At 40.3% G+C, this 46,261-nt stretch carries 39 protein-coding genes (1 of these 39 running past the window's edge); 13 read left to right on the top strand and 26 right to left on the bottom strand.

The window, feature by feature from the left end; translation table 11 throughout:
• Together B0O44_RS16750 and B0O44_RS16745 are read right to left on the bottom strand one after the other, a co-directional pair.
• A partial coding sequence (locus B0O44_RS16750; protein WP_146229862.1) for a DUF11 domain-containing protein occupies nucleotides 1-2,897 on the bottom strand: 2,897 nt, incomplete at its 3' end.
• Between the two features lie 242 nt (nucleotides 2,898-3,139).
• The gene (locus B0O44_RS16745; protein WP_110832984.1) at nucleotides 3,140-3,358 is read right to left on the bottom strand and encodes a hypothetical protein; all 219 of its coding nucleotides are present in this window, start codon (nucleotides 3,356-3,358) and stop codon (nucleotides 3,140-3,142) included.
• A gap of 602 nt (nucleotides 3,359-3,960) precedes the next feature.
• On the opposite strand from B0O44_RS16745, the gene B0O44_RS16740 reads away from it, so the two are divergent.
• The 3 genes from B0O44_RS16740 (at nucleotide 3,961) to B0O44_RS16730 (ending at nucleotide 9,149) form a co-directional block, all read left to right on the top strand.
• Nucleotides 3,961-4,593, top strand: a complete 633-nt coding sequence (locus B0O44_RS16740; RefSeq protein WP_110832982.1) for a response regulator transcription factor — start codon at nucleotides 3,961-3,963, stop codon at nucleotides 4,591-4,593.
• A gap of 351 nt (nucleotides 4,594-4,944) precedes the next feature.
• Nucleotides 4,945-6,612: a sensor histidine kinase gene (locus B0O44_RS16735; RefSeq protein WP_170123362.1), complete on the top strand. Its 1,668-nt coding sequence runs from the start codon at nucleotides 4,945-4,947 to the stop codon at nucleotides 6,610-6,612.
• Nucleotides 6,613-6,776: 164 nt separating this feature from the next.
• A complete protein-coding gene (locus B0O44_RS16730; protein ID WP_110832977.1) occupies nucleotides 6,777-9,149 on the top strand; it encodes an ABC transporter permease in 2,373 nt (790 codons plus the stop codon).
• Here the strand turns inward: B0O44_RS16730 and B0O44_RS16725 are convergent.
• Nucleotides 9,136-9,798 (bottom strand): HAD family hydrolase, encoded by a 663-nt coding sequence (locus B0O44_RS16725; protein ID WP_110832975.1) that lies wholly within the window; start codon nucleotides 9,796-9,798, stop codon nucleotides 9,136-9,138. The two genes, B0O44_RS16730 and B0O44_RS16725, sit on opposite strands and share 14 nt — an antisense overlap.
• Nucleotides 9,791-10,918 carry an acyltransferase family protein gene (locus tag B0O44_RS16720; RefSeq protein WP_110832973.1) on the bottom strand — a complete coding sequence of 376 codons (1,128 nt, stop codon included), beginning with the start codon at nucleotides 10,916-10,918 and terminating at the stop codon, nucleotides 9,791-9,793. Before B0O44_RS16720 ends, B0O44_RS16725 begins: the two co-directional genes overlap by 8 nt.
• A 107-nt stretch (nucleotides 10,919-11,025) precedes the next feature.
• Here B0O44_RS16720 and B0O44_RS16715 point away from each other — a divergent pair, with 107 nt between their 5' ends.
• Together B0O44_RS16715 and B0O44_RS16710 are read left to right on the top strand one after the other, a co-directional pair.
• Nucleotides 11,026-11,910: an AraC family transcriptional regulator gene (locus B0O44_RS16715; protein WP_146229861.1), complete on the top strand. Its 885-nt coding sequence runs from the start codon at nucleotides 11,026-11,028 to the stop codon at nucleotides 11,908-11,910.
• A 312-nt stretch (nucleotides 11,911-12,222) separates the two neighbouring features.
• The gene (locus B0O44_RS16710; RefSeq protein WP_110832969.1) at nucleotides 12,223-12,642 is read left to right on the top strand and encodes a hypothetical protein; all 420 of its coding nucleotides are present in this window, start codon (nucleotides 12,223-12,225) and stop codon (nucleotides 12,640-12,642) included.
• Nucleotides 12,643-12,955: 313 nt separating this feature from the next.
• Here B0O44_RS16710 and B0O44_RS16705 read toward each other — a convergent pair whose 3' ends face one another.
• The 4 genes from B0O44_RS16705 to B0O44_RS16690 form a co-directional block, all read right to left on the bottom strand.
• Nucleotides 12,956-13,756 (bottom strand): hypothetical protein, encoded by an 801-nt coding sequence (locus B0O44_RS16705; protein ID WP_110832967.1) that lies wholly within the window; start codon nucleotides 13,754-13,756, stop codon nucleotides 12,956-12,958.
• A gap of 7 nt (nucleotides 13,757-13,763) precedes the next feature.
• Nucleotides 13,764-16,970 (bottom strand): TonB-dependent receptor, encoded by a 3,207-nt coding sequence (locus tag B0O44_RS16700; RefSeq protein WP_170123361.1) that lies wholly within the window; start codon nucleotides 16,968-16,970, stop codon nucleotides 13,764-13,766.
• Between the two features lie 219 nt (nucleotides 16,971-17,189).
• On the bottom strand, nucleotides 17,190-18,230 hold the full coding sequence (locus tag B0O44_RS16695; RefSeq protein WP_170123360.1) for a FecR family protein: 1,041 nt from the start codon (nucleotides 18,228-18,230) through the stop codon (nucleotides 17,190-17,192).
• 127 nt (nucleotides 18,231-18,357) lie between these two features.
• Nucleotides 18,358-18,957 (bottom strand): RNA polymerase sigma-70 factor, encoded by a 600-nt coding sequence (locus tag B0O44_RS16690; protein ID WP_110832961.1) that lies wholly within the window; start codon nucleotides 18,955-18,957, stop codon nucleotides 18,358-18,360.
• Between the two features lie 365 nt (nucleotides 18,958-19,322).
• Between B0O44_RS16690 and B0O44_RS16685 the strand changes: the two genes are divergently transcribed.
• Complete coding sequence (locus B0O44_RS16685) at nucleotides 19,323-19,685, top strand: DUF2200 domain-containing protein (protein ID WP_110832959.1); 363 nt, start codon at nucleotides 19,323-19,325, stop codon at nucleotides 19,683-19,685.
• 101 nt (nucleotides 19,686-19,786) lie between these two features.
• On the opposite strand, the gene B0O44_RS16680 is transcribed toward B0O44_RS16685, so the two are convergent.
• Nucleotides 19,787-21,022 carry a thioredoxin fold domain-containing protein gene (locus B0O44_RS16680; RefSeq protein ID WP_110832956.1) on the bottom strand — a complete coding sequence of 412 codons (1,236 nt, stop codon included), beginning with the start codon at nucleotides 21,020-21,022 and terminating at the stop codon, nucleotides 19,787-19,789.
• 438 nt (nucleotides 21,023-21,460) lie between these two features.
• Between B0O44_RS16680 and B0O44_RS16675 the strand changes: the two genes are divergently transcribed.
• Together B0O44_RS16675 and B0O44_RS16670 are read left to right on the top strand one after the other, a co-directional pair.
• A complete protein-coding gene (locus tag B0O44_RS16675; protein WP_110832953.1) occupies nucleotides 21,461-23,041 on the top strand; it encodes a serine hydrolase domain-containing protein in 1,581 nt (526 codons plus the stop codon).
• A gap of 135 nt (nucleotides 23,042-23,176) precedes the next feature.
• On the top strand, nucleotides 23,177-24,079 hold the full coding sequence (locus B0O44_RS16670; RefSeq protein WP_110832951.1) for a hypothetical protein: 903 nt from the start codon (nucleotides 23,177-23,179) through the stop codon (nucleotides 24,077-24,079).
• Between the two features lie 82 nt (nucleotides 24,080-24,161).
• Here B0O44_RS16670 and B0O44_RS16665 read toward each other — a convergent pair whose 3' ends face one another.
• Nucleotides 24,162-25,295 (bottom strand): serine hydrolase domain-containing protein, encoded by a 1,134-nt coding sequence (locus tag B0O44_RS16665; protein WP_170123359.1) that lies wholly within the window; start codon nucleotides 25,293-25,295, stop codon nucleotides 24,162-24,164.
• A 189-nt stretch (nucleotides 25,296-25,484) separates the two neighbouring features.
• On the opposite strand from B0O44_RS16665, the gene B0O44_RS16660 reads away from it, so the two are divergent.
• Nucleotides 25,485-25,976: a hypothetical protein gene (locus B0O44_RS16660; RefSeq protein ID WP_110832948.1), complete on the top strand. Its 492-nt coding sequence runs from the start codon at nucleotides 25,485-25,487 to the stop codon at nucleotides 25,974-25,976.
• 204 nt (nucleotides 25,977-26,180) lie between these two features.
• Here the strand turns inward: B0O44_RS16660 and B0O44_RS16655 are convergent, their stop codons facing one another.
• From B0O44_RS16655 to B0O44_RS16640, 4 genes are all read right to left on the bottom strand, one after another.
• Nucleotides 26,181-27,293: an agmatine deiminase family protein gene (locus B0O44_RS16655; protein WP_110832946.1), complete on the bottom strand. Its 1,113-nt coding sequence runs from the start codon at nucleotides 27,291-27,293 to the stop codon at nucleotides 26,181-26,183.
• Nucleotides 27,294-27,323: 30 nt separating this feature from the next.
• A complete protein-coding gene (locus tag B0O44_RS16650; protein ID WP_170123358.1) occupies nucleotides 27,324-28,832 on the bottom strand; it encodes an endonuclease/exonuclease/phosphatase family protein in 1,509 nt (502 codons plus the stop codon).
• A gap of 101 nt (nucleotides 28,833-28,933) precedes the next feature.
• A complete protein-coding gene (locus B0O44_RS16645; RefSeq protein WP_110832939.1) occupies nucleotides 28,934-29,365 on the bottom strand; it encodes a hypothetical protein in 432 nt (143 codons plus the stop codon).
• A 295-nt stretch (nucleotides 29,366-29,660) separates the two neighbouring features.
• Nucleotides 29,661-30,227 (bottom strand): GNAT family N-acetyltransferase, encoded by a 567-nt coding sequence (locus B0O44_RS16640; RefSeq protein ID WP_110832937.1) that lies wholly within the window; start codon nucleotides 30,225-30,227, stop codon nucleotides 29,661-29,663.
• An 813-nt stretch (nucleotides 30,228-31,040) separates the two neighbouring features.
• Here B0O44_RS16640 and B0O44_RS16630 point away from each other — a divergent pair.
• A complete protein-coding gene (locus tag B0O44_RS16630) occupies nucleotides 31,041-31,307 on the top strand; it encodes a hypothetical protein (protein WP_110832933.1) in 267 nt (88 codons plus the stop codon).
• 31 nt (nucleotides 31,308-31,338) lie between these two features.
• Complete coding sequence (locus B0O44_RS16625; RefSeq protein WP_110832931.1) at nucleotides 31,339-31,554, top strand: Lrp/AsnC family transcriptional regulator; 216 nt, start codon at nucleotides 31,339-31,341, stop codon at nucleotides 31,552-31,554.
• A 150-nt stretch (nucleotides 31,555-31,704) separates the two neighbouring features.
• On the opposite strand, the gene B0O44_RS16620 is transcribed toward B0O44_RS16625, so the two are convergent.
• The 11 genes from B0O44_RS16620 to B0O44_RS16560 all read right to left on the bottom strand — a co-directional run bounded on the left by B0O44_RS16620 (nucleotide 31,705) and on the right by B0O44_RS16560 (nucleotide 44,054).
• The gene (locus B0O44_RS16620; RefSeq protein WP_146229860.1) at nucleotides 31,705-32,172 is read right to left on the bottom strand and encodes a hypothetical protein; all 468 of its coding nucleotides are present in this window, start codon (nucleotides 32,170-32,172) and stop codon (nucleotides 31,705-31,707) included.
• 7 nt (nucleotides 32,173-32,179) lie between these two features.
• A complete protein-coding gene (locus tag B0O44_RS16615) occupies nucleotides 32,180-32,458 on the bottom strand; it encodes an Imm27 family immunity protein (RefSeq protein ID WP_110832926.1) in 279 nt (92 codons plus the stop codon).
• Nucleotides 32,459-32,589: 131 nt separating this feature from the next.
• A complete protein-coding gene (locus B0O44_RS16610) occupies nucleotides 32,590-32,772 on the bottom strand; it encodes a hypothetical protein (RefSeq protein ID WP_110832925.1) in 183 nt (60 codons plus the stop codon).
• A 3-nt stretch (nucleotides 32,773-32,775) separates the two neighbouring features.
• A complete protein-coding gene (locus tag B0O44_RS24885; RefSeq protein WP_146229859.1) occupies nucleotides 32,776-33,000 on the bottom strand; it encodes a hypothetical protein in 225 nt (74 codons plus the stop codon).
• Between the two features lie 379 nt (nucleotides 33,001-33,379).
• The gene (locus B0O44_RS16600; RefSeq protein WP_110832917.1) at nucleotides 33,380-33,823 is read right to left on the bottom strand and encodes a hypothetical protein; all 444 of its coding nucleotides are present in this window, start codon (nucleotides 33,821-33,823) and stop codon (nucleotides 33,380-33,382) included.
• Between the two features lie 228 nt (nucleotides 33,824-34,051).
• Nucleotides 34,052-34,525 carry a hypothetical protein gene (locus tag B0O44_RS16595; protein WP_110832914.1) on the bottom strand — a complete coding sequence of 158 codons (474 nt, stop codon included), beginning with the start codon at nucleotides 34,523-34,525 and terminating at the stop codon, nucleotides 34,052-34,054.
• A 387-nt stretch (nucleotides 34,526-34,912) separates the two neighbouring features.
• A complete protein-coding gene (locus B0O44_RS16590; RefSeq protein ID WP_110832912.1) occupies nucleotides 34,913-35,257 on the bottom strand; it encodes a hypothetical protein in 345 nt (114 codons plus the stop codon).
• Nucleotides 35,254-36,054, bottom strand: a complete 801-nt coding sequence (locus B0O44_RS16585) for a hypothetical protein (protein ID WP_110832910.1) — start codon at nucleotides 36,052-36,054, stop codon at nucleotides 35,254-35,256. The genes B0O44_RS16590 and B0O44_RS16585 overlap by 4 nt, the downstream gene beginning before the upstream one ends.
• A gap of 590 nt (nucleotides 36,055-36,644) precedes the next feature.
• Nucleotides 36,645-37,004 (bottom strand): hypothetical protein, encoded by a 360-nt coding sequence (locus B0O44_RS16575; RefSeq protein WP_110832906.1) that lies wholly within the window; start codon nucleotides 37,002-37,004, stop codon nucleotides 36,645-36,647.
• A gap of 184 nt (nucleotides 37,005-37,188) precedes the next feature.
• Complete coding sequence (locus tag B0O44_RS16565) at nucleotides 37,189-40,581, bottom strand: DUF6443 domain-containing protein (RefSeq protein WP_110832902.1); 3,393 nt, start codon at nucleotides 40,579-40,581, stop codon at nucleotides 37,189-37,191.
• Between the two features lie 11 nt (nucleotides 40,582-40,592).
• Entirely contained in the window at nucleotides 40,593-44,054 is a 3,462-nt protein-coding gene (locus B0O44_RS16560; RefSeq protein WP_146229858.1) for an RHS repeat domain-containing protein, read from the bottom strand.
• A 180-nt stretch (nucleotides 44,055-44,234) separates the two neighbouring features.
• Between B0O44_RS16560 and B0O44_RS16555 the strand changes: the two genes are divergently transcribed.
• Together B0O44_RS16555 and B0O44_RS16550 are read left to right on the top strand one after the other, a co-directional pair.
• On the top strand, nucleotides 44,235-44,714 hold the full coding sequence (locus tag B0O44_RS16555) for a hypothetical protein (protein WP_110832899.1): 480 nt from the start codon (nucleotides 44,235-44,237) through the stop codon (nucleotides 44,712-44,714).
• A 330-nt stretch (nucleotides 44,715-45,044) separates the two neighbouring features.
• The gene (locus B0O44_RS16550) at nucleotides 45,045-45,497 is read left to right on the top strand and encodes a DUF1579 family protein (RefSeq protein ID WP_110832897.1); all 453 of its coding nucleotides are present in this window, start codon (nucleotides 45,045-45,047) and stop codon (nucleotides 45,495-45,497) included.
• A 215-nt stretch (nucleotides 45,498-45,712) separates the two neighbouring features.
• Here the strand turns inward: B0O44_RS16550 and B0O44_RS16545 are convergent, their stop codons facing one another.
• Nucleotides 45,713-46,261, bottom strand: the 3' portion of a protein-coding gene (locus B0O44_RS16545; protein ID WP_110832895.1) for a LytR/AlgR family response regulator transcription factor. It continues 156 nt past the right edge of the window; the window shows 549 of its 705 coding nt (coding positions 157-705); its start codon lies off the right edge, out of view; its stop codon occupies nucleotides 45,713-45,715.

The following is a 46,261-nucleotide window of genomic DNA, read 5'->3' as shown; positions in this document are numbered from 1 at the left end:
GCAGTACCAAAACTATTGGTCAATACGATGTTGTAAGTCAATACATCACCAGGTTTTACTGTTACAGGGTCACCGGCAATAGATTTTACTGCCGTAATTTTCCCTTCGGTTGGTTTTTCAACCACCGGGGTAATCGGTGTGGTTGGATCAATTGGATCCACCACTGAAGCTGTATTTTTAATCGAGGTTGTACCCGCCGGCAAGCTAGCGGCTACCGTTGCTTTGAAACTTAAGGTTAAAGTACCACTGGCCGGAACAGTTAAGTTTGCCCAGTTGATCGTATTGCCCGTTGCGATACCGCCATTGTCGATGGCCGTGATACCAGTTAAAGTACTTGGTACATTATCACTTGCGGTAACCCCTGTTTTTGCAGTGCCAAAACTATTGGTTAAAGTAATAGTATAGGTTAACACATCACCAGGTTTCACCGTTGTAGGGTCACCGGCAATAGATTTAACTGCCGTAATTTTCCCTTCGGTTGGTTTTTCAACCACCGGGGTAATCGGCGTAGTCGGATCAATTGGATCCACCACCGAAGCCGTATTTTTAATCGAGGTGGTACCTGCTGGCAGGCTAGCGGCTACCGTAGCTTTAAAGCTTAAGGTTAAAGTACCACTGGCCGGAACAGTTAAGTTTGTCCAGTTGATCGTATTGCCCGTTGCGATACCGCCATTGTCAATCGCTGAAATAGCTATTAAGGTCGACGGAACGACGTCACTGGCTGTTACCCCTGTTTTTGGAAGTGCATCCGTATTTGTTAAAATAATGTTATAGGTCAAAACGTCACCAGGTTTTACCGTGACCGGATTGCCAACAATAGATTTAACGGCTGTAATTTTATTAATGAGCGTAACTACGTTATTGTACTTAATATTATTACAGCTTTCAGTAGCGGTTCCATTTTTGCATTCTAAATGAGGGTCTGTAGGTACTACATTTGGATCGGGGTTAGTGGCATCCGGATCATTCACATCATTTGGCCGCATAATGGTCGCTTCAACGGTTATTTTTCCGGAAGCAACGCTTACAGCTTTGGTTACAATCGTATAGGTTCCTTTACATCCATTTGTCAGGTTTAATGCAGAGTTGTAATGTAATTTATCAGCAGAAATAGCCCCACTACTTTCTGTGCCACAATCGGATACATAAGTTGCAGACACGATTTCCATTCCCGCAGGAACATTAAAAGAGAAAGGCGCATTGGTTACATCGCTATAGGCCGCAGAACCGTCGCTATTTTGAACCTCGACCGTATAGGTGATGTTTCCATTAGCCCCTACTGTAGACGCACTTGGAGTAATACTATTGACTTTTAAATCGGCTACTTTAGTGGAAATTACCGTACTTAAAGTTTCTTCGGCCCCCAAAACAAAGGTCCAGGTATCCATAGACCTGTTGTCACCAAAGGTTCCGGAAGTCGGACTTGTATTATTGCCCCATTTGTGCCCATTAATATTACTTGAAGTTCCACCAGGAATAGCCGTTTGGCTGGCATTGATCGGACTTGAAGGTGAATTATTGGCCCCCGAGGTAAGGGTGATGTCTGTATCATCCCAATACACAATATCTGATTCTACAGCATCAAGTCCTACATTTAATAACTCTAATTTAATCCCATTCGGATTGATTTCCATATCAAAATATGGAAAATGGACTTCAGCACCCTGAAGCTTAACGGTTAATTTAGCGGGCGAGCTCCCCGATGGAAGCGGGTTACCCAAACCATCTTTTCCATCCCATTTAATGGAATTGGTTCCAACACTTGCAAAACCAGTAATGGTTCTTTTTGGAAAGTTGGCAGGAGCAACCGGGCTGATCTCAATGATAAAACGGCCAGAAAGATTGGCACTGAATTTTATATTCCCCCCCTTGTTACTTACCTGCCCTTCTGTTCCTTCTACACCAAATAATTTTAAATCAGAAACCTTAGGAACCAGCCGCGGATTTTTAAGCCAGGTTGTACCCGTACCTCCAGGTACTGCTCCCGACGCACTTTGTGGTAAATCACTCGCGGGAAGCGTATAAAACATCTTATGGGTTACACTCGTTGTATTATCTGCTGTCCGTGGGTCCTTAATTTGCGATGAAATACCTGTGGTGGTATTTAAGCTTTTATATATCGGCTCTCCATCGGTATTAACAAAACCATTACTGTTTACGAAAAACTCAAAACTAATCCCGTTGTTCCCGTTGTTGTCAACCTTATAAATATATCCATCTTTAGTGAGCACATACATTTTTCCATAATAGGTCATTGGTGCAGTGAAATCACTGTAGATATCAAGGTTGAGTACGTTAGAATACACCCGGCCGGGTATCAGGGTATTATTGGAACCATATACAGACACGTCCCAAGCCGCAATCACCACATCAGTACTGGCCGCAGCTTTCCAATTTGCGGTTGCCAAAACACCACTGTTTTCCCTTCCATTGGTATTCGTACCCGTCTCCCCTGCTGGCGGAACAAAATCGACACTGTAAATTCCATCCCCCCCTACAGGAACGGGATACAAAATGGCATCATAATAATTTCCTCCCGATACCCCAGGCAATCTTGGACCTGCAAGTTCATTAATCCGGTTACTGATAAAACCTGTTGCGCCCGAATAACTGGTAGTTGTTCCGTCGGGTTTTGTCAGTTTTATCCTTGCATTGCCAAGCCCCATTACGCTACTTGCCATGGTAATGGTCTCTCCAGCTTTTACATAAACATAATGTGTATTTAAACTGGCAAAAGGATAAGAAGCTGAAGATGCAGTACTTGATCTGAGTTTGGCCCTTCCGCCATTTCCTCCAGGATACAAATCTTTCGATCCATCAGCATAACTTGATTGGGCTGCAAACAACAAGCAGATCAATAATGATGAGAAATAATAAAATTTAGTAAAATGTTTCATGCGATAATTTTTCTCCTTATAAGTAGATTATGATGTCCATGACTTTCCCATGTGACCTTTTTTTGAAGGTCACTAATGGTCATTATAGTCTGGGGTGTACGTATTTTTGAATACCTTAAGGCCCTCTTCTTTAGGGCCTATAATGTTGTCATTCCGATCAATTAGGGTGCTGATTTTAACTTCATAATATGCCTTTCATTAAGATTTCACAGATTCGAATTGGATCTAACCTAATGACACCGCTAGAGCCGAACTTTAAGACATTCCAGATGTGACTTCAGATGTTCTTCTCCTATGGTGTCCAACAGCTCGGTCATCCCGTAATATTTAATCGCCTTAACAATGTCAATATGGACGAGTATATCTTCTATTTCCAGCCCATCAATGTGAACATCCAAATGAAACACCTCCGAAGCCGGGGTAACGTGTACATACTCCGCATTTTTTATAGTCAAATGCATTTTACAATAGATAAAAAATAAATGTAGAATCGACTTCCATTCCTTCTTTCGTGCGAATCCGTTTCAAAGGTTTCCGTCCTGCAATCAAGTGTCACTTAGTTTAAATGGTTTTAGTCTTTGTACTGATCAGATTGTAGAGCGCAAGCAGCAGTTCAATTGGTGTTTTTCATAAATAAGATGTTGTGCGTTAATACTTTTTAAATTTGTTATGGGCTCAATTTTATGTAAAAAAAAACTACATTTTAACAATTGAAAGAGCCGATTGGCCAATACAGCAACATCATGCTATACTATTTAGTCAAATAGCAATAATTTGCTATTTAAATTCAGAGAACCAGAGCGTCCTACCGGAAATAAGATATAGTGTTCTGATCAGGAAAAACAGAAAATGGTCAAAAGCCTTGATACATAGATCAGATTGTCAAACAGGCCCCTCACCCGCCTAAGTTCAAGCCAAATTTATCCGGGCGCTGGTCATCACAAAAAAATGCTATTGTTTAATCTGTAAATAGCATTAATTAGCTATAAATGAATATGTACCTGTAGTTAAGGGACAACTATAATAAAGGTAATCCCATACTTTTGCTACATTAGGCGGATTTATGAAAAAAACCGATACCATTGCCATTGTCCTTGACGACCATCTTTTATTTGCCGATTCTTTTTCGGCACTTATAGAAAGACTGGATCTTTTTAGTGCTGTTCACACCCTAAATGATAAAAAAGAGTTAACCCACTTTCTCATAAAACATCCGAAAACACCTATTTACCTGTTTTTAGATTATTATCTGAAAAATGAAACCAGTTTAACGCTCATCAATGAGGTTAAGCGTCTGAACCGGCAAACCATGGTTATTATAATGAGTTCTACCATAAGCCCTAAAACAGTGACGAACATTCTGGATTATAAGCCTCATGGATTTATCTCAAAATCGTCCGGATTTGAAACCATACTCCAGTGTATGGCGACCATTGGCCAGGGGAATCCTTACATCTGTCCGATCATCAGCGATATTGTTGAGCAGACAGACCATACCGTAAAAATACCATTTACTGCCCGGGAACTGGAAATTTTACAGCATTTTGCGCAGGGATTGTCCATTGCCCACACCGCCGAGAAAGCACACCTTAGTAAGCACACCATTGTGGCACACCGGCGAAAAATGATGTCAAAAATAAATGTAAATTCCATTACAGAGCTGTTGTTGTATGCACGTAAATATGAACTCATCTAAACCTGGTTTGAAAAATCCGTATGACGGGCGAATAAAAAATAAATTTCAGTTATTTTCGGGCATTTTATATTTTACCGGCTTATTTTTCTGCTCATTATCAATCAAATGACCATAGGTCAAGTCAAAAAAATGTATAAAAAGAATTCGATAGCTTCAGCAAAACCTGCCCTGCAACAATCGGTTTTCATCGCCATCAACCAAACCTTAAAACCTCTATCTTGTTTCTTTTTAGCTGTATTTTTTTGTCTTTGTAGCCACTTTGTCCAGGGCCAAACCGGGCGAATCGAGCAGGAACTACATGGGTTACCTTTTATCAAAGATAGTGTTGGCCTCATTAACAGTTTAAACCGCTTGGGAACACTTTATCGCAGCAGAAACCTGGACAGTTGTTTTTACTATGGAATAAAGGCCAAGCGTATGGCAACCAGTTTAAATTATCAGAAAGGGCAAACCGATGCAGATCAATTGATTGCTTATACTTTTTTTAAGAAAGGATTATATGCAGAATCGCTGGATTTGCTTGGTAAAGTATTACCACATTACCAAAAATCAGGAGATGCAGAGCAAGTGATCCGGGTTTATCTAGATATGGTTGAAGTTCTGAATAAGGGCATTTCCGAAAGGACAAAGATCATATCGCTGTTGCAAAAGGCCATGCAAATAGGGAAAAAGCTAAAAAAGGACAGCATTATGTCCGAGGTCTATATGAGCTATTGTAACCGGAACGCGGACCTTCCGGCAGACAGCATCAACTACTACCTCAGCAAATCCGCTGAAATTGCAAATCGGTACAAAGACGAGCGTATGTTAATTTTCACCCGGCTTTGGCAAGCGCGTTTATTAATTTTAAATGGCCAGAAGTCAAAAGCACTGCCCCTGGTCAGGCAATTGATAGCAGATTGCAGGGCTATCGGGAACTCCAATCTGGAGATCAATGCACTCTTTCTGATGACCGGAATTTACGAGACGCAGCGTAAAAAGGCACTTGATTATTTTTACCAGGCCCACCAGGTGGCCCTGAAAAGCGGAGACAGGTCCCTGGAAATCTATATTTTAAATAATGCTCTAGAAGTTGCGAATCAACTCGGTGATAAAAACGAGATCATCAAAGTCCATCTTGAACTGGAAATGGCCATGTCGATAGATTGGGAAAAGTCAAGAAAATTCATCAGCGACTATGTAAAATACAATGCCATACAAGATGACAACAAGTTATTAAGTAAAAAAAATGCAAGAGGAACCACCTGGCTGGTACTCATTTCTATTGCCGCCGTTGTTCTTTTACTGAGCGTTTACCTGATGATGCTTTATCGGAGCAGGAAAGCAAAAGAGCAGATTGAAGTACTCAATAACGTCGCCAATATGCAAATCATTGCCATGGAAGAGGCTAAACACCAGGCCGTAAGGGAAGAACAACAACGGCTTGGCCAGGACCTCCATGATGGTCTTTCCTCGTCCATTGCCTCCATTAGGCACCAGTTAGAAATAATATTAATGGATATCGACGATACGGCCTTAAAAAACAAACTGGGTATACTCCAGATAGAAACGGAAAAGGCCTATAAAGCCGCCCGCAACAAAAGCCATGAATGGTTCAGTACTGCGGATGAACAACTGGAACAATCCTTTGAAAATCAGATCAAACTACTTACAGACAATTCCCTGCCCAATAGCCGGTACCACAAAACCATTCATATTGACGATAATTCTTTGGTGAATGTGGGCACAGATACGCGGATTGCACTGCTCCGTATCATTCAGGAGGCCATTACCAATATCATCAAACATGCCAAAGCAAAAAATGTAGGTGTGCTGATTTATGAGGAAGAAGATGACCTGCTATTGACCATCAACGATGATGGGATAGGTTTAGATGAAAAAACATCCGGAAATGGAAAATCGGCCATGGGTTTGCAGTCCATCCGCCGCCGGGTCCAATCCTTAAATGGAAAAACCAACATACATTCAGACACCAAAGGCACCGAAATCACCATATCCATTCCATTGGCCTCAGCGTAATGACTGCTGTCCATAACTGTACAAATTTTGTTCAATAATGAACAATACTCCATTCGCTCAATAAAGAGAAACAGCTATATTTCAGCTACTTACAATAAAAAACAAGGATGGCATAAAATTTATCAATTGATGACCGGTATTGGTTAAACTTTAGATTTCGAATAATGATCAGACTCAATTTTAAAATAGCATTACGTAATCTTTGGAAAAACAAAACTTCTTCAATTATTAACATCATCGGGCTGGCCGTTGGTTTATCTGCCTGCCTGTTGCTGCTGCTATACGTTAATTACCAGTGGAATTTTGACCGTCAGTATAAAGATGCGGACAAGATTTATCAGGTGATGACCAACTTTCAGGATGCATCCGGAAAAATCACCAGTACCGGAGGCTCGCCCGGCAATGGAATTGCCATGGCCATCAGAAACAAAATCCCCGAAGTAGATGCCATTACCCGTATTGCCGGTGGAAATGAAACCCTCATTGCAAACCAACAAAGTAGTTTTAAAAAGGTAGATCTCTTTGCCGACCCGGAAATCCTGAAAATATTCAGCTATGAGTTTATTACCGGTAATCCGGACATCGCGCTGAATACACCAAATGCTGTGGTACTTACAGAAAAGACGGCCATGTTGTTGTTTGGCACAACCAATGTATTGGACAAAACCGTAAAATATGCCAACAAAACAGACCTGAAAGTGACTGGTGTAATCAAAAATTTGCCCGCCAATACTTTATTGAGGTTTGATTATTTAATGCCCTGGTCGTTCTATCAGACCATTGATGATGAGGCCAGAAATCCGGGTTGGGGAAATTTCAGTTTTCTCGCCATTGCAAAAGTAACTGACAACAACAAGTTAGATTTGATCAACTCCAAGGTTAAAAAGCTGTTCAATGAAAACTATACCAAACAAAAAAATGAAAACTTCTTATTTCCTTTTGCAGATACGCATCTGTATGGTAAATTCTTAAACGGTAAAAGTATAGGTGGGGATATTGAACAGATTTATCTTTTTATCGCTTTGGCACTTGGTATTTTGCTCATTGCCTGCATCAATTTTATGAACATGACCACCGCCAAATCAGAGCGCAGGGCTAAGGAGGTGGGCATCAAAAAAACAATCGGTGCAACAAGAGGCTCCCTAATTTCACAGTTCCTAACCGAAGCGATGATACTCACGATCGTTGCCGTGCTGATTGCGATGATTGTTGTGGAGGCCAGTTTACCCCTGTTCAATAATTTGCTTCAAATAGAAATCGGGATTAAATACAGTAACATGAGCTACTGGCTGGGCATTCTATCGGTCGCTCTGCTTACAGGTCTTATGGCTGGAATTTATCCAGCACTGTTCCTGTCTTCGTTCAACCCTATTCAAATTTTAAAAAAGAAAACAACAAGGTCCAGGCTGCTTCCATTTAACTTAAGGCAGGCATTGGTGGTTGGCCAGTTCTGCTTTTCGATCGTGCTGATCATTGCGACACTGGTCATTTACAAACAAATACAATTTATAAAAAACAAACCAGTGGGTTATAATGCCACTTTGCTCGCAGAAATGCCCCAGAACGGAGAACTGAATGGGAAATTTGAACTGTTCAAAGATCAGTTGCTCAGAACAGGTGCCGTCCTTTCAGCAGGCCAGACATCGCAAAGCCTAACCCGTGTGAGCAATTGGTTCTATGGCTTAAAATGGCCGGATATGGAAAAACAGGGGGAAGAAATTGTATTCAACAGACTACAGGCAGCCTATGACTTAGCGAAAACCAGCGGTATACAAATACTGGCCGGACGCGATTTCTCGAGGGAATTTGCTTCAGATACGGCTGGTGTTTTGTTAAGCAGCAGCGCGGTACGTATGATGAAATTGAAAGATCCGGTGGGCAAATCAGTGACGCTCTTTGACAACAAACTAAAGATTATCGGAGTGTTTAATGATTTCCTTTGGGAATCCCCTTATCGCTCCGGAAAACCCATGATCGTTAATTTTAGTAAAAATCATGGCGGCAACATCAACATGCGTTTGAATCCGGCCAATAGTTTGAGTAAAAACATCGAGCTTATTTCGCAGGTGACAAAAAGCATCAATCCAGAATATCCTGTTGAGGTAAAAATGGTGAATGAATTATACGCCACAAAATTACAGTCAGAAAAGATCCTGGGCATACTGGCCAATTTGTTTGGTGGCATCGCCATATTAATTTCCTGCATGGGATTGTATGGACTTGTGGCTTATAGTGCAGAGCAGCGAACCAAAGAATTCGGCGTACGACGTGTGCTGGGTGCATCTGTTGCGAATATTATGAACCTGATTTCTTTATCTTTTCTGAAAATGGTCTTTGTGGCTGCTTTTATTAGTGTGCCGGTGGCTTATTATCTGATGAACAGGTGGCTGATGAAGTTTGAATTCCATACCAATATCTCCTTATCCATCGTGCTCACAGCGATAATTGGAACTGCAGTGATTGCATTTTTAACGATTAGTTTTCAAGCCTTTAAGGCCGCAAAAGCGAAGCCTGTGGAAGCCCTTAAATATGAGTAAGCCCCAAAAGCATTGGGAGTTCAGAAATGGATTCGAATACAGTAGCCCCCTGCTGCTCCAGCGCTTCTGTGTTCATCCCGTTACCCAGACCAAAGACCCTAAACCCACCAGCCACAGCCGCATTTATACCTGCGATACTGCTTTCAATAACTGCGCACTGCTCTGGAAAATAGCCCATTCTTTGGGCTGCATGTAGAAAAATAGCTGGCAATGTGCTCGAGTTATCCATGTCGCAACAGCTAAAAATATGCTCCTGTTTGAAGAACTTGTCTAGCTTAGTCAACTTAAGACTCAACCATATCTTTTCCCTTGTACTGCCGGAGGCAATACAGTAAGGAAGCTTTAAAGCAGTCAGAAACTGCGCTGCACCTTCAACAGGAGCAATTCCCAGTCTGAATTCATCGTGTAGTTTGCTTCCCAGGGCATGCTCAAAATCGGCCGGAAGCTTTTGTGGGCATAGCTTTTCCAGAATCTCTATGGCTTCCCCTATCTTTCTGCCACAAAAAAGTTTTAATGCTTCTTCAGCTTCCATTTCAACCCCATAAGTACCTGCCATATCCATAAGTACCGACACAAATACCGTTTCCGTGTCGACCAGTACATTGTCACAATTGAACAGGATACATTTAAAAGTGCTGTGGTTAATCATGGATCCCCCTTTTTATGAGCCATTTCCTTAGGGGCATGTCATACAGTTTAAGGCACAGGTAAGCCAGTGCAATGGAAACTACAAAAACCATTAGCCCGATTGGCCAGGCCTGTTCCAGGGGGACATTATTGTTTACTACCCAAGCGTAAAAGACATAGGTGATTGGGAAATGTACCATATAGACCGGGTACGAAAGTTCACCCAGAAAAGTGCAGCATTTTTTGGTAATCTTGTTTTTGATTGATCCACTGGCGCCCAGGTACACCACTAATGGAAATAGGATGATGATCGCTGTGGCGTCATAGATGCCGTTCTGCCATAAATAATGATGACCGCCAATTCTTGGCACCGAGAGAATGGCAATAACCAGTATACTGCACCAAAAGAAAGCATTTGATAGCTTGATGGGGCTGAATATTTTATGGAGTAAGAGCCCTGCCAAAAATGGGAAGGCCAACCGGGTAAATCCTATTTTTAACTGTTCTGCATTGATGGACCAGCCCCCGATCACATCTCCACCTGTTGAGGTGACTGTGTAATAAATCAACCAAGCCGCACTCAGAAAAGTCAATACCGCAAGTACTTTTGTGGATGCCTTTCTGAGGACTAAGGCATAGACTAAATTGGCGATGTATTCAAAGAACAAAGACCATGCAGGCCCGTTCAACGGGTACATTTCCTGCCAGCCCCTAATGTCCATGGGAATGGTAACGGGCAGGAGCAGATAGCCCAGCAACATCACTATCCCAAGTTTCCAAAACGAGGTATCAGCGACCAGCGGAAAGAGCTTCTGTGAAGCACTGAAATAAAAACAAAGCGCTCCAATGGTCATTCCCATAATAATCATTGGATGCAGACGGATCAACCTGCGCTTGAAAAATTGTTTAAGAGACATTTGCCCCCAGCGGTCATTATAGGCATGTCCGATAACAAATCCCGATAACAGAAAGAAAAAATCAACCGCCAGATAACCATGGTTGATGAACTGTTTGGTATGGTCCCCGCCAGAGAAAATCTCAAAAATATGGAAGAATACGACCATGACGGCCGCTACACCCCTTAGGCCATCTAAAATGGGGTAATGTGGTTTTGTGGCCAATTGGCTAGCAGAAAAATTCATTATACAGTATTTTAATGCAAAAATAGGAGCCTGTTGGCCGCCTAGTTTGTTGTATATTTTTTTATTCTTGTCTTATATTGTTAGTTTTACAACTTCAGTTTGGTTTTGTGACGAAAAACATAAAATATTATCCAAGAATCAGTAAAAATCCTTTTCACTTTGATCATGTACACATCAGGTGGGACCAACAGGTGCCTTTACATCAGCAGGAAACCTGGGAATTGTCTTATATCATCACGGGCAGTGGAGCAAGGATTATTGGAAATGTATTGGAGAATTTTAACAAAGGTGAGGTTATTCTTATTCCACCCAATATTCCACACTGCTGGTCCTTTGAACAGAACAATCATGATGACCAGGGAAAGATAGAAAACATCACCATTGTCATGGATGATCATTTTTTAAAAAAGGCGAAGGAGCTGTTTCCCGAGCTCAGTACCATTGTGGCCGAGGTGCTCAACAACCATAATGCAGTTTCCTTTAGTGGTCCCATCCTGGAACGTCTTCAGAATTTGATGAAGGCGATGATCACTGAAAGCGAAATTGAAAGGATTGGTTCCTTTTTCAGGGTTCTGGAATTGATTTCACATGCTAAGGATATGCACGTAGTTGGACGGCCCATACAGGAGAATAAAAAAGAGAAGAAACTTCAGGAAATTCACCTATACGTACTGGGCAACTACCAGCAGGTGATCACATTGGATGAAATTGCAAAAGCGGTGGGCATGCAGCGCTCTTCATTCTGCGTGTTTTTCAAGAAAATGACAGGTAAATCTTTTTTTACCCATCTTACCGAGTTCAGGGTGGAGGCTTCCTGCCAGATGCTGTTAAAAACAAGCCTTTCTGTTGCTGAAATTTGCCTGGTTTCGGGCTTTAACGATGTGCCTTACTACAATAGGGTTTTCCGTAAGATCAAAAAAACGACACCTGTTGCATACAGGTTATCGATGAAAAAAACTGATTTGGCAGAGCTGAAATCTATGATCTATTGAATTTCAATAATCAGCCCCCCCGGCAGGGCCTTTTCCGAACCATTTCCTAAGTTCGAACCAATTTCTGCAAGATCTGCTCAAAATCGTTCCTCTACCCTATTATCCATCTAATCTATCGTTTTCTCTATGGCTCTTTTTTGTTCATTGTCTCTGCAAATAGTAATTGCTTTCTGTTGAACAGGTTATTTGAGTTTTCGAGATGTATTAATGAACCTATACTATATTTGTATTATAAAACTGGTTTAATCGTCTCTTGTGTGTTATTCGCACACAAAAAAATGTAATTTGGACTATTTAAATTTTGATTGAACAATGAATAGCATTCGTACCACCTTTCTGGATAAAATAGACAATGAAATTATTGAGAAAGAAAAAGTGTTGGATTTATTTATAAATTTAAATAATGTTGATTTAACATATTCCAACACCGGCTATTTTCAATTGAGAATTTCTGATGAAAGCAACATCATTCTACACTTCTCTATTCTTAATAAAGAAAGTATATCATTCAGGTATGACAATAACATACCCAATAGCAGAGATGGAGATTCCTGGTATACCTCAAAAGGGAACGAGGATTTTAAAATGATAGATGCAGGCGATGAAAATTATGTTCCAGAAAACTCATTTTTACCATTATACCTTTCTTTAGAACTCATAACTGCATTTTTTAATCATCCACTTGAGAAGTCTAACGTAGTGAATTGGAACAATGTGAATAATTTTGATTAGTACTGGTAAGAAAAACATAATCATAGCTCATAAAAATAGTTCTCTGTAAACACTTTTTATTCTTTGTTACTCACCGGGAGATTTCTATGGTTAAACAAGGATTCTTTATCTTTTTAGTACTCCTTTCCTTATTGATGAATAAGCAACAGCGTAAAGTGTTCTAATCAGGCAGGGACACTTTATGTTACATTTCAGTCCTCGACCAATTGCAAAATCCAGTCTGACCATGTTAGGTTATCACCGAATCAATTAATAAAAAAACCCGGTCAAGTCATTTTATTTACTTGACCGGGTTAGCAGAAGATATTCCCCTTTATTGCGAAGTTAAAGTAACAATCGTATACCCATCGCCAACAGAGTTCGGTTTGCCGCTGTTCTGGTACAATACAGGACTAATGGTCAAAAGCTGGCTGCTTCCCTTGATGTACTCCAGGATTCCGTAATTATTTTCCGGGTCACTAATGCTCAGGTTATCCGTGCGGGTATAAGGTAGTTCGGTGGTGCCTGTTTTAAACACTTTAAAAACTAAATTATGCGTGATTGCATCCGTGTTGGCCGGTACCGGTATTTCCACAAAACCACTAAAAGAAGCCTTAACATTGCTAATGAGGTGAACCGGAGTTAGTGTAAAATCAAAAGTACTGTTATCAACGGCCTGGTCATAGAGTTGAATGTCCACCGGGCCACCGTAAAAATCGATAAAGGTCGTTTGAAACCTGATCTTGAAGCCCATATTTTCAGGACTGGACACAGGATGGAGTACAATTTTATCGGTAATGGCGGTACCATCATAAAAAATCTTTTTTGTTTGTTCATACGGTGCCGCAACTATTTTAAACTGCCCCACTTGTTTGCCATCCTTTTTTTTACGGATCATCATTTGGGTACCTGCTGTAAAAAGACTTCCCCCTTTCATGATGAAACTATTGTCAATGGCGGTGCAGATCAATTTATCTTTTACGACAAATTCCAATGTATCGTCAAGTATAAAGCCCTGTAAAGTTAAAGATACAGGAGTTGTAAGATCAGGCTGTACAAGTTCCCCTTTTTGGCAGGCTGATAATCCGGTGGCTATTAAAAGCGTTATAATAAAATATTTTAAGAACTGTTTCATAATCGGTTTAAAAATTATAGATAAATGAAGTGCTGTAGGTACGGCCAAATTTTTGTTGAAACCTGATCTGATCGCCCTCTTCGTAATTATTGCTAAAACCTGGTTTTAGGCGATAGGCTTTACTTTTATCGGCTCCGGCATTATTCCCCGGAATAAGTTCATAACTGCCTGTATTGCGATAAATAGTAGAAGCATTGTTCGTGAGGTTACCCGCGTTAAACTTAATTTCCAGTTTATTTTTCAGCAAGCGGTAGCTGATCTGCAGGTCCAGTTGTTCCCGTGGTTTTTCGTATTCAATATAGGTTGGGTCATCACTAACCACATAGGTTTTATAGCCAGATTTATTGTAAACGGCATTAAAACCCAAATGCTTGCCCGTGTATTGTAAGCCCAGGTTATACAGGTAAGGCGACTGCCCGTACATGGCACGCTTTTGCTCCACAGGAACCTGTAAGGAAGGTTTGCCCACCTCTGGATTGTTAACCGCATAGGTGGCCTGCACGGTTGATTTTTGCAAGGTTAAATTACCGTAAGCGGTGATGTCTTTCAAAACATCTAAATTGGTTATAAAGCCAAAGTTTTTACGCAATTCAAACTCCAGTCCGTAGACTTTTGCCCAATCGGCGCTTTGCAAATAATAATTATCGCTGCCATTATAAAAGTAAGTGAGCTCGGCAGGTTTATCAAAACGCTTATAATAAGCTCCTACAGAAATAATTTCGCCCAATCCGGGGAACCATTCTGTTTTAAAATCATAACTGTTAATGCGGGTACTGTACAAACCTTTGTTGCCATACAAACCATCCAGGTAGGGACTATACCTAAAAAATGGGTTATTGTCCATCAGCTCGGGCCTCACCACACTGCTGGAAAAAGCGGCCCGGATGTTAAGGGATTGTATAGGGCTATAGGTTAAATTTGCCGAAGGGAGCCACTGCCAGCGCTTATCAGGCTTTACACTGAATACCCCGGCAGATTCTTTGCCATTTGTCCCGGATTTGATCTCCGTATATTTATAATATTCGCTACGCAGCCCCCATACCAATCTTAGCTGGTCAGAGATCCGGCTATCAAATACGACATAACCGGCGTGTGTTTGGCTTTTACCATCATAATTATCTAAAAAGAAGGGTTGAATGGCATAACTATACCGGTCATAACTCAAATTTTCGGGTTTGGATGCCTCGCTTATAGGCTTGTATTTTAAGCTATCGGGGCCATTGAAGGAAAGGGCTGCAATCTGCCAGTCAAATGTCGCTTTTTTCCAGTTGCCAAAATAACCAGCTTTTACACTGTTGCGGATACCGGCAAATGTAAAAGGCAGGGTACTAGATAGGTTCAAGGAATAATGATTTTCTTTATTTTCGGTATGCTGACGTGAAGTGAGCTGGATAAGGGGTTCGGTAAACTTACTGCCACCATACGCATATTGATAGTCACCATTGATCAAAAACGGGCCACTTGAGGCAACCACTGCATCTTTTTCCTGTCTGCTTACCGAGGTCCGGGCCGCATCCCACTCTATTTTTACTTTCCCCAGTTGGTGTTGCCCGCTCAATTTATTCTGAAGCAAGGTGGTATAGGTAGGATCATCGGCCTCCACCACCCGGTTGGGTACGCCCAGAGGGATGAAACTACCGCCGTTCTCCTGATCGTAGCCCGCTATCCTTGCGAGTGTATTGTCATACACGTGGGTATAGGTATTGCGCAGGCTAAAACGGTTGTTGCCCAGTTGTAAGCCCATATTTAACAATGCCCCCAAAGTGGTGTTAAACACATATGCCGCACCGGTATTTAAGTCGGGCCGCGGTATTTGCCAGACTCCCCTGGACAGGTTGTCTATGATATTAATCGTTTGTGTATTGCGATAACTCAGGGCGCCTGTAAAACCGAATTTGTTCTTATTAACGGTATCTAATGCAAATAAACGGCCTATTGAAAACTGGTAATTTTGCGAAGGGACTGCTTTATATTTATACAAGGTAAAGTTGTCGTTTGTAAACTTTTTGCTTTGAGCAGTTACCTTTTTTTGAAAATCTGCTTCTGAAAGTTCGCCCGGGGTGTTGGGGCTCGTGTTTTGGTTCGTGTGTACCAGCCCTGTGGGGAAATCCCGCCGGCCATCATCAAAACCAAAGTAATCATACTTACCGCGTTTATGGCTCAGAAAATCTTTCCCTGTGCTTTGGTCATTATAGGCGGCACCTGCTGTAAAACTCATGAAATTTGCACTGGGGATATCCTTGGTATTAATTTGAATCAGCCCACCCCCAAAACTGGCATTCATATCGGGCGTAACCGTTTTGCTCACCACCACTTGATCTACCAGGCCGGCAGGTATCATATCAAAAGAAAAATTACGACTTTGTGCTTCGGTACTTGGCAGTACCGTTCCATCCATCATGGCGGCGTTATAGCGTTCGCCTATACCCCTCACCAATACGAACTTATTATCCACCGTACTTACGCCACTGATCCGTTTTAAACTTTCGCCAATATTTTTATCGGGTGTTCGGGCAATCTGTTCGGCACTAATGCCATTACTGATCTCAGAAGCATTTTTCTGTTTAACCAACAGGCCTTCTGTTGAAGCTTTTTTATAACCCGAGGTAACCACCACCTCTTTCAGCCCTTTGGTGTCGGGCTTTAAAGAAACGTTTAAAGGTGTGTTATCGCCTTCAGTGACCACCACACCTGTAATGCGCTTTGTGGTAAACGAAATATAGCTGATCTCTATGGTATAGGTTCCGGGCTGAAGGTTTAGCAGGTAAGTCCCGTCAGCACCGGCCTGGGTTCGGGCACCCGTCTCTACTATTTTCACAGATGCCCCTGGCAATATTTCACCTTTCTCGTCCAGTATTTTGCCGGAAACCCTACCAGGCTTTGGGGGGATGGGCTTGGTTTCAATAATCACATGGCTTCCAACCAGGGTATATTTAAGGTTGGTATTCTTCAACAGCATTTCCAGTGCCTTTTGCACGCTGATTGTTTTTTCAGTGGCATTGATTTTTAGGGATGGATATTTGTCGATCTCCTGGCCGTAAACCAGCTTAAGATCGCTTTGTTTTTCAATTTCCTTCAGGGCTTGCCTGAGGCTGGTGCTTCCTTTTGGCAAGGCGACCTGCAGCCTGGAAATGTCCTGGCCTTTACCCTCACTGGCAAGTAATACGCCAATAAACGTTAGCTGTGTAATCAGTAAAACAAAGGATAACTTCATAAGAAATAGGAAAAACGGGCGTAGTTGTACTACTTTTTGCATAGTTTTGTTTTATTACGGATGGTTTAATATTAAAATGGTCTGTATACCCGGATTTTCCGGGAATTCTTTCATTAAGCCGCCAATCGCCAAAGAGCCGGCTTTTTGTAAGTCACTGGACACCCTGCCTAACCGGCGGGGTGTTCTTTTTTATTTTCGGTTTGTATTTTTACATAGGCATCACTTCTTTTTAAAAACATGAAAGGATTTGTTGTTCTTTGTTGTATAATTGAATTTTCCACCTATCGACAGCACTTTCATGACCTGATCGATGCTTTCATCACTTGAAAATGTGGCATTAACGCGGTAGGTAGCTATTTTGTGGTCTGTAAAATTGATACTCACATTGTACCAGCGTTCCAGTTCTCTGGTCACCTGTTCTAGCGGAACGTTATCAAACACCAGCTTACCCTGTTGCCAGTTTTTTAGGTTGTCCACTTCCACATTGCCTGGTATGACGCTTTTTGTTTGGCTGTTCCAGCTCACCTTATGGCCTGGCGTAAGTACGGCCAATGGTATTGCCTTACCGTTCTGGTGCTGGCTCACGCCTACCCTTCCGGTCGCTACCGCAACGGTCAATACTTCGCCTTTAAAGGCATTGATTTTAAAGGAAGTTCCCAAAACCCTGGTCTGGATGGTTCCGGCATGAACAATAAAGGGATGGGAGTGGTCTTTTTTCACCTCGAAAAAGGCCTCTCCCTCTAAGCTGATCTCTCTGGTATTGCCCACGAAGCGTTCAGGAAAAGTGACTTTGCTGCCTGCTCCAAGGTAAATTTCGGAGCCATCGGGCAGTATGATTTTTGAGCGTTGGCCAAATGGATTTTTTCGTTCTAGCAACGCAATTTGTTTATTTGTGGTTTCTTTATCCCTGCTGATTAAATAATAAGAACCTATTCCAATAGCCAGAACAGCCCAAATTGCCGCATAGCGCCAGAAATGGAGTTTTTTGATGGACCCGGCCTGCTCCTTCAAATGGGTATTGTTATCGATCTGGTTAAATACTTTCTGTTTCAGACCGGCAATAACTAATGCGCTCTGCTGGTCCTCTTGCAACGACTTTGCCCAGGTTTCTCCATCCTGCTCGAGCATAATCTGGTGTAGTATTTGATCCGTGCCGGGCTGCTGCATCAGTTCGCGAACCAACTCCAGTTCTTTCGCACTGCATTTATTTTCAAGAAATTTTTTAAGTAAAATTTTAGCTGCTGTTTGTTCCATGATCATTGGCCTTCCTATATAAAGGCGCAAATCGTGAACACGACCACCTATGGAGTTTTTAAAAAAAACGAACAAGACAACCAACATTTTGATTATCAGCTGAATAAAATTTAAAAAATAAATATTGCAGAAATCAGGTACCGAGTAAAAAGGCTAGAAGGATCAGGGTCGGGATATCGGTATACTCTTTCAGATTGGTACGGAAAAAAGCCAGGGAGGCCGCCATATAATTTTCTACAGTATTCACCGATAGGTTCATGCTTTGGGCAATTTCCCGATAGCTCATGTTTTCTTCCCTGCTCATTCTAAAAACCTTTTGCCGCTGTGGGCTCAGTAATGCCAGCTTTTCCAGGTACAGGCTTTCAGTTTCCTTATACTCCAGGTCCTGGTCAGCAGGCTTTCCGCTAAAGGCCAATTCGTTTAAAAGCAGGTCGATTGGAGTGGTCTCCAATACTTTTTTTCGCAAATGGCTTATCACCGAATTACGCATGGCCCTGAATATATAAGCCGAAAATTCGGTCTTCAGATCTATCGAATGTCTTTTGTTCCATACCCACAACATCAGGTCCATTACCAATTCTTCTGTGGTTTGGGAATCATGGAGGTATTTTAATCCAAATTTGTACAATCTTGGTGTGTACCTGTCAAAAAGCGCTTCATAAGCCAGGCGACTGTCCCGCCGGCATTCTTCTAACAGTATCTGATCAGGAAGCTCCTTGTGTTGGAAAGACATTGTTTCTAACCGTGGTTTGTACCAACAAAATTAGGATCAGCAGATCATGTCCAGGTTAACTTATCATTAAGAAACTTATGTTAAACCTTTAGCTTGCCTGAAAATAAAGCCTGTTATGCAGTAATCTTAGTTTTGTAGCAAAACCAACCCAAATGGCTAATTCATGGCTTCACATAGACTATTTTCGTTTTAGAGGGACTTGTCTGCAAATAGTTTTTGACTTAACCTACAAAGCATCAAACCACAGAAAATCAAATGGTTGAAAGCATTCCGGTCAAGAAGTTCAAATAAGGAACAAATTTCAAAAAAACGATGCCCGGTATTCATGATTTGGAAAATCAGGGTCTATTTCATATTTTGAAGATATGAATGAAAGTCCCGCACATAACGACCGCATCGCAAAAATGACCTTTGCCTCGGTCTATCCTGCCTACCTTTCAAAAGTGGAAAAGAAAGGAAGAACAAAAGAAGAGCTAGACCAGGTCATCCAATGGCTAACCGGATTTAGTATGGAAAAACTTCAAACACTGATGGAAGAAAAAGCCACTTTCGCAACATTCTTTAATACAGCTACACTAAATCCAAAGGCGGTATTGATTACCGGCGTTATTTGCGGCTATCGTATTGAGGAAATTGAAAATCCACTGACGCGGCAGGTACGTTACCTGGATAAGTTGGTTGATGAGCTGGCAAAAGGGAAAAAGATGGAGAAGATCCTGCGGACCTGAGGAGATATTAAATGAACATCGGTGACTAGCTAATAAAGCGCCGAAATGTGTTTCGGCGCTTTATTCCGCTGACGAATTCAATGGATGCAAAAGAATTTATCTTATTTCTCTACCCAGGTTTTCTCTCCTTTTTGCATTTTGTCAAGCGTAACCTGATAAGGCCCTTTTTCCTTTTCAGAAACCAGTGCAATGGCTTTTTGCTCTGCTAAAATCGCTTCTTCCTTTTTTCCAATTTTGTAAAGCAGGTTGGCATAGGTATCTAAAAATGCTGGTTCTTTGCTCTGTGTCTCTTCAATACTGCGTTTACTCCAGCTCAGGGCTTCAGCTACACATTCTGCATCTTTGCAGTTCTCAAAAACCGACCAGGCAAAACTATTCAGCATTCCTCCGTTTGCTTCTTTACCATACTTACGCATGTAAGATAATACCGCCGATTGAAATTTAGGCCAGTTACCAGCCCCCTGATAAAACTGGACCTGCAGAAGGTCCGCTTGCTGGCTGATGTCGACAGTGGGATATTTTGATTTTGCTATGGCAACCAACGAGTCTAAATTTACGTTAGGCTTTTTTAAATACGGGTAAACTTCCTCCTGAAGAATGATCCCTCCAAGGACATCATTCACTTTTTGTTTTCCAAGTACTGCATCTACCTTTTGACGGTCTTTCAACATCAGCTGAAACCCTTTACTCTTACTGCTTTGCGTAAATCTGGCCAAAAATTCCAGGTTTTCTTTAGTATAAAGATCTTTCTGCGTATCCAGGTAAGCCGCAGCCAGCTTTCCTGCATTCTCCTTATCATACATGTCCCCTGCAATAAGCGCCAATTGTTTTAAAGCTTCCGGCGACTGTTTACCCGCTTCATATTTTTTCAGCAGGGTATAATATTGTGTTTCCGGATGCAATGCTTTTTCTGCCCTGGCGATGAACTGGTCTGCTTCCCCTCCCCCAACAATACGGTGTACAAGCTCCCCTTTAGGTGAAAAGATCAGAAAAGTAGGATAAGCCCGGACCTTGAATTCTTTATCGATGGCCTCCGCATCGGCATACCAGCTTTTCACTTCTTCATTATCTCCGGGGGTTTTGTCGAACTGAACCTTCACATTCACAAAATTCTTATTAAAAAAAGCACCTACTTTTTCCTGAGGGAAAATGGTACTGCTCATGTATTTGCAGGGACCACACCAGGTGGTAAAACAATCTACCAGAAGATATTTATTTTCTTTCATCGCTTTTTCCTTTACCTGCTGCCAGGTTAAGCCATGTTCGAAATGTGTTCCTTTATCCTGTGCTGCACCCAGCAGGGGAATCAGTAAGAAGAAGAATAGTAGTTTTTTCATTTGCTTTTTTATTTACATTAAAAGATTATTTATTGAAAATAGCTTTTGAGCAGCTTCTACAAAAGGTAGTAATCATAAAACTAAGATTAGTTTTTCCAATTATTTAATGTTTAATGTAATTATTTTTTCTTATACCCGGACGATCCTAGAGTTTATCATGTTTTCGCCCCTTAAGGCTGCAAATAGTGTGCACATTTGTGGTATACACAAAAGCGAGTACTGGAAGCTATTCTGGCTGTAGTGGATAAAATATATATTTATAAATCTGCAGCCAACGAAACCTGACTTCTATTTAATTTAACTTAAACATGCAATGATAAATTGGCTCAAAGACCATAGCTAATAAAACGTCCGTTCAAAATGAACTTCGCCAAGGGTCAAAAGTGCAACAATTGAAAATGGGAAGCGTCTTATAATTTTACGCTTATTAAATTTCACATGCGATCGAACCTGCTCACCTTGCTTCTGCTGTTTTCCTTTACCTGCATATTTGCACAGGACACCATCCGTTTTCAAAAACAAGTGGACCAAACCGCAGCGATACTGCAGTTGCCGGGCTTTAGCATAGCCGTAGTCAAAAATGGCAAAATAGTTTACCGTCAAATGGGAGGCTATTCGGACCTTGAAAAGAAAATCCCGGTGAAAGAGGATGACCTGTTTATGATTGCTTCGGTGACCAAGACCATGACCGCCAACCTGGTTATGCAATATGAACAGGAACATAAAGCCTCTCTTGACGATTACATGCTGCATTACCGTTATATCGATATCGGTTTCGGCTGGCCTTATAATGTAGACGTGAATACCCGTCTCAGACACTTTCTGTCCCAGACTTCTGAAGACGGCCCTGGAAACTCCTTCGTTTACAACGGCTCGCGCTTTAACTATATGTACGGGCTTTTTGAAACCGCAGGCAATCATACACCCGAAGTTGATGCCTACCAACTGGAGCTGCAAAAACGGGTGCTAAGCCCACTGGGCTTGGACCATACCATTTTTGGTTTTCCAAAAGACCGTACAGATACACTGTTCAGGCATATCGCCAAACCCTATGTTTATGACCAGGTAAGTAAACGTTTTATGGAGAACACCGTCAATTATAAGCGTTGGACAAGGGCATTCCCTTCTGGGGGTTTGCTTTCAACCATCGGTGACCTGGTCAAATATACCAACAGCTATGACAAACATACACTCCTGAGCCAGGACAGTTATCAAAAGATGACCTCAGCGACAGTACTGAACGATGGCTCGTTAAGCCCATATGGGCTTGGCTGGTTCAGCGAGACATTCGCCGGCAAAAAGCTCCACTGGCATTATGGACAGGCAGATGATTATGCAGCGCTTTTTATCAGGGTACCGGAAACAGGCTATACTTTTATTTTCCTGGCCAATTCCAACGCCCCTTCAGAAGCGTTGAGGTTGGGTGCCGGACAGATTTGGGAATCGCCTTTTGCAGCGGCCTTTCTGGAGCATTTTATATTCAACAAAGATGCTCAGGCAAAACAGCAGCTTGAGCCGGAAAAACTTATTGGTAAGGCGCTGTGTTTACGCTATACAGAGAAAAGAACAGGATTGTACAAGGATGAGGCAACAAAAATCATTGCGCAATTGGCCAAAGCATACCCGGAACGCTTTCGGCGTTATGATCCGGGCCTGACCTATTTGCTTACTGATCTGCGCGAACCGTCCTTTTATCAGCTGACCGATCAGCTGGCCGAGGCTTACCGGGTTTATGGACATGTGCAGCCATATGTCCTGACCGACTTGGGCAATTATTACCAGTCTTTGGGTAAAAGTACCAAAGCGCTGGAATATTACCTTAAGCTCGCAGATGCTAAAGGCTTCGAATTTTGGCAGCTATCCGCGCAAGCAGCCCGTAAAGCCGGACAGATACTCTTGGGTCAAGGCAAAACGCAAGAAGGACGTACATACTATTGGAAAGCCATTAATGATATGAAGCTGCAATACGCCCGTGACAATAGCATTCTTGAGGTGATTAAAGAAATGAATGCCCTGTAAAGAGTGCTTTCAGAAATACTGGAAACCTTCTTTTGGACAACCCGTCAGGATTTCAATTTGTAAAACATCCTACTGGCTGAGAAATACAGTTTTATTAAACAGGTATTGAGTATTTTAGTGTAATTTTTACATCGTATGAAAAAAGTAATTCAATTATTTTTTATGACACTGTTGGCGAACACTCTGTGCTATTGCCAGACAGAAAAACCTGACTATGTTTTCAACGATCAAACCTTCGATCAAGCCATTTTAACTTTTGTTCCCATAAAAAGGGCCGGCGTAACCGACGACCAATATAATTTAGCTTTACGCATATTAGGGGAAACCAAGTCCAGTACAAAGGCAGGTTCCGAAAAATTAAATGTTGCCGACTACTGGAACATTACGGGAGCTTTTGTTAGGCTAAAGGAGCCCGCTGTAAATATCGAAATCGCATTTAAAAAGGCCATTACTTTAGATGCGGATGCGGTCTGTTCTTATGTAAAGGCCTTCGGCGGTTCTCCAAACCTCGAAAAAACAATCCCCGAAACATTTTTGGCTTTTTATGCCAAGTGCTCCCTACCCCACAACAGCAGCACCAAACAGTTGGATCCCAAGCAATATGCGAAGGACAATCAATTGGATGAAAAGCTTGTATCGTTATTTTCCTTGATGCAGGTAAACGACCAGAAATTCAGATCTACAACACCTTTTGATGCGGTCAAACAAAATCCGTTTGATCTTAAAAATCAACATCTTGTTGATTCACTTTATGCTGTTTATAAAACATATATAGGAAAATCTTATGTGGGAAAAGAATATGAAAGCGTCATGTGGGTGGTCATTCAACATTCCAATATACAAATGATGGAAAAATATTTGCCCGATGTCAGTAAAGCTGTTCAAGAAAAAGAATTGCAGGTTGTACCATTAAAAATGTTGATAGACCGGATTTATTCTATTAAATACCATTACCAGATTTTTGGAAGCCAGGTCAACGTACCTGTTACAGACGATCAAACAGTAACAACTGTCAAAAAGAAATATAAGATCGATTAAACAGATTAATGGGCTTATGAATAAACACTGCAACTGAAAACGAAGGCCTGGCGAGCACCAATGGATGTTAAAGCATTAGGATTTATGGATTTGTTGCAGCCAATAAAATATCCAATACTTTGAAGTATACCATTTCAATATCAACCTGATCTGTATTGCTGAGCAGTACAACTCCTATTTTCTTTTCAGGAACCAGTGCCAACATACTTCTATAGCCAATGTCGCCACCATCATGTAAATACGTTTTATAACCTTTATAAGGGAGGATAAACCAGCTCAAGCCCATATCTGCATTAAAATCAGGAACATGAATTGTAGGGCTGACCATTTTTGAAAAAGTAGCAGAAGAAATGATCTGCCTGTTTTTATATTTACCTTCATACAAATTGGCGATTGCCCAATGAGAGAGTTCCAAAACGTTTGAGTTTAACGTCGAACTTGGTGCGTGCATTCTATTGTATGGATATACCGCTCTCAAAACAGGCGGGTTGCCCGTATGTGGAGAAGTGCGCAAATCTTTTTTAATTTCGGGATAATAAAAGCTGCTTTCGTTCATTTCCAGTGGGCTAAGGATATTGTCCTTTACATATTTTTCAAAGGGCATTCCAGAAACCTTGGCAATCAGATCCCCCAATACGTCATATGCGATATTGCTGTAGTGATACTCAAGGCCCGGGCCACTCTGCATTGCTGAATCAGCTAAGCTTCGCGTATAACGTTCCAATGCACCTTCATCGGCAATAGCCTTATCCCAGTCGTAATATTTTTCATCATCAGCATTAGAGATGTCCAGCATTCCGGAAGTATGGTTGAGCATTTGTTTAATTGTTATTGCTTTATACCGTATATCCTTCAATTTAAAATAAGGGAGATAAGTAATTAAGGGTTTATCAATATCAATTTTACCTTTTTCAGCGAGCTGCATCACTGCCGTAGCGGTGAATGTTTTGGATACAGATGCAACATGATAAGTACTCAGCGGGGTAAGTTTCTCTTTACTTTGAACGTTGCTAAAGCCAAATGATTTGGTGTAGACTATGTCTGGACCATTGGTTATCGCTATCGAAAGACCCGGTACGGTTTCACTGACAGTCTGAAGATAGGCTTCGATTTCATAGAATTTTTTACTTTCTGGTTTTGGTTGTTCTGACTTTTTGCAACCACAAACAATCAGGAATAAAACAAGAATAACGTAATAAAAGGGGGAGGTTTTCATTTTGAATTTCAGTTTTTTATATCCTCCATATGACATCTAAGTCCGCTCTTACCCCTACTTTACGACAAAAACATTAAGCCACAGATCTTTTGCTTAGCATGTCTGTTATGGGTTTTTGTTTAAAGTCAGCATAAAAAAGATGAGTGATCGAAAAATACTTAATTTTAGTAATGAAAAACAGGAGATTACATGATGCCTGATCAGTCTAACGAAAACTTAAATAAGTACTATACCACAATTTTTTCACCTTTAACGGAAAAAGACAAATTGGTCATTGAAAAGACGATAAGGAATCATTACCAGATAAATGTTTTGCTGTTACCGCTGTTGGTTTTAATATTTTTTTGGGGATTAGTCTATTTTTACATTTTCCTTATCCTTGTCCTTTCTTATAACCTATCTGCTTTTTACAGTATCCGCAAAATTAGGCGCTCGTTACATCATCAAAAAATGGTACTAAGGGGTAGAATCACTCAAAAGGAACCACCTGCAGAAGAAATGATTTTGTTTTTTGGTCCGGAAAGGTTTGACCTAACCTATGCAAATATCACTTACCCCCTTGAAGTTGGTGATACGATTTCTATTCATTATTCGCAATTCAATACGAAACAAAGAGGGGTCCTTCTTAGTGTGGAAAAAGATAATTATCCAATCAGCTATACAATGAATGTTAAGCCTTAGTTAGTTCGCTATATTGTTATACTTTGAAGTGATTTGCGTCAGTTTGCCCGTCCATCTCCCAATACAAAAGGATCTAAAAATATTCTCCAGCAAGTCATCCATGATCCCCTCCCCTAAATCATAAAGCGCCAGTTTAATATCCATCGATAAAAAATCGGATTTATCAAAAACAAACAAGTGATTAATTTCTAAACAGCCTATGGTCTATTGTTTAGGTTGCTGTTGTGTTACACAATGGATCATGCCACCATTTGCATATAAATTTCTTACGTCAATACCCACTACCTCTTTTGTGGGATATAATTTTTGAATGATGGCATTAGCTACCGCATCATTAACATCGTGGTAGTTTGGAACCAAAACGACCTTATTGGCAATATAATAATTCACATAAGAACCTTTGTAGCCAAGTTCTTTTCCATAGGCTGTTGTCACTGCATTTTTTGTCAGGGGCAGCTTCACGATCCGATAAGGTTTCCCTGATTTGTTTTTAGCCTGATAAAGTTTATCAATATCATCATCAGGTACCTGCCAGTCCGCCAGATCATCTTCCGACATGGTGACCAGAGTGCTTGAATTTCCAAAGCGCGCAAAACCATCTATATGCATATCGGTTATTTCCAGTCCCGCCTTGCCATTTAACCAGATAAAATGAGTTACACCAAGGTATTTTCTAAAAATAGCCTCGGCTTGTGCTTGAGACATTCCCGGGTTTCTGTTGGAATTTAAAACAGCACTTTTGGTGGTCAGTAAAGTTCCGTTCCCATCAATTTCAACTGCCCCTCCTTCGTTGATCATTACTGAATTTAAGTCGACCCGTGTTTTCCCCTGAGCGCTAGAAATCTTTGATGGTATCGCGTTACAATTGGTAAAAGCGGCTTTTTTCCCCCAACCATTAAAGCCCCAGTCTTCAATAAGCAATTTACCTGCTCTATCCCTCACATAAATTGGCCCGTTATCCCTAACCCAAAAATCATCGGTGGGAAAAATGTAAAAATCTACATTTGCTAAAGAAACATTCGCTTCATGCAGCATTTCTTCAATTTTCTCTTTTTCATCCTCATCATAGGCAATGATGTGTACCTTTTCACTCCTTACCAATGCTTCAGTCATGGCTATCCATGTCTCATCAAGCCTGTTTGAATAGGTTTCACCATATTGATATTCATGAGGCCATTGAAGCCAGGTACCTTCATGGGGCTCAGATTCTTCGGGCATGGTATATAAAATGCCATTGGTTTTTGACAATTGGCTTTGGTTTTTCTGCGCAAAAACCATTAGAGGAAAAACCACCATTAAATAAAGTATTTTTTTCATCCCTTCAGTATTTTATTACTGTTAATTTAATCATTTTAACCTAAAAGTCGTCATAACCGCTCCATGATCTGAGGGATACCATATCTTATGGGTATCAAATACTTTTGATGCCAGGGGTACAAGCCCATTTCCCTTGTAATAGATATAATCAATCCGGTCCTTAAAATATTGCTTGAACTGAGGACTCCAGGTAATTCCCCTATTTTTTAAGGGATCTGGGTACAGCACGCGAAACGAATCTTTAAATCCGGCATTTTCCATTAAAATACCTGTCGGAAAAGGCATAATATGTCCCTTGTTTAGATGTTTAGTCGCCTTGGTCCAATCCAGATGGGAACCTGTGTTAAAATCCCCGCAAAAAATCACTGGGATATCATTGGCAATATCTCCTTTTACACCTTCCAGGATCTGCTTCAGCCTTCCTGCATTTTCCTTTTTTTGCTGTTCCATCCAGGAAGCACTGTCTATGGCCACATTTTTTTCCAGATCGTCCCAATAGTCAAAGGGATAATTAAGCCAATTGGTTATAAACAGTACCTTTTTTCCTGCACCCAGGTTAATATGGGCCCCTCCATTGTAAAAAGACTGGATACCGATAATTGTTTCTCCAATTGGATAACGGCTCATAATGGAAAGATTGGTACTTCGGAGGTAAAAATAATAACCCAGTTCATCCGCAATGCGGGCGCCTGAACCATAGGTCTCCTGCATAGAAATGACATCTGCACCTGATTCTTTAATTACTTCGGTAATGCGGCCCGGACCAACATACTTTCCGGTCTCACGCCCCCCGTGCCAAATGTTATAGTTCATTACTTTTAACTGTGCAGGTACCCTCGCCCTTTCTTTTTTTAATGGGCGGCCACTAACGGAAAAATACGAACTCATCACTTGGGAGGCATCCCAGCTATTATTGTACACCACAAGTTCATCAACCATCCCATTATAGGTTTCCCACTCACTCAGGTCACCACTTGAAGTACCGCCAATGGTCAGCTGCGTCTGTTTTGTTAGCATATCGCTCAATTCAGGCGTAAAATAAACGGCCACGTTCTTTCCATCGTAATATAACCGGACCTCTTTTTTCTCTTTGTTGAAAGTAAAAGCAAGCTGGTGCCAGTTTCCATCATTAATAGGCTGTCTGCGTAAAGTAGGCCGATACTCATATTTGCTTTTACCATGCATGGCACTCCAATACCAGGCCCCCGTTGCCTGTTTCCCCAATTCCCAAACGGTCTGTGTACTGTCTGTTTTTTCTTTCTTATTTGATAACAAAATATAAGCTTCATCATCTATCTGAGCTGCTTTAGTCCAGACCACCGTGGTAAAGGAACCTGAGGCCGGCATGCTCAACAGTTCCGTTTTTATCGGCTTTCTTTTCTTTGCAGTCGCCGTCAGGTTCAGTGCCATGCCCTTAACCCCCGCTGCGCTTTCATAAGCTGCAGGATGTTCAAATTTTTCCTGAAACAGCAGTTGGTTTTGAGCGCTGGCAGCGGAAAGACTAAATATACAGCCCAGGGCCAGTATCAGTTTCTTCATATTTACAGTCATTTATTTAATTAGCCATATACTTGTATTGGTATGGTCTCCTTTAGCATATTGATGGGCCAATACAGCTTCAACATGCTCTTTGTATGAATTTAAAAAACGGATAGTTTTGCTTCAATTTTCAGGAGATGGTTCAGCACATCTTTCTTCATAGCGGCAGAAACAGTTCCATAGTCATTGATCAGGTAGACTCTTTTTTCCTGCATTTTGTCCGGAATACGAATATTCTTTTTGCGATGATCACCTGCTCTCACTATCCTGATCGTATAATATGGACCAGAGGAAGGGTGAATTGTAATCTCATTGAAATCTGATAAATCAGGATTATTATTGATATTCCGCTGCCCGGTTTCGGCATTAAGATAAATATCAGTGTTATCTATCTTGTAATGGGGATTATTACTATCAAAATTACGATAGGTTTGGGTATTACCATGCTTTAAAATAAAATGCTTCACAGCCTCGAATCGATCAATGGTGAAATCGTTGGTGATGTCAATAAAGTGAGTTTTATTAAAACCCATGCATGGTATTAAGCAGGCGAACAACAAAATATATTTCATATTAGGCAGCGTTTATTTGTTTTATCCCAGGTTCTGTAAAAAATGTTAAGGTCTTCTTCTCCATCCAGTTTCAGCTTGTGTTTAATCCGTTAAGGACTTATACATAAGGCTTTAGGTTATATTTGCAAGAGGCTAGTTTTTATGGAAAACATGCTCTCCTCAATTTCCAGCAATAAGCTTGGGATGGTATTGCATAAAAAATGAAGTCTCTCTATAGATTTTTCGATCATGGTATCGTGTGTTCGATTCGTAAAGTTCAGTTAAATATGGTTTTAAACTCGCCTGCATTTATTTCATACAGGGTACACTCCTGCAGTCTTTTATGGTCTGCTAAACCCGGATGGTTAAAGTTTTTAGTTTTTTTCATTCCAATTTTTTTCATGACCTGCTCGGACTTCAAATTAACTGTGGGCGCTATGGCCATCACTTTTTCTAATTTCAGCTGGTTAAACGCATAGTCCAGACATCTTTTAGCACCCTCCGTTGCGTAACCTTTATTCCATTGCGCTCTCTTTAGTCTCCAGCCGATGTCAATGCATGGCGTGAAGTCAGCAGCAAAAACCTGTTCTGACAAACCAATAAAGCCAATAAATTCACTGGTTTCCAATTTGTCTACAGCATAATAACAAAAGCCTTTTTCTTGAAACTGATGCTGCATTCTCTCTATAAATTCGGTGGTTTCCTGCCTGGATTTGGTGCCAGGAAAAAACTCCATAACCTCTTCATCTGAGTTGATTTCGGCCATGATTTCGACATCTGTCATTAACCAGTTTCTAAAACCCAATCGCTCTGATGTAAAAATGTATTTTTGTTCGCTGATCATTCATGTTATCCTTTAGTTACTTCTTCAAATATAAAATAAAAGGAAATAAAGATATTTTGCATTAGGGCCCTGTAACTGAAAGCAATGGACCCTTTTAAGTTTTTGACCGAAATTTCTTCTGCTGTTTTTTTGTGGAAGGGCTTAAATTTAGAGTATATTTTTTTTCATAGTCCCTTGTAATTATGCGTGGGCAATTGGACGAATGGGTCATCTGGTTGGGAATTAAACTGAAAAATGATTAAGTTTCAGACTGACCAGTTTTTTTCGACCTGCTGTTTTAAAATACCTATCTCCTACCCTTCTGAAAGCCCTTTTTTCAAAATTCAACTGCCCTCTCAAAATATTGGTTTTATAGTCAAAAATATTCTTTATAAATCAAAATTTAATTTTATAGAAATTATTGGTCTTTTAAGTTATTTGTATATATTTGATTTGTATTAAGCAACTATTTTCCCAACAGGTCAAAACCGTCTGTCTAAACCGGATGGTTTTGATCCTCGAGGGAATTAAATGATCAGCAAACAATGAAGTAAAACGAAAATAATATATCAACTTCTTAACTGAGGTATTAATAAGAGTCTCGATCGACAAATTCTCACAATAACATCCCACGAGACAATAGATTAATGCCCATGACAATATTTTGCATACATTTGAATGCACTATAGCGTTATGGGCTCTATTGTAAATCCGTTTGGGAAGGCCGTGAGAAGCCAGTCGATGCGGTATTTGGGGTCCATAACGCTATTTCTTTTTTAAGCTATAGCTATTTCCTGAATCCCTCCCGGGGCTCATTTAAAACATATATTTTAAATGAAGCAGGAAAGCCACCAAAACCCAAACCAGCCCAATTCAATTCCTTTATCGGCCCAGCTGATCAGTTCTTTCTTTTCAGACTACCATCTGGAAGAAAGCCAAAACCTGCTTTGGCAACTTTTTAAACTGGCCTTTTCCGAAAACTGGGCGAGCCTTTCTGTAATCGAAAAGGAAAACCTGACCACCTTTTACGAACAATTGGATGCCCTTTTGGTGGCTGTTTATTGTAAAGACGCCTATGAAAACCAGGGCAAGCAGGAATGACAAAATCCCTTAAACTTAATTAAATACAACCATGAAAGAATCAGAAGACACAGACATTGTGGTGCATGAAATCACCCCAGCCCAGGAGCAAGCGCTTATTGAAAAATTATCCAAACAGCTTGGCCTGAGCATAGAGGAAGTTCATTTCCGGGTAAAGCGATTAATTGAAGCCGGTGAAATCAGACTGGAATACCGGACCATGGGCAGCGAAGGTGCTGTTTTTGTACAGTTTGATAGGGCGGAATGAGGGAGTTTTTGTTCTCTCTTTTTTGATAGATGTTGGATATTGAAACCTACAAAGCCCAGGAACTAATTAATTCCCGGGCTTTGTTTGCTCCGTCAAATAAATGCTGATGTCTAAAAACAAAAAACCAAATTACCTGATTTAGGCTTTTGTTTAATTAGATGGGGGTTTTGGCATATCTGAAGGATAATCCTTTTTCTTACTCTTTGGGACTGTACAATATCCATCTTCATTTTTGTATGCCTTTTCTCGATCCTTTGCAAACTCTTTTTTATCTAGAGCTATAAAATTAACTTGTATTGTTTTAAATTTTTCTGTGATACTATAATTTACCTGCCCGTCAAAATACAAATTCAATGTATCCTTTTTAAAAGTATAGATAAAAGGCTCCAGACCTTTTACAGCATTCAATGTATCTCCCTTTTTTAACAGTTTATTTCGATCGCTCGAGACAGAAGAAATTTGATTATCATCTGTTACACCCCAGTTTAAAGTGTTGATATAAATTTTCTCTTCTTTACTAGATACAAGCTCCTCCGTATTAAATGTACCATTTCCGCTGGAAGAACAGCCCGTTATGGCCATTAGAAACATACCTATTAAAAATGCTTCAGTATTCAAAAATTGCTTATATAATATATTTTGACAAAGCATTTTCTTTTAATAATTGTACTAATGATGGAGGTCCACCTCCTTGCAACTCACTATGTTCATAAATCAGTTCCCAGTACTGCATACTTTCTGGATCTTGATATAGAACATCCCACCCACTTTCATCGGAAGCTATCCGTATTAAGTAATTAGCGCGTAACCAATATATTCTCTCACATTGCTCATCCTCGATTATTTTTCGACCATTAAAAGTCCAATTACCCGTAATCTTTATTTCGTTTGAATTTATCATCATGGTATTACTTTTTTGATGAAATTGATAAGCATTGGGCTAAAAAATACAACCACCAGACATTAAAATTAAATACAATTATATACTTAAAGAAGAGTTCGCCTCTATAAGACTCAATAAAAAATTATAGGCTTTTATATTGTAAGCCCATGATTGGCTAAAATAGGTTTAATAGAAGCATCATTAAGTTCTACCGTCTTAAGAATTGCTATTACTTTTTCTATATCTCTTTTTTCTATTGCCTTTTCAAATTTATCCATCAAACCACTTACATATAAGCGTTCATTTACTGTCATTCCTAAATATTTGTTTTCCATAATTTAAAATGTCGGATTTGCACCAGACGCCCTTGTTTTATTTACATTTTTCGGATTAATTATATATTCAGGTATTCCACCTCCTCTATTTCCATCTAAAGGTTCAGCTGCTTTAACTTTTAATATATTTCTATGATCAACGGTCCCCTCTATTACAAACTGTCCCGTATTTACCATGCCACTTTCCCCACCAGAAGGCAAACCGGCAGCATCTCTAAAATTGGACACAGTGTTAGGATTAGTTGGCGTCCAGGAAAACCCATCTCCCTTGGCATCACCACCATATACTCGATAGGCGTTAAAAACAGATCAGGCGAAATTAACTTCCCATATAATCCATTTGCTCCACTATCGATATCCTTCAATAGAATATATCCTAGTTTATTCAATTCGTCTTTAGTTAGCTTTATTAGTCTTAATTTATTTAGCTTCATCGATTAGGTTGTCTTTTTTGGTCCTATATAAGTTGGAGAACCTGTTTCTCCTTCCGAATTCATTACTTCCAAACGTAATTACTTTTCGACAAGAATTACCTTACCGAAAACACAAATGAAGTACAAGCACAAATACATTTGCGCTTGTACTAAGAAGATTTCAATATAATGTTCTACTTAATATATGATTCGAGAAAAAAGGTCACATCCTTTTCAAAACTTTCTCTATCAAACCGTTTTATTTTCACAGAATCGAAAACTATAAACGATTTTAAAAGTTCTGTAGACAACATCATTTTCACTTCATTTTCATTTGCATTCACAAATGAATCATAGTCTAGCTTTATATCATAAACTAAAGAATCCGTTCGTTCGTAGGGTCTTCCATCCTCAATTGTAACTTTCTTACCCTTTTTATATTTTGGCTTTCTTACTTTGAAAAAAAAGTCAAATTCCGAAGTGACACAAATAATTCCGATATAAAGTGTCTGTAAATCATCTCCATAATCCTTTTTTTTAAAAAACTCCGCAACCTGATCGGATAACTGTTTAATATAGTCCGAAACTCCATTTTTTATAATAGGTTCAGAGACTTCCATTGTTAACGCAAATTCCATTATCTAAATATTTTATTTCCAGGTGGCAAAGAACCGTGTGCAATTACATACTTATAGATTTGCACTTTTTCTGCAACTTTTATTTCTACTTGATTGCCCGGAAACTGAGGAGAAAAATCACTCCTTCTTTCCTTAAGTAATCTTGTGAATATCTATCTTTTGAGGTGGTTTCTCCATATTTCCATACATCCCCCTTATTTAACCAAGCATACAAAGACTTTACTTCTATCATTTGTTATCAATAATCTTTCTAATAGGATTCAAAATTAAAGTTTCAAATTTTTTCTTTTGAATTGAGTTCTCAGAGGAATTGAAATCTCTGTTAATATCTTTCCAATTCCCTAGCTCATCACCCTGATTTATTCCCACAAAACCAAGCGTTGTAGATCCTCCAAAGCCTTTCGGCCTAGTCCAAGCATAAATAATTTCTTTGCTCTCTGGATAATAAAAATAAAGACTGTACCAATGATCATTGGCATTTTCTCTCCCCTCTTTCAAACCGAATTTAACAGGAGGAGTAAACTGAGGGTTTTCCATTTTAAATTGATGAACTCCTTTTATTAGCTCACTTTCACTAACATCAAATCCATAGGTTTCAGCATTTGGATAACTTCCCGGCGAATAAAGTTCTGCCAATTTATAAAGACCAACGCCTACAAGAACAGCCAAAATTCCTAATGTAATTTTTTTTAAAACACTCATAATAAACTATTTTGAAGGGTTATTAGCTATACTCCCTTATCACTTATCTAAAACCACATTAATATTGATGTAATCCCTAAAAAAGGACTATTCATCCTATATAACGTTTTTGGTAGCGCTGCCTCGCCTAACCCAACTCCAATCAAATATGCCTTTGCCTTACTCGAAATCACAAAAATTCACCTCATAGTTACCGAGCGGATTATATTTTCATATAAGAATTTTTCCTCCTCTTTTACTTTGTAATAATAGTTTTAGAATAAGGATGATATAAATACTTCCCTAATAAAGTTTGAAACATCTTTCAATAGATTTATTGTTGTAATGATATTCAATAAATAAAAGGGATGTGTAATTATATCCCTTTTATATAAAATGCATTTCCAACTATATTTTATATAATTTCAAATCTTTAAATCCTACAATAAGATGGTGAATTCCACTATGAAATCTTAAAACCCAAAAATCTTGCATACGGTCAGACTTCATAAATTCAACATAGGAACTTTCATTGAATTTTTCAAGAAATGTATCTATAACATCAAATTGGTCATCAAAATTTTCCTGTCTAAAGACAAAATATGCAATATTAGATAATACTATATTGTAATTAACTTCAGTATCTGAGCCTTCTATACATAAAATATCTAAATGTAACGCGCCAAAATCTAACTTGAAGTTATTTATTACGACTATTGAGTTTAAAAATGTTCTATCTAAAATCGTATTCATGTTGCTATAAATTTACAAGGAACAAACTGGTGAATTTTAGCTATTTTCAGTTGTATCATTTCTTTCATCACATTATTTGTTAATAGAATTCTATGATCCGCAGAATGTCCAGATCCAAAAAATTCGCGAGTTCTTATGATATGAAAATCCTCCGTTTCTGGTTTAGGGAAAAAACCAATTGTGCTTGGTGTGTACTTGACTCTTCCACAAACTGGACAGGTAGAAAATTCCAGCCCATTCATATTTAATTCACGTTTTAGTTTGGGAAGAAGAACTTGAACAACCGATTTTGCGGTCTCATGACCATTCTTCAATTTAAGAGTTCTCCTGCTCAATCCCATTTTTTTAAAAAACTCTTGGTATAAGTCTGTTTCTGAAAATAACTCACCAAAAACCCAGTGCAATGTTGCTACTGAATTTGGTTTTAAATTCGGTTCTTTCTTAACTATAAAATCAGACTTTTGATCACCAAAACAGCCACAATTATAGCAACTGTCTAAATAGGTGTTTTCTAAAAACTTCGGTTCTTCAGGTTGTGGATATGCAAAAGGTCGCCCGCCAGTGAAACATAATACTTCTGCCTCAAAAATTTCCTCGTCAGTAAACTCTGTTCCTATTATACTATCATCTAAGTTAAAAGGAATGATATAATTTCTAATCGCTTTATATTCTATTGATTCTTCATCAAGATCCTTCGAGAAATACCCGGGTTCAAGTGGAATTCCAAAAAATTCCTCCAATTTTCTTTGTTTTGACTTATTATCAATATTGCCAAATATTCTTCTATAGATTATCATGTATTCACTTATAAACCAAGTTTACTTAAAATTTCAGGATAATTTTTATAAATCACTTTAGATGCGTTTTCAACATTGATCTTAGACGCGGTTAATATAGTTGGAACTACCCTTGCTCCCTCAATAACGATTTCGCTTCTCCAAGCATTAGTATAGTCTGAATGCTCTACTTTACAAAGTACATTTGATATCATCTTACTTACCTACACTCCAAGACCTTTTGCAAATCTTTTCCGACAAGTTAGAGTTCATCATGTTCTTTGCCTTGAGATGGGATTTTTTCAGCCTTAATAATATGTTAGAGATATGAGAAGAGCTTAGCTATTTGAAGGAGGTGAAAATATTTTTTTTGAAGCCTAAAGAATAGAAAAGAGGCTGTCCAAAAGGTTGGACAACCTCTTTAACTCATCAATAAAGTCTTCGATAGAAAACCTGATTGTTAATACAAGTCTATATTATCTCGAGTTAAGTTAATAATATCTACCTCAGGAACCAATCTCATGAGTAAAATTATAAGATGACTTCTTTTAACATTATACTTCCTTAATCCTATATATCCGCCAGCTTGAAAAACCCATGAAACATGGATTCTAATTCAACTTAATGAGCATTCCTTCATTAATTAATATATCAGCTTCAACTTTTTTACTTAAGTCAATCGTACTAAATGGTATAGTATCTTTTCCAATAGTCCTTTTTGATAGAATTATTTGGAAAGTATGGTTATCATCTTTTAATACAACCCTAAATTTCTGATAATCAATTTTACCTGAAATTGATTCACTATTAACGCGAACTCGTCTATAAGTTGTTTTATCAAAGGAAATAGTTCCATTTTGTGAAGAAAATTCCTTTTCAAAAATCATTTTATAACGTCCCTGAAGTACAGCCTCTTGCGGTGCAGATAGACTAACTAAAATAGACAATATTAGAATGCTTAAAAATTTCATATTTTTTGTATAAGTCTTATTACCAAAATTATAATTATTCCTACTAAAAAAATAAAAGCCTTCAAAGAAAAAGAATTACTATAATCAGATTCTGTATCTTCCCAAATCATCTTTTTTTTAACCATAAATATTAAACAAGAAATAAAAAAGATTAAAAAGGTCAGTATCACATATACATTATTCATCATTTTGGTTTATATGGCCCGATTAAATTATCTCTACCACGATCTAATGTTTTATCGATGCCCATTATCTGCATATTAATAATTGATGTTTGAGTATCACTTAGACCAGTCTTTTTTAAGGCTTCTGGTGCAACAAATGTTGTGATACTTTTTGTTACAAATTTTTCCACTGTTAATGTATTGGAATTAAAAAAATCGTCAGCCAGATCTAGAAGTGTTCCAACTCCACCAGTGATACTACTCACAGTTCCTAATACCGCTCCAACTGGTGCTCCAACCCCCGTTGCTGCAAAGCCGGAAGCTCCTACTCCAGTAAAATCTCCTATACCAGAAAAAACTGCGGCAGCCTGTTGCGTATAACTCAGGTTTCCATCTATTGTAAACCCGTTTTCTGCTCTAAAGCTGCCACTTTTAACACTTTGTAAATCTCCTCCGTTAACACTAAACAAACCTCCTTTTTCAAATGCAAATTCTTCTTGAGTAGTCGTTGAATTTCCGATTCCGCTTTCAAAAACTTTTTCGACATTGGTATATCCTTTTGTCTTTGCTTCGTCAACACTTTTTATACCGGAATCGTACGTTATAAATTTACGACCATCTTCATTAGCCCATTTTATCCAGTCATTAGGCTTCATCCCATCCGGATCAATAAACCTCATCGGATTATTAAACACATAATTATATGGTGAATGCCTTCTCATCAATTCCGCTTTAGGATCCACCACATTCCACCTCCCTATCTCCGGATCATAAAATCTGGCCCCATAATCAAGCTGTCCCAGCTCATCCTGCAACTCCTTGCCGTTATAAAGATATTTGTTTACCCCGCCATCCGCAAATCTTTTTCCAAAGGGATAATAATCATCCGACTGGATGCCTTCCAGGGCTCCGGTAACGGGATGTTTATGGAAAGTATAACGCACATTGCCCAAATGGTCGGTTAAATTGTACTCGTAACTGTAGTCTGTGCCTATCCTTCTGGCTACTCCTTCTTCGGTATGGATAATGTCTATATCTGCTCCATTGTATTCGATTCCGTCAATGTAGTCTCTGGAAGTGCCATTGCTCACTTTCCTTAGTTTGGTGCCTGCCGCATCGTAGATATACGCCATACTTAAACCACCTTTATTTACCGTCGCCGGCAGGTTCAGTTTGTTGTAAACAATGTTTACCCCATTACGGCCATCGGTAGTCGCATTGCCGTTTTCATCGTAGCCATACACGCCTGTGGCCAGCCCACCGCTCACCTGGTTTAAGCGGTTACCGGTATAGCTGTAGGTTCCTAAAGCCCCATTGCGGTTTAAGCTGGTGATGTTACCCATTACATCATAACTCAAGGCTTCGCTTTTGCCTGCTGCTGCCGGGCCGGAACCTATACCCGACAACAATCTGTTGAGTGCATCGTAGCTGTAGTTAAAGGCGTTGCCAAGGCCAGGCCCCCACTGCTGGGCGGAAATGTTCCCATTGTACTGAGGGTCAGCGCCTTCGTTGTACTGCAGGCTTAAGTTAAACTGATCGGAGGTACTGCTTTTTAACCAGCCCCTTGGGGTATAGGCATAGGTACTGTATTGAAGGAAATTGGTGCCATCGGTGCTGTGCAGCGACTTTTTCATCAATTGCCCCACTTCATTGTAATCCAGTTTGTTTAGCACCAGCTCTGCTGCTCCGTTGATCGATTCAAAACTTGCTTTTTTGCGGCCCATATGGTCATATTCATGACGGGTGGCAATGGTGGTTAAGGCGCCTCCTAATCTATAATGGTTGCGGGTACTTGCGGTAAGCTCTCCGGCAAAGTTGTAGGTGTTCTCTACCTCATCATAGTTGCTGGCATTTAGGCTGCCCCCTTTGTAATGCTGTTTGTACACTTTCAGTACCCGGGCTTCTTTATCGTAATAGTTCACCGTCCAGAGTTCATCGCTGCTGCCCAGTACTTTGACCCTGGAGGCGGTCAATAGCCCTGTCAGCTGACTGGTATAACCCGAACTTTGGTTGTTCGGAATGCCGGGAATACCATAGTTGTCATAATAGTTGACCGTCAATTGTTCTGTAGCACTTTGAGGAAAAGCCACATTGCTGTAATCCAAGCCTTCAGGGCGGTTTTCCCATAGCGTAGTTTGTCCGTTTAGGCTGGTCTGTAAAACTGTCCTGCTGGAAGCATCTGTGTACAGACCTGCACTGGTCACCCTGCCCAAAGCATCGTATTTGCTGTATATCCATTGGTTTGTGTTTCTTTGTCTGGCATCCTGGCTCAGCACCAACTGGTCCCGGTTGTTGTACACCATAAACTCCCAGCCCTTGCCTGGGATTTTCTTTTCAACTAACCGTTTACGCTCGTCGTAATGATAGCCATAGATAAACTGGTCAAAAACCGCATCGTTTTCTGTAAAACTACCAATCACCCCGGTGCTTTTGTCTGTTCCTTCGTTCACTGCAGGGGGCAATACGTATCGCAGGTTCCCCAACTCATCGTACACATAATAGGTCGATAAACTTTTGCTTTCCGTTTCCCATAAGCGTTTCAGCACCACCTGTCCTTCCAGATCTTTAAACTCTTCTACCGTTCCACTTTTACCCGAAACCCAGTTCTCATCTTTACTGATTGTTTTTTGCAGGGTACCCACCTGGTAAACCCCTGCACTGGCACTGCCGGCATTTACCGTCCAGAGTTTAACCCCATCGGCCGCCGTATTGGCCCCGTAATCACTCACCATTGTCCTGCCACTGCCAGCGCTGCGGCTCCCCGCAGGTTGCCAGACCGCACCCGGGGCACCTTGTTCCAGTACCCGGTTTAGGGGCGAGGCTTCAAATTTAGTTTCTGCAAAGGCTGCGCCCGGGATGGCGGGGATGCCCGCTACCGGGTTGTTGTAAAAACCAGCCTGTGCTGCAAGGGCATCCGTGCGGTAAGTACCGGTGTTTCCTGCTGCGGTATAAGGCAGGTATTTTTTGTTTTCCCGCCCAAAGGCATCATAGGCAAAAGGCTGCACCACATCTTTAAAACTCGGGCTGCCCTGTACAGTTACCGTTTGCAGCGGACGGCCCAGGCCATCGATGTACTGAATGGTCTGGTTCACCTCGCAACTGCTGCGCGCTGCATTCAGGTTCGCTTCTGTTACACCGGCTACTTTAAATACCTTGGTGCTCACGTAATTTTGTTCAGCGCTGGGTGTGCTTAAAAAAGCAGCACATTCCCGAAAACTGTATCCTGTAAATACCCGCAGGTTTTTACCCTGGGGTACATAAAATCCATCGGCCAGGGTCACACTGCCCGAAGCCTGAATTTCGGCTTCATCGCTATATAAGTTTCTGGTAATATGCTGGGCACTGGCTTCAAAACAGAAACCGGCCAGTACGAAGCCTACAAACAGGCTTTTGATTGTCTTTTTATGGTTCATCGATGCGCTGTTTAAGGTTTGTAATGGTATTCGTTTGCTTTAACAATGTTCCCGTCCTGGTCTTTCACCAATTTTAAGCGGTTAAACTCATCATAAAGGTAAAAGGAGGTCATTCCCTTGGCATCGCTCATACTGGTCAAGCCGATCAGCTGATCGTAAGTATAGGTGGTCATCTGGGCATCTGCCGGATAAATCCGCACCTGATCATAAGCTGTTCCTCCGCTCAGGGCCAAACTGCCCGACACATAAGGTTCTTTTTTGTATTGCCATTTGGTCCCATCATAATACCAGTAGCTGATCTGGTAATTCCGGTTGTTGGGTCTTGTCCAGTTGACTGTATAAGCGCCCCCACTGGAACGTTTTCCTGTAAAAGAAGGCCCGCTATTGGTTGTGTTTTCAAAATCTTCAAAAAAGAATTCATTCTGCGTGGCATTTTTACATTCTGCAACCAGGTACTTTTGGTTATAGCCCCACTGATAGGCCGAGGAAATACCCGACTTTTCCTCCAGGGACAAAGGGTTACCGGCCCCATCGTATTCATTAAACTGTACCAACTGCCGGTAACGGCTGTCGGGGCTATAATTTGAAGGACTTCCTCCGGTATTGAGCTGATCTGTATTTTTATTGGAAAATTTAAACTGGCTCAGGTTTAGTGCTGAAGGAACATCTAAACTGTACACCTTATCGGCCAGCGCTTTCCCTGAAGCTTTGTATTCGGTGAGCTTTCCATCCAGAATCGAAACGCCTGCACTGCTGGTCTGATAACTGACCTGTTCTATTGGATAGCCCACCTGGTGATTCGCTTTCATCTGGTCTATAAATGGCGTTCCAGAGGCATAATCGTCGGGGTAAAGGCTGGTACTGGTTTTTACCAGTCCGTCACTTTTCTGACTCGCGGTACGCGTGGTCTGAATGTGCTGCGGGTTATCGTAATAGTAATTGGTAACGCTGGTTAAAGGGTTGTTCCCTTGCTGGTCGTAGATGGTTGTTTTTTCTTTATCCAAATGAAACCAGGAAGCATACAGGTTGTAATAAGAGATCCTAAAGGTCGCTGGATTGAGCACAAGGGGGCTGGGGCTAAATTCTGAAAAAGTATAGCCCACCTTAATTCCACGAACAACAGATTCATTGGCCCCCTCTCCGATGGCCATTTTATATTCCTTTTCATTCACCTGCAGGGGAAAATATTTTTCTGTAGCTGAATTGTATTTATAAGTGGTGGTTTTTAAAGGCAAGCCGTTGAGCCAGTCGTTATTGATCAATGGTGGAAATGGAAAAGCAGCCGTAGGTCCCTGACCAAAGCGGTTACCATTGGTTTCAAACTCATTTGAGGTATAACCGTTTTGTTTGTTGTTATCATAAACATTCACATTTTTATAGATCACATTACCGCCCTGCACTGTACCCAAAGGCGTCAGGCTGTTGGCCTGCTGCGCAACATATGTACATTGCGCAACATGATCATCTATGTTCATTTGGCGTTTAAAATATTCAAAAGTGTAAAAGGGATCAAACATGAGCACCCCACTAGATTTTGCGCCATCCAAAACGTCTGTATATTCAAAATATTTGGTTTTAGATGGGCCTTCAACCGGATAATCTGTGATAGAATTTACCCTCAACCCACCTGCAAGCATGTTTTGGGCAATGTCTTCATAAACTGTTCTTTCCCAGAAGATACTAATTACACCAATAGGCACTTCGTCAGTGGTCCTGTTGGAAATCGTAATCGTATATTCCTGACCAGCAACAAATTTCACACTGCTCAAATGAAAAGAGACCACACCATTACTATTCCCTGTGAAGCCTTCCCTAAAACCATTTGGTCCGGTTATGGTAATCCTGGTTACCCCGTTCTGGCCTACTCCACCCGTAGACCCATCACCATCAACGGTTTGCCACTGTCCACTAAAATTAGTGCCGTCAAACGGAATTGTAAACTTCACAGAAACAATCGAATTCAGTTCTGCACCAAGACCAGCACCTTCCTGTAATACTTTGCTTATCCGTTTAACGGTATAGGAGTCGTTCGCTTCGTAATTAAAGACAGTCGATCCGCCAGTTGGATAGGTTACTTTATTCAGTACACCTGCTTTCATAAAAACAGCATCCGGTTCCCGGTTTGCTCCGGTGGGAAAACCCTTCATTACATCAATGGGTAATAAATTCACATTTCCTTTTATCCCATTGTAATAACCCCAATGGTCCTGGTTGCTGGAAAATCTGGATGGAAGAGCAGTGGTGTTATATTCAAATACGTAGGCTGGTTTCCCTCTTTCTTTAACATTTAACAATTTCAGGCGGAAATCTTCAGGATTTGGACTATTGGGAGCTGCTGAATAAAAATAATCATGCGTCAGATCAAACTGAGTGATCAGCACATTGTCTTTGTTCAGTACTTCTATTTTCTGCAGCCTTTCATTACCCGGAACATCCAGCCGGCCTGCTGCATCATACGTAAAACTCACCTTCTCCTTGGTCGTTTCGTTCACAATACTGGAAATCCGGATCCCGGAAACTTTAGAGGTACTGGTGGTTAAACAGGTTTCCATTTCCGAGCAGGCGCCTATTCCGGGAGAGCTCAGGTCTGTTCTGCGGTAACGAACTATCGATGATGGGTTTTTAATGTTGTAAATTTTATTGGTATAGTTAAAAGTAATCTGTTCCTGATTTGCCGTAGTGATTTTAGACAGGTAATAACTGTTACTCGAACTGTTATTAATGCTGCCTACAGTACCGCTGCAACCAACAGATTTGGTGGTCGTATTTTCTATATCTGCAAAAAGAAATTTATTACCTCTTTCATCTGTAATGGTAAAAGACAAAATAAACTGCCCATCCAGAACATACTCCACCTTCAGGTTCTGATGGGGCATAAAATGGATGCCCTTGTTCTGGTCAAAAAAGAACTTACCGCTTTTCCCTGCAAAGCTGAAGGCAAAGAAATCGGGTTCGGTATCAATTGTACCTTCAGCCGCAAGTTTTAAATACTGATAGGTATTGTCTGTGGGAAAATTCTGAAAACCATCCCAGTTTTCCATCAGTTGACCAGACTGTGGGGTCTTTAAATTTGCAGCAGAGGACAACCAGCCATCGGGACCAAAATCATTCAATCCATGGGGAATCAAATTGATCATCCCTCCATAATTTAAGGACCAGTCCAGCCCCACATTACTGGCCAGTTCGTCTACTTTGACCCCCGAAGAATGGTAATCTATGGAAATAGGAAGATCCAGCCCTTTCAGACTAAATTTATAGACCGGTACTGAGATGTTTGGGATCCCGGTGTGTAAACCCACCGGAATGTCGCCAAATTTCCCGAAGGCACTCGCCTCGGGAGAGTGGGGCAACAAAGGTTTTTGATAAGCGGTAGAGGTACCGGGAGCTCCTGCCTGGGCATGGATTTTTTGGGCACCAAACAGCGAAAAAAGGGCCATAGCCCCACAGAAAGCTGATCGTGAAAGTTTAACCATAATAGAATAATTTTTAGCTTCTTGATTATGGCTGCTAATCTATCGCCCTTCAGTGCGACCACACTGCACTGGGAATTTTTCTGAAAAAAAGTTTTCCACATTGTAAAGTAAAACCCGGATAAGACTGGATGTTAAGCAATTTCAGGATTAGACAAAAACACCCTTTCTTTTGAGCTTCTTTTGAAAAAGGACTCAAATCCAAAAGGAACTCAAAACAAAGTGGTCTTTTTTGGGCTTATTTTACGACGTAATGCAAACATTTTGATTTTCACAATGGTATTGGCACAGTCAGAGCAGCGGGTGTTGTGGCTGCTGGTGCAAATGTGGGAATCCATTTACAGTATTCAGGAGATGCTTATAGAATCCAATGCGTTTTGCGCGGACCAGGTGCTGGAAAATGAACTTGCGGAAAACCTTTACAAGAAGGTATTCCGCAAGTTTGTAAAGGGTACAAATTTTGGTGTGGCCTGCGGGATTAAAGCGACTGTACAGGAATTGATTATAAAATGCAGCCACGTTTTGTTTGTCACGGCATGCATTCTGATGACCGGCCGGGTGGTTTTAAAACAAAGACCGGCATACTCTGATTTTCGGGGGGATTATGCAAATACAATTGTTAAAATTCGACCTGCGCGATCAGAATGTGTTTTTGCTGCATAATTTGATCCGGGAATTGGAGTATTATTATAAGCGGGTGTAGGTGATTTTATTAGTTGAATGAGGGATCGGGCGAAAAATTCAACAGCTTGATATGTAAGTACAAAGAAGATTTCAACAAGGGCTGCAGGTAGCTATAAAAGAATAGACCTGTTAACCCAATTAAAAAGTTACCTAATGGATAATTTTTGACGTAATACCCCCTAAGATTGTCGTTTTTGCACATCACTTGATGCTATATTAGTTCCTATGTTTGTATATAGATCAACTTAGTTCTGCGAATCTTAGAATAAAAAAGAATAAACATAAATCTAATTATCAACTTATCTTCCAATGAAAAACAATATCAATCCAGCATTACAAGAGTTAAAGCAATTTATTGGCACATGGGAAATGGAAATATCAAATGCATCTTTCTTACCGGATGCCAATGCAACCATTAAGGCAAGTGCCTCCTTTGAATGGTTTGAAGAAGGTGAATTTTTAATTTTGAGGCAAGGCACAAAAAATCAGGAAACGCCATGGGCGATATGGTTTATGGGTCATGATAAAGATGCCAAGAATTACACCGTACTTTATATTGATGATCAACAATCTTCCCGGGTATATGAAATGAGTTTTGAAAACAGCATATGGAAGATGTGGCGCAATGTGCCACAATTTATGCAACGCTTTACAGCCGAGATCAACAAAGATAAAAACATCATCTCAGGATATTGGGAGAGGTCGGTAGATGGTAAAAACTGGGAGCACGACTTTCACCTCACTTATAAAAAAGTCCATTAGAATCGGTCTACAGCGTAAATCTTATGCTGTACGGCAAGGGTACGCATGTTCAGTCTTTTATTAGTACTTATTCGGTATTTATTATAGCTTATGATTATACCATTGATATTACAGATGTAAACTAATACCAGGAATGGACACAGGTTACAGGTTCTTTTTTGAATATCCAGAAACCACCACCCTATTCTCCCAATGATCGCGAGTAATTCATGAGTTCAGTCGTTACGCAACAGCTTAAGTACCGCAGATTTGTAGCTTTCGCCAATCGGGATTTCTGATTTTCCGATCTCGATATCATGGGCATTGAACGCCGTGATATTCTTCAGATTAACAATAAATGAGCGGTGGATTCGCAAAAAGCCTTTTCCTGTTAGTTCTATTTCCATATCGGATATCTTATACTTAGCGACAACCTCATTGTTAATCGTGTACAGTTTGATATAATCCTTAATGCTCTCTATATAAAGCACTTCGTTTAAATCGACTTTAATCTGTTTATGTCCCGATTTAATAAAAATAAAGCCTGAGCCTGTATTTACCGGCATGGGGAGCACATCCTGGTCAACATTACGCAGATACCGGTCAACCGCTTTGATGAACCGATCAAAAGTAATAGGTTTTAACAAATAATCGACCAAGTCCAGATCATAGCCATCCAAAGCAAATTCCCGGTATGCGGTAGTCATAATTGTTTTTGGAGTATTACGGAGCGTTTTTAAAAAGTCGATGCCACTAATACCTGGCAATTGAATATCCAGAAACAG

It is taken from the genome of Pedobacter nutrimenti, from assembly GCF_003208655.1.
Lineage (GTDB): Bacteria > Bacteroidota > Bacteroidia > Sphingobacteriales > Sphingobacteriaceae > Pedobacter > Pedobacter nutrimenti.
Note: the sequence above shows the minus strand (reverse complement) of the source record. Positions and strands in the feature narration are given on the sequence as shown.

Excerpts from the sequence above, each read along its gene's own strand:
- B0O44_RS16745 (WP_110832984.1), bottom strand. The coding sequence starts at position 3,358 with ATGCATTTGACTATAAAAAATGCGGAGTATGTACACGTTACCCCGGCT.
- B0O44_RS16740 (WP_110832982.1), top strand. The coding sequence starts at position 3,961 with ATGAAAAAAACCGATACCATTGCCATTGTCCTTGACGACCATCTTTTA.
- B0O44_RS16730 (WP_110832977.1), top strand. The coding sequence starts at position 6,777 with ATGATCAGACTCAATTTTAAAATAGCATTACGTAATCTTTGGAAAAAC.
- B0O44_RS16725 (WP_110832975.1), bottom strand. The coding sequence starts at position 9,798 with ATGATTAACCACAGCACTTTTAAATGTATCCTGTTCAATTGTGACAAT.
- B0O44_RS16720 (WP_110832973.1), bottom strand. The coding sequence starts at position 10,918 with ATGAATTTTTCTGCTAGCCAATTGGCCACAAAACCACATTACCCCATT.
- B0O44_RS16710 (WP_110832969.1), top strand. The coding sequence starts at position 12,223 with ATGAATAGCATTCGTACCACCTTTCTGGATAAAATAGACAATGAAATT.
- B0O44_RS16705 (WP_110832967.1), bottom strand. The coding sequence starts at position 13,756 with ATGAAACAGTTCTTAAAATATTTTATTATAACGCTTTTAATAGCCACC.
- B0O44_RS16700 (WP_170123361.1), bottom strand. The coding sequence starts at position 16,970 with ATGAAGTTATCCTTTGTTTTACTGATTACACAGCTAACGTTTATTGGC.
- B0O44_RS16695 (WP_170123360.1), bottom strand. The coding sequence starts at position 18,230 with ATGATCATGGAACAAACAGCAGCTAAAATTTTACTTAAAAAATTTCTT.
- B0O44_RS16690 (WP_110832961.1), bottom strand. The coding sequence starts at position 18,957 with ATGTCTTTCCAACACAAGGAGCTTCCTGATCAGATACTGTTAGAAGAA.
- B0O44_RS16685 (WP_110832959.1), top strand. The coding sequence starts at position 19,323 with ATGAATGAAAGTCCCGCACATAACGACCGCATCGCAAAAATGACCTTT.
- B0O44_RS16680 (WP_110832956.1), bottom strand. The coding sequence starts at position 21,022 with ATGAAAAAACTACTATTCTTCTTCTTACTGATTCCCCTGCTGGGTGCA.
- B0O44_RS16675 (WP_110832953.1), top strand. The coding sequence starts at position 21,461 with ATGCGATCGAACCTGCTCACCTTGCTTCTGCTGTTTTCCTTTACCTGC.
- B0O44_RS16670 (WP_110832951.1), top strand. The coding sequence starts at position 23,177 with ATGAAAAAAGTAATTCAATTATTTTTTATGACACTGTTGGCGAACACT.
- B0O44_RS16665 (WP_170123359.1), bottom strand. The coding sequence starts at position 25,295 with ATGAAAACCTCCCCCTTTTATTACGTTATTCTTGTTTTATTCCTGATT.
- B0O44_RS16660 (WP_110832948.1), top strand. The coding sequence starts at position 25,485 with ATGATGCCTGATCAGTCTAACGAAAACTTAAATAAGTACTATACCACA.
- B0O44_RS16655 (WP_110832946.1), bottom strand. The coding sequence starts at position 27,293 with ATGAAAAAAATACTTTATTTAATGGTGGTTTTTCCTCTAATGGTTTTT.
- B0O44_RS16650 (WP_170123358.1), bottom strand. The coding sequence starts at position 28,832 with ATGAAGAAACTGATACTGGCCCTGGGCTGTATATTTAGTCTTTCCGCT.
- B0O44_RS16645 (WP_110832939.1), bottom strand. The coding sequence starts at position 29,365 with ATGGGTTTTAATAAAACTCACTTTATTGACATCACCAACGATTTCACC.
- B0O44_RS16640 (WP_110832937.1), bottom strand. The coding sequence starts at position 30,227 with ATGATCAGCGAACAAAAATACATTTTTACATCAGAGCGATTGGGTTTT.
- B0O44_RS16630 (WP_110832933.1), top strand. The coding sequence starts at position 31,041 with ATGAAGCAGGAAAGCCACCAAAACCCAAACCAGCCCAATTCAATTCCT.
- B0O44_RS16625 (WP_110832931.1), top strand. The coding sequence starts at position 31,339 with ATGAAAGAATCAGAAGACACAGACATTGTGGTGCATGAAATCACCCCA.
- B0O44_RS16615 (WP_110832926.1), bottom strand. The coding sequence starts at position 32,458 with ATGATGATAAATTCAAACGAAATAAAGATTACGGGTAATTGGACTTTT.
- B0O44_RS16610 (WP_110832925.1), bottom strand. The coding sequence starts at position 32,772 with ATGGAAAACAAATATTTAGGAATGACAGTAAATGAACGCTTATATGTA.
- B0O44_RS16600 (WP_110832917.1), bottom strand. The coding sequence starts at position 33,823 with ATGGAATTTGCGTTAACAATGGAAGTCTCTGAACCTATTATAAAAAAT.
- B0O44_RS16595 (WP_110832914.1), bottom strand. The coding sequence starts at position 34,525 with ATGAGTGTTTTAAAAAAAATTACATTAGGAATTTTGGCTGTTCTTGTA.
- B0O44_RS16590 (WP_110832912.1), bottom strand. The coding sequence starts at position 35,257 with ATGAATACGATTTTAGATAGAACATTTTTAAACTCAATAGTCGTAATA.
- B0O44_RS16585 (WP_110832910.1), bottom strand. The coding sequence starts at position 36,054 with ATGATAATCTATAGAAGAATATTTGGCAATATTGATAATAAGTCAAAA.
- B0O44_RS16575 (WP_110832906.1), bottom strand. The coding sequence starts at position 37,004 with ATGAAATTTTTAAGCATTCTAATATTGTCTATTTTAGTTAGTCTATCT.
- B0O44_RS16565 (WP_110832902.1), bottom strand. The coding sequence starts at position 40,581 with ATGAACCATAAAAAGACAATCAAAAGCCTGTTTGTAGGCTTCGTACTG.
- B0O44_RS16560 (WP_146229858.1), bottom strand. The coding sequence starts at position 44,054 with ATGGTTAAACTTTCACGATCAGCTTTCTGTGGGGCTATGGCCCTTTTT.
- B0O44_RS16550 (WP_110832897.1), top strand. The coding sequence starts at position 45,045 with ATGAAAAACAATATCAATCCAGCATTACAAGAGTTAAAGCAATTTATT.